Below are 54,640 nucleotides of genomic sequence, written 5' to 3'. Positions count from 1 at the left end.
TACAATTATGAGTTAGCTCTAGGGGGCTAAATTTAAAACTTCTGATTATAACATATATCTTTTTTGCAAGAGGTCTAATCTTAACAATTTATCGTTACTGGAGCGGATCTTATCGAGGAAAGGTTACGAAGTACGACTTGCACCTAACGGCAAACTGGCGATCGATTCTGTGGATTTGACTCAGCCTGACTTGATTTTGCTGGATATTATGATGCCCGGTCTCGATGGTTATGAAGTTTGCAATCTCTTGAAAGCGAGCGATCGCACTCGGGGCATTCCCATTATTTTTTTGAGTGCTTTGGTAGAAGTTTCTCATAAGCTGAAAGCCTTTAATGCTGGCGGGGTAGACTACATTACTAAACCTTTTGAAGCCGTAGAGGTGGTAGCTAGGGTTGAAAATCAATTGCGGCTGCGGGAACTAGAGTTGCAACTCAGGGATAAAAATAAGATGTATCGCCGGGAAATCGCCTATCGCGAACAGGCAGAAATTGAAACGCGGATGCTGTTGGAAACAACCAAGTTGCAGAAAGAAGAAATTGAAGAACTGCTATTAAATATTTTGCCAAAAGCGATTGCCGATCGCTTGCAGGAGGGACAAAGCATAATTGCTGACAGCTTTTCGGATGTCAGCGTTTTATTCGCTGATTTGGTAGGATTTACGAGTTTTGCCTCTCAAAAAACTGCCGCAGAAACGGTGAAAGTTCTGAATCAAATTTTTAGTCAATTTGACGAGTTGTCGTTGCGGCACGGTTTGGAGAAAATCAAAACTATGGGTGACGCTTACATGGTAGTCGGCGGCTTGCCCGAACCGCAGGAAAATCACGCTTTTGCGATCGCCCAAATGGCACTCGATATGCAAGCTACTGTCGCTAGCTTCAATCTCAAAAACAATCACAGCTTTAGTCTCCGCATTGGGATAAATATTGGTGGGGTAGTGGCGGGAGTCATTGGCTTAACTAAATTTAGTTACGATTTGTGGGGGGATACAGTAAATGTTGCTCAGCGGATGGAATCAAACGGTATTCCGGGAGAAATTCAGGTGACTCCTGCGGTTTACAATCGTTTAAAAGATAAATTTTTGTTTAAAATGCGCGGTGCTGTTGAGATTAAAGGTAAGGGAGAAATGATGGTTTATTTGTTGCTGGGGCGAAATTAGAGGACACGGCCATGCCGTGTCTCTACCCCAAAATAATCTATCCTGCTGGCGAGTTCATATCGTTTATGGTGGCACGAGGGACATGATATAGAGGAAACGGCACTGCCGTTTCCTGAATGTGGGTAATATTAATTCCGATGCTACCGGATTTGATATCAGGGGGATATTTAAGCCGGATTGGATATTACTAATTACCACTCGTCGTTGCGTTTGTTGCTGTAAGTTTCCCAATCGTCGTATTGCGGCCGCTGATACAAGGGTTCTGGTTCTATTTCTGATTCCAATTCGGCTGACATTTCTAATTCGGGTTCCGATTCCTGCTGATAAATGTTCAGAGGTTCGACAACCCGGGCGATCGCATCTTTGACAAATGCTTTGACAAACTCGTCTTTCCGATTTAACTGAAACTGCCTTTGCACGACTTCGGCGATGCCGCCGTCGCCCCAATCTTGGTCATGGCGGAAATATTCAATAAAACTTTTACCGGCAATTCTGGTTAAATAAGCGGCGCTGACTGCTTGAATTGCTTTGCCAAGTACAAACCCCGCTACGCTTAACTGCAACGCCCTTGACACTACTTGAATTACACCTTCAACTATTCCCAAACTTGCTAGGGTTTTTGCTAGAGACAATGCCAATTCTTTGGCGCGATCGATATTTAATTCGCAGCCGTAAATCTTGGCAATTTCTACTACCATTTGAGCGTTAACTGCTGCTGTCGCTAATAAATCCACAACGGGCAAAGGCGTTACAGCAATTACTCCGGCTCCGATCCACTGAAATCGCTCTACTGCTTTATCAGCTTGCCGCCTCCTTTGAGCGTCAATTAACTTGCGCGCTTGGTCTCCCAAGTGCTGAGATTGCAGCAAAATATTGTCTGCAATTAAGTCTTCGCCTTCAGCTCGCAAAATCGCAGCGACGCGCCGAATTAATGGCATAATATTCTGGTCTGGCTGAAAAATTGTGCCGTCTTCTAGTACAACTTTTTGCGGATTGGCGCTAATGGCGACTACATCCATTGCTGATACAAAACCTTTGACTCGCTGCTGCAGCCGATCGAGAATTTCATCTCTGTCGCTGTCGGGATAAAGGTCAACTTTATTAAAAACCACGATCGACCTTTTGCCAATTTCCGCCAAAGTCCGCAGCGGTTCGTACTCTGATTTTCGCAAATCGCCGTCCAAAACAAATAAGATCAAATCTGCCCTCGCCGCCAACTGCCTGGCCAATTCTTCTCTGTAAGTCCCCGCAACTCCCGCTTCCAAGATGCCTGGGGTATCAGTAATTGCTAATTCTCGATCGATTCCTTTCAATTTCAAAGTGTAAGTTTCGCCAACTTCGGTAGTTCCCATCGGCGCGCCCACCTGTCCCGCCATCCGCCCCACCAGGGCATTGACAGCGGAAGTTTTGCCCGCAGAACCGGTGCCGAAAACAACTACTCGAACGCTGCCGCGAGCCATGCTAGCTTCAATTTCGCGAGCTCTCAACAGCAAAGCTTGCCGCGCTACTTCATCTTGAATGCGATCGACTTGTTGCCGAATTGCTTTGAGATTTTCCGAAGCTGCTTCACTTTTCACAACAGGAATCTTCGGAGTAATCGGCCGTTTTCCATTAACTTTCTGAGGGCGTTGCAGCAGCCTAAAATAGTAAACCAGCGCAAAAATTAGCGTTGCCAAAAGTACAATTATCAGGAAAATCAGCAAATTAGCCAGCAGCGGAGAAGCAGACCACGCAACTTGACTGTAAAGCCCTGTTAAGGAACTCACCAGCCCAATAATCAGCCCCAGGGCGAGGCAGAAAGCAGCAATTAAAGTTAACAGGCGCGGCAAAGGCATGAGGAAAGTGGCAAATAAAAGGGTTATGCTTTGATTTTTACATTACGCCGATAGTCATCAGTCATTGCAAATCTAAAATCTAAAATCTAAAATCTAAAATGGCGAAGCGCCCGTTAGCGTTAGCGAAGCGATCCGAAGGAAAGCCCTCGAAGAGGATCGTACTGCGCGAACCCGCAAATCCCGATTCTGTCGCACTGCGGGCGCGGTTTGCGGAGTTTGAGCGCCAGCGGGACGGACAAGTGCGATCGCCCTTTTGCTGCAATTGTAGCTTGCACGATAACTCAGCTACAGCTTATCACCCGCCCGAACCGCAGACTGGTTTATTTGCATCTACCTACTTATTTATTCGGTGATTTATTCGATCGCGAGTGGAGCCATACTTTTTTATTAAGAATAAAATATCACATTAAGTATCCAGAAACCCAGTTTCTTCAGGTAAGTGCCTCCTGGAAGCTCCGAAAGCGGAAACGAAAAACCGGGTTTCTTAGGCAGGGTAAAAGCGTCCTAATTCACAAAAATTATCAAATTCAGTATCCATGCGGTACTCTCAAATCAGTCGCAAGTTAAGTTAGACTGAATTGTCAGTGCCTGAATTATTCACAGGTTAGCATCTATGCAGCTCAAACATCTGAATCAGCCTTCACAAGAACTCTCTACCTCTTGCGAGCATAATATCAAAGAGAGCCAGCCACTCAAGCCCAATTATTTCGCTCACATAGCCCGTTCCTTGGGCAACCTCAGTATTCGCGACAAAATCAGCAGCGGGTACGCACTGGCTCTTTGTGTTGCGATTGGGGGAACGACTGTCGGGATGTTGGCGGGCAATCATTACTATCGCAGAACTAACAATCAAGTACACATCGAGCGAGAAAGTCAGCTTTTAAATAAGTTGCAGGTAGCTTTACTGCGAACGCAAAACAGCCAAGAGGGGCTGGTTTACTGGATCGAAAAGCCGCAAATTTTTGACAGCAAATACAAACAGCTACAAAACAATATTTACAATTTGAAGTTGTTGCTATCGGAAGTCAAAAAATATAAATACATGGAAGACATAGAAGGTCTAGAAAAATTCAGACAAACTTCCGATTCGCTATTATCTAATTATCTAAATCGACTAGAAATAGTTAATAAAAAAATTAGTAAACTGCCAAATAACCCCGCTCAACAAAGTGTTAAACGTAAGTTACTGTCGAATTTCGATCGAGATAAAATAGGGTTGCAATTAGATAGGGCGGTCAATGATATAGCAGAAATTATCGATCGCGCCCAAGAGCAAGAAGATGCTGGGCGGGAGGCCCTGCTGCAAGCGCAGGCGCTGCGGGTGCAAATAATTTTGGGTAGCATGGCACTGTCGATCGTCGTTGCAGCATTGCTGGTAGCCTTGACCAGTAGGGCGATCGCCAAACCCCTCGCCGCTGTTACTAAAATTGCTCAGCGAGTGACTGAAGAATCTAATTTTCAGTTGCAAGTACCAGTTACCAGCACCGATGAAGTCGGAGTATTAGCAGCTTCGCTGAATCAACTAATTCAGAAAGTAAATCAGTTGCTAGAAGAATTGAAATCTGAACAACAAACCAAGATACTTCAAAATGAGAAAATGGCAACTTTGGGGCGGATGTTAGCCGGGGTTGCTCACGAAGTTAACAATCCCATCAATTTTATCTATGCAAATATCGAGCCGGCGAGACATTATGTTGAAGATATTTTAGATTTGCTCAAAACTTACGAAACAGAAATTCCCAACCCGCCTGCGGCAGCGATCGCCAAAGGCGAAGAAATAGACATCGATTTTCTCAAAGAAGATTTGATCAAAATATTTGACTCGATGCAAGTAGGGGCTGAAAGAGCCAAAGCTATTATCTTAAGTTTGAAAGATTTTTCTCGCCTCGACGATGCGGCCCCTCATCCCGTCGATTTGCACGCCTGCATAGACAGCAGTTTGCTGATTCTCAACAGCCGCATCAAACAGGGCATTGAAGTGGTATGCAATTACGGGAACATCCCGAGTGTTGAAGGCTATATGGGTTTGCTTTACCAGGTATTTGTGAACCTTCTCAACAATGCACTAGATGCTGTAGAAGAGAAAGTAAAAAGTGAGAAAGCCAGCTCTGAGGAGGCGAAAAAACAATCGGCTTCGGCGCAGTCAATGCAACAGGAAGCACCGAGTTTTTCGCCGAGGATTGTGATTGCTACAGAATACTTGGACGACGACTCAGTGGTAGTGCGAATTTCTGATAACGGTACGGGAATAGCACCAGAGAGCCAAGAAAAAATGTTTGAAACATTCTTTACTACTAAACCGAGAGGTGTAGGTACTGGTTTGGGATTGGCAATTGGTCGCGAAATTATCGTCAAGAAGCACGGCGGGACAATTAACTTTTGGTCGGAGGTAGGAACGGGGACGGAATTTTCGATCGCCCTGCCGATTAAGCAGGAGGATTTAATGTAAAATACGCTCTTAAAAGCTCCAATGGCTCGCGAAGATAATTCCCTCTACAACGGTAACGCACCAGGCAAGTCCGAGGATAGAGGAACTGTAAAAAATTAAAAATTATCAGTTTTTATAGCAGTTTCAAAAAAGAAGGCCACTCTAAACCCGCAATCTAAACTCTGATGTCATAATTCATTCCAAATCTAAAATCTAAAATCTAAAATTGTATGAGATTGCTTACTGACCGAAAGCATCCAGGATACAAGCCCCCGGATTCATCCGTCCAGAAATAAAAAACCTGTATCCGATGAAACTTGCCCCCCGAATTGATCCGTGGGGTCAATGCTTCAATTCTAAAATCTAAAATCTAAAATCTAAAATCGATTGACTGGCTGTCGCTACCCCACTTGATGAGTGATAATACCCAACTCAAAACTATTTTCAGTAATCTTGAAAAACAGGATTTGCTATAATTTCAAGTTGAGCAATCACTGTACGGAGCGAAAATTATGGGACTATTTGACCAAATTTTGAGCGCGATCGACAATCCCAACCAACAAGCAAACCCCAATCAGTTGGGCAACATTCTCGGTGCGGTAGAGCAGTTGAGCAGCAACCAGGGCGTCAATACGGGCACGACTCAGCTAGCAATGTCGGTTTTGGGCGGATACGTGCGATCGGCATTGCAAGACGTGCGATCGCAGTCGGGAGACGCACAAGCTCAACAACTTGTCAACCAATTTAGCGGCACAAATCCCAATCCGCAAGCGGTACAGAGTTTGTTCGGAGTCGGCCAACTGACGCAGATAGTGAACGATATCGCCCACAGAACCGGTTTGAATAACGCCACAGTGCAGGCGATGATACCTGTTTTGGTGCCGCTGGTGCTGAATTTGCTAAAAACCGGCAGCAACGCCCAAAACCCAGCCCAAGGCAGCAATCCCGTTTTGAATACGTTTTTAGATGCAGATGGAGACGGCGACGTAGATATTACTGACACAATTTCGATGGCTAGCCGCTTTTTGAATCAGCGCAGTTAATTTAGGAAATTTTTAACCGCAGATATCAGCGGATGAACACAGATGAACGCAGATAGGATTTTATCTGCGTTCATCTGCGTTTATCTGGCTTCATCTGCGGTTAAAAAAACTCCTACTTTAACCCAAACCCAAATCAGTCACAGCACCAACACTGCTAGAAGAAACCAACTTAGCATATTTAGCCAAAACGCCTTTAGTATACCGAGGTTTAGGAGGCTGCCAAAGAGCGCGCCGCTGCTCCAATTCTGCATCAGAAACATTGAGCTGCAACAAGCGATTGTTAGCATCAATTGTAATCGAATCACCCTCTTTTACCAGACCAATTGTTCCGCCAACTTGTGCTTCTGGTGCAACGTGACCGACAACCATGCCGTAAGTTCCGCCAGAGAAGCGACCGTCAGTAATTAACCCTACAGAATCCCCCAAACCAGCGCCAATAATTGCCGAAGTTGGTGCTAACATTTCGCGCATTCCCGGCCCGCCTTTGGGCCCTTCGTAGCGGATGATAATCACATCTCCGGCTTGAATTTGGCCCGCTAAAATTGCATCCAAACAATTTTCTTCAGATTCAAATACCCGCGCCGGGCCGGTAATTTGCGGTTTTTTAACGCCCGTAATTTTAGCAACGGCTCCTTCTGTTGCCAGATTTCCCCTGAGAATTGCTAAATGTCCTTGGGCGTAAAGCGGGTTGTTCCAAGGGCGGATGACATCTTGGTCGGTGCGGGGTTCGGCTGGAATATCTGCCAACACTTCCGCAACAGTTTGACCGGTAATTGTCAGCGCGTCTCCGTGCAGCAAACCTTTTTCTAGCAGCATTTTCATTACTTGAGGAATGCCGCCGGCTTTGTGCAAATCGGTTGCTACATATTTGCCGCTGGGTTTGAGGTCGCACAGCACCGGTACTTTCGCTCGAATAGTTTCAAAATCGTCGAGGGACAACTCAACGCCGATCGCATTGGAAATGGCTAATAAATGCAGCACAGCATTGGTTGAACCGCCGACTGCCATGATTACCGCGATCGCATTTTCAAAGGCCTTGCGCGTCAAAATTTGGCTCGGTAACAACTGTTTGCGGACAGCTTCCACCACAACTTTTGCAGATTCGGCAGCGCTGTCAGCTTTTTCGGCATCCTCAGCAGCCATTGTCGAAGAATAAGGCAAACTCATGCCCATCGCTTCAAAAGCGCTAGACATCGTATTTGCTGTGAACATTCCGCCACAGGAACCCGCACCCGGACAAGCTTGTTGTTCCACTGCATTGAGTTCTGTTTCGTCAATTTTGCCCGCGCTGAATTGACCGACTGCTTCAAAAGCGCTGACAACGGTTAAATCGCGTCCGTTGTGGTGTCCCGGTTTAATCGTGCCGCCGTAAACAAAAATAGCAGGAATGTTCATGCGGGCGATCGCAATCATCGCCCCCGGCATATTTTTATCGCAACCGCCGACAGCCAGCAACCCGTCCATACTTTGGCCGTTGCAAACAGTTTCTATCGAATCAGCAATTACATCTCTCGACACCAGAGAATATTTCATCCCTTCTGTTCCCATCGAGATCCCGTCGCTGATAGTAATCGTACCGAACATCTGTGGCATCGCCCCAGCTTCCTTTGCACCCGCAATAGCCCGCAAAGCGAGGTCGTTCAATCCCATGTTGCAGGGCGTAATCGTGCTGTACCCGTTGGCAATCCCCACAATCGGCTTAGTGAAATCGCCGTCACCAAAACCGACTGCCCGCAGCATTGCTCGGTTGGGCGCGCGCTGCACGCCCCCAGTCACAGCTTGGCTTCTCAAATTTTCAGGCATTTTAAAATTTCCTTTGTCTGTTGACAGTTGACAGTTGACAGTTGACAGTTGACAGTTGTCAGTTGTCAACTGCCAGCTCGCCCAAAAACGAATACAAGTTTCCGATAATCGTCGTGGTGAGCCCATAATTTTAGACCAAAGTTCCGGCTCCCAGATGAATCTGTGGAGCAAATCTAAAATCTAAAATCTAAACTCGACTGACTCAGTGCCGAGCGCCGAGAGTTTTACCCTATTGTTGATTTTCTCAGAAGCTTTGATATTTGTCAGACCTTTTAGGAGGCAGTGGCACAGCAGTGTCCGGAAAGCAGTGCAAAGATTCTACAGATAGTACAGCGTGCAGAGTGAATACCGTAGTTATCTGGGATGATGTGGTAACACCCATCACTCTAACGTTTAAAAAAAATTGCGAGGCGAATGACATGGAGGCCGATCGAATTCTGAGGCAATATGCGGCCGGAGAAAGAAATTTTCGAGAGATTAACCTCGTCGGGGCAGACTTAAAAGGGGTAAACCTCAGCGAGGCTAACTTTACCAGATCGAATTTCCAAGACGCAAACCTTAAAGGCGCTAACCTGACGGGAGCGAACTTGCGCGAGGTGAAATTGGCAGGGGTGGACTTGACGGAAGCCAACCTCAGCGAAGCAAATCTCATCGGTACCGATTTGAGCCGCGCCAATCTCAGCGGGGCTAACCTGATGGGAGCCAACCTGCGCGGCTCAATGGCGAGAGAAGTCAACATGACCAAGGCTAATTTGACGGAAGCTAATTTGACCGAAGCCAACTTTACAGAAGCGAATTTGTTTGCGGCCAACTTAACCGACGCTAGCATGATTCGCATTAATTTGATGAAGGCAAATTTGAGTTGGTCAAATCTCAAAGCGGTAAACCTGACAAATGCCATCCTTAGCGAGTCGCTTTTAGAAAGAGCTAACCTGAATCAGGCAATTCTCAGCGGGGCGATGCTCAGCGGGGCTAACCTGACTGGTGCAGACTTGCGCCAAGTAACGATGGTGGGAGCTAATCTGAGCGAAGCTAATCTGAGCAATGCTAATTTGAGAGTTGCTAATGTGAGTTGGTCAACGCTGGCAAAAGCTAACTTGAGCGGTGCTAATTTGTACCGGGCTAAGCTGTGCTGGTCTAATTTTAGCGGGGCTGTTTTGTTGGAAGCGGTTTTGATTGACGCTAATCTGAATCGAACTAACTTCCGCGATGCAGATTTGAGGCGGGCAATTATGCCGGACGGCACGACTAATGATTCTTAAAATTTGATTGTTAACTGTTAACTGTTGACTGTTGACTGTTAACTGTTGACTGTTGACTGTTAACTGTTAACTGTTAACTGTTGACTGTTGACTGCTGACTAATAACTAATGATCACTGAATTATTGATTCTCGGTGCGGCAGGAATTTTTGCCGGAATTCTAGCTGGATTTTTGGGTATCGGTGGCGGTACGGTGCTCGTACCTTTGTTGGTTGCTCTCAAGTACGCCCCGGTACAAGCGGTTGCTACTAGCGGTTTGTCGATCGTCATTACAGCTATTTCTGGCAGCATCCAGAATTGGCGCATGGGCTACCTCAGCTTGAGTCAAGTCGCAGGCATCGGATTTCCCGCCGTCATCACAGCACAAATCGGTGCTTATTTGGCGGGGATATTTCCGCCTTACTTGCTGTTACTTACTTTTGGGTTGTTGCTGTGGCTGAATATTTTTTTGATTGAATTGCGCACGCGCCTGACAGCTAATCAGAAAGCGGAAGTAGAGGAAGAGGAACTGGGAGGAGAAGCGGGACAAGAGGAAAATGCTCAATTAGCAATTACCAATACTTCGGCTTCGCTCAGTACAATTACGCTCAGAACAAGTTACCAATTGCCAAATAATTCAAATATTTTATTCAATCCAACTTTTGCTAAAATTGCTACCGGCAGTGCGGCAGGTTTATTAGCGGGTTTGTTCGGCGTAGGCGGCGGCGTGATTATGGTTCCCCTGCAAATTTTGCTGTTAGGAGAAAGCATTAAAACCGCAATTCAAACCAGCTTGGGCGTCATCGTCATCACGGCAATTTCGGCGACGGCGGGACACGCGGCGCGCGGAAATGTTGTGTGGGTTGTAGGGTTAATTCTTGGCGCTGGCGGTTTGTTGGGCGCGCAGGTGAGCACCCGGTTTTTGCCGAAATTGCCCGATCGTATTGTTAGTTTAGCTTTTCGATCGCTCTTGGCAATCTTATCGATTTATGTTTTCTGGCAAGCTTGGCAAAAATTTAGTAATGGGTAATTGGTAATTGGTAAGGTGCGCGGCCCGGCGCACCCTACGAAAGAATGCGGGAAGATGCCCGCGCTGCACCCTACGAAAAACGAATAAGTAAGACTAATTTGCTGATAGTTTCTTCACGGCGCGAGTCAGACGCTGCAAATAAGGCTTGACAATTTCTTGATTTTGTCGCTGCAATTCGGAAACTTGCTCCTGCAAGTGCTGAATCTCGGTTTGCAGCATCCCTGCATCTATTGTGGGTCGATCGAGCAAATCCTGCAATTGCTTGAGAGAACCTTGGATTTCATTCAAGTCTACTTCGTTCGATCGTTCCTGTAACTGGGCCGTAATAGTTTTAACTTCAGTTAACTTTTCGCCCATCAATAAAAATCGGACGTTGACATTTTCCCAATCATGCTCTCTGAGGGCGCTATTTTCCAAAATCCCGAGTTTTTGCTGCAAATCGGACAGGATGGTGTAGAGTTCCTGAGAGTCGGCCGGAAGCGCCTGGGCTTGGCGTTCGAGGGAGGCTACGGCAGCTTGTACCTCGGCGATGGCCCCGGATTCCAAGCCCTGGAGTTTCTGCTGCAAGTCGGAGACGGCGGTGTAGAGTTCCGCAGGTTCTCCAGGTAGTACCTGAACTTGCTGCGATCGACGTTCTACTGCGGCCTGTACGTCCGCGATCGCAGAATTTGCCTTTTGTTGCATTTGTTGCTCGAAACGCTGGCGATTGGCGAGATTTAGCGAAAGTGCTGCGGTTAAGGGGGCGGCAGCGTAGACAATTTGGCCCGACAATACAGCAGCAATCGTGCCCATCGCTGAACCAGCAACAGAGGCGTATTCTGCCAATTCTAGCCAGTCCGGCTGGTTCGGGGCACTTCTGGAAGCTGGGAATGATGCTTTTTCAATCTTCTGCATAGCCTTTTAGTCGTAGTCGGATAGATGGCGATAGGGACATGATAAAAGCGATCGGCAAATAAATCAGGGCTATTTGTCCAAATTTCCGAATTGTGGTATTTTTATTGACCGAAAGCATCCAGGATACAAGCCCCCGGATTCATCCGTCCAGAAATAAAAAACCTGTATCCGATGAAACTTGCCCCCCGAATTGCTCCGTGGGGTCAATGCTTCAATTCTAAAATCTAAAATCTAAAATCTAAAATCTAAAATCGATTGACCTCCTGCAGAATACCTTCTGCCTTCAAAACGGTCAATCTCAGGTAAAATTCAGGATTGAGTCGATCGCTCAACAGTTAACCAATAAGCGTTCACCGCCGTCTGTCAGGAGTATACAGAAAATGGGTCTTAAGATTATTGAAAGCTACGATAGCAGTTTTGTCCTCGAACCAGATGCTAAAACTGCACTGTTCGGTTTATTAACCGGTGAAAGCTTTCTCCAACAAGTAGCGCTACAATTGCACTGCTCGCGCATTGAGTTTGCCGAGTTACTGTTTCAGCCAGTCCCTTACAGCAGCGAGACGCCGAAGGGAATGCCTGCGGAATTTGAAAAGTATCACGAATCGAGCGATTTTGCGATCGTCAACGTCCCGCCTAATTTCATGTTCCAGGCCAAAATATTTAAACCCAGCCGCCTCTGTGCAATTTATCGAGTTTTTAAGACTGAGGTAAAGGCTGGTTAATCTGTGGTTTAATCTAAAATCTAAAATCTAAAATCTAAAATCTAAAATCGGATGACAGAAGACATTCACTCTCTCGCGAGCTTAGAATTCATTCCCTACATAGACTCTGAGGGGAAACTGCCCGAGTTTGTCCAGGGAAAAATTGGCGTTTACGCGATTTTCGACAGCGAGAAAGTGCTGCAATTTGTCGGCTATTCTCGCGACATTTACCTCAGCCTCAAACAGCATTTGGTACGCCAAACCCAGTATTGCTACTGGCTGAAAGTCCAAACTATTGACAAGCCCAGCCGCACTATCCTAGAAAGCATCCGATCGAGTTGGATTGCCGAAAACGGTTCCCAACCCCAGGGTAACGGTGCCGATGCTGCTAAGTGGAACGATCCCATCGACACCAAAACTGTGATGACTGCCCAAGAAACGGCAAATTATCAAGGTATCTTCGCCGATGAAATTGCCAAAGATAAATTGTTGAAAAATGTCGCGCGGCGCGTAGAAAATGAAATTTTCGCGCTGTTGAAAGCTCGCGGCGTAACTGAAGAAATTCGGTTTAATCCCAAACTGAAAACTAGCGGATTGCTCGATTTAAAGTAAATACAATAGTCCTTACTGCGAACCGTAGGGAAACGGCAATGCCGTTTCCCTAATTCCCGCGCCGGACAGGGCATTGCAGTTTCCCTACAGATGCTCGGCTACCATGTCTCTGATATATCATCTTTGTCTGTTAACATTTTAACAGTTAAGATTTAACAGATATCGGAATCTGCAAAATTAACTCTGTTCCTCGGCCCGGAGCAGAAATACAACTGATTTGACCTCGATGTTTTTCAACTACAATATCGTGACTGATTGCCAACCCTAATCCAGTACCCCGGCCTACAGGCTTCGTAGTAAAAAATGGGTCAAATATTTGGTGGCGCACGTCCTCACTCATCCCACAACCGTTATCGGCAATGTTAATCACAACGGATTTATAGTTTTGAGTTGCGACTTTTGAATCTTGATTGTGCAGCGCCGGTGCTGACTCAGAACTTAGTGAAGTGCTGATGGTAATTGTTCGAGGAGAAGGTTGAGTTTCCAGGGCATCAATAGCATTACTTAGCAGGTTCATGAACACCTGATTTAACTCACTGGCGTAACAGGTGACTTTTGGCAGTTGACTGTAGTGTTTGATGACCTCAATCTCATCTTGTTTGTTTGATCCCTTCAGTCGATGTTCCAAAATAACTAAAGTATTGTCAATGCCTTCATGAATATCCACTGGCTTGTACTTTTGTTCCCCAAGGCGGGAGAAGTTGCGCAAAGACATCACAATCTCGCTAATTCGAGAAGCACCCTCTGTCATCGAATTCAGCAGTTTTGGATAATCCTCGGCGATGAATTCGGGTTGAATCTCGTCCAATTCGCCGATAATTTCTGCAACGGGGTGGGGGTAGTAATGTCGGTACAATTCGACGAGGTGAAGCAAATCTCGCGCATAGTCCGCCGCTAGAGCAATATTGCCGTAGATAAAGTTGACTGGATTGTTGATTTCGTGAGCAATCCCTGCCACGAATTGACCTAAAGAAGCCATTTTTTCCTTCTGTATTAACTGAGCTTGAGTTTTCTTGAGTTCAGTTAAAGTTTGTTCGAGTTGCTGGGCGTAGGATTGTGTTTGTTGGAACAATTGGCGCTGCACGAGTTGATTTGAAACGCGGGCCAAAACTTCTTGTTCGTGAAACGGTTTCGTGATATAATCTCTACCACCAACTTCAAAGGCTTTGACTTTATCAAACACTTCATTTAAAGCACTAATAAAAATAACGGGAATGTCTTTAGTTGTGGGAGAAGCTTTCAATGCTTGGCAAACTTTGTAGCCGTCCATACCGGGCATCATGATGTCGAGCAATATCAAGTCAGGAGGAGTTAACTCGATCGACCGCAGAGCTAGTTTGCCGTCGGGTGCGGTGCGTGTTTTGTACCCGTGCTGGGAGAGTATTTGAGCTAAAAGTTGCAAGTTAGCCGGAATATCATCAACAATTAAAATATTTCCTTTTAAGACGGGAGTTGGTTCGTAATTCATATCTAGTTCGGTAAAATAACCTTTATAGGTTTGTAGTGAGTACGATCGTCCGAGCGGGTTTTACCAGGACGGTCGTATTTACTACGAACCAGATCTAATATCATTCTTATTTGGTTTCGGGATGGATGAGAGCTAGTATTTCATTGAACAGAAACTCGTTAGCCAATGCGGCTAGAGCGGTAGCTAAAGAGTCATTTCGATCGCGAATTTGCTCAATTTGGCTGAGAATTAACTCTAAATCGCACTCTATTGTGGCTTTCTCTAAAGCTGCCAGCCAATCTGCGGGTAAAGCTGCAAGAGTCTCTGGAGTGGGAGCCTCGATTTGAGTTGACTCGGGAACACTCTCGGGTTCATCGTAAATGTAACGCACTCCCAGATGTTTGTGCAGGGTGGCAAAGATTTGTGTATCTCGAAAGGGTTTGTGGATAAAGTCATCGCACTCATCTGATACAGTAACGCTTCGCGCTTCCTCAGCGTTACTGGCAGCGTTACCGGCACTGAGGGCAATAATGGGGGTAGCTCGACCTTTAGCGGTGGCTTTAATACGTTTCGTCGCTTCATGCCCATCCATCACGGGCATCCACATATCCATAAAAATTAAGTGCGGATCGAAACTCGACCACATTTCAATAGCTTCTATGCCGTTGCTGGCTTCTTGGAGTTCAAAGTTAAAGGCAGCGAGGAGTTCGATCAGCAGTTTGCGGTTGTCGGCTCGATCGTCCACAATCAAAATACGATAGCGTGGCTGGTTGCGTTCTAGGGCTATCACGCGACGCGGCGGCTTTGCGGGTTGAGTCGCCCGGGTCTCAATGGCGCTGACGGAGATATCAAACGCGAAGGTTGTGCCGCGTCCTACTTCACTGCGCACAGTAATGATGCCACCCATCAGCTTGATAAACTGTTGGCTGATAGCCAGCCCCAAGCCTGTTCCCTGCTGAGATGTTGCCCCTGTTGTGGTTTGCACAAAAGGTTGAAAAAGCCGCTCTAACTCTTCAGGAGCCATGCCGGAACCAGTGTCTTCTATTTCAAAATATAATTGATAATTAGTGATTGGTGTTTGCTGGTTTTCACCCTCCCTAACCGCATTTACTCTTACCGCAATGCCTCCCTCTTTCGTAAACTTAATGGCGTTAGAAAGCAGATTAATTAAAACTTGGCGCAACTTAAGTTGGTCGGTTCGGACGTATTCGGGAATATCGCTAGAGCAGTCAAATATTAACTGCAATTGTTGCTCCCGTGCCTGGAGTTGAAACATCTCTTCCACCTCGTGGAGCAGGCTGCTTAATTTAAAGTCTGTTGGGTTGAGGGTAATGCGTCCCGCCTCTATTTTGGCTAAATCTAATATTTGATTGATCAGAGCTAGCAAGTGTTCTCCGCTGCGGTTGATGATGCGGATATTTTCCTGCTGTTCGCGATTGAGGTTGGTAGAGCGCTGCATCAATTGGGAGAATCCCAGAATTGCGTTGAGCGGGGTGCGGAGTTCGTGGCTCATATTTGCCAGGAAAGTGCTTTTGGCGAGGTTAGCGGCTTCTGCTGCCCAGGCTGCTTGTTGGAGCTGTACTGCTTGCTGTTGAGTGGCTTCGAGCAATTGAGCTTGTTGTAAGGCGACTCCCAGTTGAGTGCTAATTTGCAGCCCAATATTGATTTCTGCTTCGCGCCAAGTGCGGGGTGCAGAATTTTGATAGCTGGCGAGCAAACCCCAAAGTTGACTGCCGCAAAATATGGGGAAAATAACGTAGGCTCTAGCTTGAAATTCCTCTAACAGTTGCAGGTAACAAGGACTTAAACCAGCGCTGTATATGTCTTCAATTATGCGGTAAGGAACGCCTCTAGCGTACATACCGCCTTGATTTTTTTGTAGATAGGTATCCCGCACTGGTTCACCGCTGGCTTGCAGAGTTTTCACGGTACAGCGAGAGTCTTCGACGAGATTGTTTGGCAAATTAAACTCGTCGGGTTTTTGCATCAGAGACCTCCAGCCCGGAGCCATTGATTCGGCAACAAATTCCCCGCTCCAATCAGGATTAAAACGATAGATACCGACACGATCGCATTTTAGGGTTTGTCGCAGTTCAGAAGTTGTGGTTTTGAATATTGTGTCAATATCTAAGGACTGACGGATGCGATCGATCGATCGGGCGATGGCTTGTTCCCCCTGCGCGCTTTCTCGCAAAGCTGACTCGGCTTGTTGGCGATCGCTAATATCCAAGACAGTACCCACTAAACGGCTCAACTGCCCTTGTTCATCATAAACCGGTTTCCCTCGGACTTCAATGTAACTGAGCGAGCCATCTCTTCGGATCAGCCGCAGATCGATTTCAAAGCTTTTTCCTGAACTAGCTCGCTCGCGAACCATTGTCAGATAGCGCGATCGATCTTCTGGATGAAAACGCTCGATTAATTGTTCGCTGGGCAGCGGTTTTTGAGTCGGATCGAGCTCGTAAATGCGATAGAGTTCTTCACTCCAAGTGGTTGTTTCTGTGGCGATATCGTGTTCCCAACTGCCAATACGGGCAATTTTTTGGGCTTCGAGCAGTCGGGCTTCGGCAAACTGGCGATCGCTAATGTCGCGCGCTACCCAAACAGCGGAGCTATCGGAAAGCGGCGAAATTTTAGCAACAAACCAAACTTCTTGGTTATTAATCAGCAGACTGTAATCAAAACTAACAGTTTGTTTTGTTTCCAATGCCCGTCTAACTTGAGCAAAATAAATGTCCTGGTTTGCCTCATGAAAAAATTGTTCGATGATGGAGTCGATTTGATTATTATGATAGTTGTATTGAAAAATTCCCTTAGTGGGTATAATTTGGATAGTTTTTTCTGCGGGTGTAAAAATCAATACAATATCGGTAATAGACTCAAAGATTTTCAGAAATTGGTCGGTAGAACTATAAAATTTTTGTGTTAGCAAGTTGCGCTCGACCATTTCATATTGTAAGAGTTCATTAGCACGATCTAAGGCGGAGGTACGTTCGGCAACTTCTGTTTCTAAAGTGCGATTGTAGTCAGTTAATATTTTTTCAGATTGTTTGCGCTGTGCGATGTTAGAAAAAGCAGTGATGGCATAAATAATGTTTCCGCCTGCGTCGAAAATTGGTGTGGCGCGCACCTCAAAAGGAATAAATTCCCCATCTCGATAAAGTTCTACATCTTCAAGGAACACCGTTTCGCCGCGCAGTGCTCGGAATGCGGGCAGTTCTTCAGTTGGATAGGGCTGGTTTTGGCGGTAGATTTGATAAACTTCGACTGATTCTTCTAAAGTCGCATCGGGGATAGTTTCTACGCCGAGCCAATGCTTGGCAGTTTCGTTGAAGTACACGACTTTACCCGAGGCATCGTGGATAGATACTCCCGCAGGCATGGCTTCGATAAATTGCTGGAGTTGGCTCTCCCTCTGCGCTAAAGCTTCATTTAAAGATTTTTGTTCGGCAAAAGCCTGTTGCAGTTGCGCTGCAATAAGATTGAAGGAATTGGCGAGTTCTCCGACTTCATCGAAGCGTCTAATTTCTAAAGGTTGATCCCATTCGCCTTTGGCAACTTTTTTGGCTGCGGTATTCAAGCGCATAATTGGTTTTGTCACCCAACGGGAAGTCAACAATCCGATCGCGATCGCTAGCGGCAGCGTACCGGCACACAACCACAATGTCTTGCGGGTATTTGCTTGAATCGGAGCGATGAAATCAGACTCTGGCACCACCACCACAATCAACCAATCCAAGCCGCGGAAATCTCGATAGGGAGTGACGCGGACAAACTGCCGAGAGCGTTTGCTCGCCAGGGTAAATTGCTGAGTAGTTTGCAGCGCGCGGAAGTTGCCAAAGCGGTTGGCGAGTTGTCGAGCAATATCTCGCGTTCGGGCGTCCTTGCTGTTGGCGGCTAGCAATGGCGTCGGTTGGTTTTTTGCTGGCGTCACCAAGGGTGTTTCTCGTGTGGATGTGGCAATCAGATTGCCCGATCGATCCATAATAAAAGTCTGTCCCGATGCAGAGAAGTGCAGCCTAGCCAGAAAGGTATTGATTGACGACAGCCCATTATTATCGGTGAGGCGATGGCCGATCCGCTCTGCTACTTGTTTGATTAACTGATGCGCTACATCCTCGACTGATTCTTGACCGCTTTTGAAAGAAAGATAGCCTACTAGCCCAACTACACTTACCGTTTGCAAAACCAACGGAACAATCAGAACAGTTCGCAGGGGAAGCTTGCTGAAAAATTTGGCGGCTGGGCGGTTGAATGGATAAATGGACATGGGTGTGAACCAATTGTGCTGGCGATCGAAGTTTAACTGCTGTAGTGTGGCTTTTCCGGTAATTGACGCGCCCTACAGGCTCTGAAATTTTCCTCCGGGTAGATAGCAAACTACCAGCGAAGATTGGGCGCGGCTGTCAATATTTGCTTCTGTCAGTTCTGTTTCTAGCTGTTGGGTTTTTGAGTATTTTCTACTGACAAAAGCAGTCATATATTTTCTGTTTTTTTATTGAGTTTCACCATGATTTCACAATTAAACTGTCTGTAAGTGGCTATTTTTTTTTGGCAAATAACTATCTATTATTTATTATTTGCAATTTAATTTCGGTTGAATTGCCTCTGAATTTGTCAAAGTCAAGCTATAGTAGCTTACGGGAAGTTTATTAATATATGGGGTAAGTAGTAGGGACACGGCAGTGCCGTGTCCTCGGTATCATTCCGATGCAACCGGAAACGATATAATTCCTTTCTGCTCATAGTTTTAAAATTAGCTGTCTTAATATCAGAATATCTCCATTGCCCGTTAGGATCAATCTCTCTTTCGATAGTTTTAGGCTCCAAAATGTACAAGTTATTTGTGCGTTCATCCAGTCTCACTATGTAGATAGGCTGATACATATTTGTTAGGGAGCATCTCCTAGTTGTAAAAGCACTTCTTCTCCCTCCTTCCTTCTTCCTCCTGCCTCCTGCCTCAAAACTTAGATTTCTAGCTTGGGTGCAAAAGTGAGATGCTCCCTATTTATTAACTCGCAGCAAACTACAAAGCATTTGAGTAAGGGCGCTGCGGTAGGAATAATCTTTGCTGCTGCACTCTCGCACTTTTGGTGGTTTATTAGACAGCAGTCAATCGATTTTAGATTTTAGATTTTAGATTTTAGATTGAAGGATTGTAGATTGAAGGATTGAAGGATTGAAGGATTGTAGATTGAAGGATTGAAGGATTGAAGAATTGACCCCTGATGAATCCGGGGACTTGCGACCAAATTACTTTTGGTCAGAGTTGGCAAGAGCTCGCCGATCGCCCTACTGCAAATTTGTTAACTTGGCTAAAACGGCAGCGAATAGAGCAGGATCGATCGGCTTTGTTAAGTGTTCGTTGTAACCGGCGGCGATCGCCCGATCGCGGTCTTGTTCGGTAGCATAAGCTGTCAGCGCCACAGCCGGCAAGCGCTTGATTTGGTCGGATTCGGACGATCGCACTTTGCGGATCAGCGAGTAGCCGTCCTCAACGGGCATACCGATATCGCTGACTAAAATATCCGGCGGCGACTGCTGTAAAATGTCGATCGCCTCTGCAGCCGAAGCAGCCGCAGTCGCAGTCGCCCCGCACTGTTCGAGGGCAACAATCAAAAACTGGCGGTTGTCGGGTTCGTCGTCAACTACCACCACCTTTAAACCAGCCAACATACCCCGACGCATCGGATCGGATTTCCTTTCTCCTCTCAAATGCCGCTGCTTATTCCGAGGCTGTTTGAGCGGCAGTGTCACCGTAAATGTCGCACCCTTGTCTTTACCGGGACTTTCCGCAGTCACGGTACCCCCGTGGAGTTGCACCAAGTGTTCGACGATCGCCAATCCCAGTCCCAAACCGCTGTCAGCCTTTGTTTTCGATCCGTCTGCTTGTCGGAAGCGATCGAACACGTAGGGCAGAAAATCAGCAGAAATGCCCTTTCCGGTATCGCTGACAGTAATTTGCACGTAATTGGGTGATGAGGAATCGCTAACAGCTACCGCAGACAAGCGCAGTTCCACATTTCCCCCCGAAGGCGTAAACTTGACGGCGTTACTCAGCAAATTCCACACTACCTGCTGCAACCTCTGGGCGTCGCCCCACATCAAGCCGACTGCGGGGTCAAATTCAGACGAAACGGTGACAGACTTGGCCTGGGCCGCCAAACGAACTGAATTCTGAGCCGCCTCGATCGTCCTTACCATATAAAACCAGCCGGGTTTCAAAGCCAGCTTGCCTTGAATAATCCGGGAAACGTCGAGCAAATCTTCCACTAGCTGGATCTGCACCTTCGACTGACGCTCAATCGCTTCCAAACCCCAAGCTAATTTATCTTCGCTGTAGGGGTGGGCGCGCAGGATCTGCGCCCACCCCTGAATCACATTTAAAGGCGTGCGCAATTCGTGGGAAAGAGAGTCGAGAAACTCGTCTTTCCGGCGGTTGATCGCTTCTGCTTCCGCCCGCGCGGCCTGTTCGCGATCGAGCAACTGAGCCCGTTGGGCCTCGACTTGCTTGCGATCGCTGATGTCGGCGACGATCGACATACAGTTGATGTTGCCGTTGCTGTCGCGGACTGGAGTTGCCCACAAACTGATGTCGATCGAGCTGCCGTCTTTCCTTTGGCGCTGGGTTTCCATGCCGGCGATCGCGTTTCCTTCCCGAATTCCTTTCAAGTTCGCTGTGAATTCCTCCCGTTTGTCTGCGGGAACGCTGGGCACGAATTGACCTAAGACCTCTGATTCGGACCAGCCAAAAATCCTCTCGGCGGCTGGATTCCACATTTTCACAGTCCCGTCGTCGCAGTCCAAAACGGTAATTGCTAGGGGACAAGCCTGGATCAAGGCTTCTAAAGTTTGATGGATGTGCGATCGCGCGGCTTCTGCTTGTTTGCGATCGCTGATATCGACGTTCACCCCGATCGTCCGCCAAGGCAAACCGCGATCGTCCTGAAACACCTTAGCCCTGCAAGCAATCCAGCCCACGCTGTTGTCCGGGCGGCAAATGCGGAACTCAATGTTTAATTCCTCCCCGGAAGCCCCCGCAGCTTTTACCTGCTGTTCGGTAACAGCGCGATCGTCTGGATGCACCATTTCCACCCAGCTTTGATAGCTGTCTAAACCGCCGACCGGCAGCCCGTACAAAGCTTCTAACTCCGGCGTGCACGCGAGCTCGCCGGTTTGGACGTTCAATTCAAAAGTTCCGATTTTGCCTGCTTGCTGAGCGATTTGCAGCCGTTCTTGATTGTTTTTGAGTTCTGCTTCCACCCGCGCGATCTCGGTCAAGTCGATGTAGAATGCGACGATCGTCTCTGGTTCGCGATCGTTCGGGCACAGGGTCGTCCCGCCCATCAGAATTGGGACGCGGCTGCCATCTTTGCGGATGTACTCTTTCTTGAAAGGAGTTGCGACTCCCTTAGCCCGCAGTTCCCCGGCCGCTTTGGCGTCGAGGTGCAGGTATTCGGGGGGGGTCATCTTGTCCCACCGCATTTGACCGGAGAGCAAGTCTGAGCGGGTGTAGCCGACCATGTTGAGCAGGCATTGGTTGGCGTAGGCGATGCGGCCGCTAAAATCGCCGATCGCGACTCCGAAAATATTTGACTCGAACAGCCGCCGGAATATGGCTTCGCTTTGCTGCATTATCCGTTTTGCTTGGTTGCGATCGGTGATTTCGGCAACCACGGTGCTGACCCCCAGCAGTGTTCCCGATTCATCGCTGACGGGGTAAAAGCTGACTTGCCAATCCCGCAAAACTCCCGGCTGTTGCCCGGTTGCGCCCTTAATTTCCAAGTCGATCGCGGGGGTTTGCGTCGCCAGCACTTGGCGGTAAATCGGCTCTAGCATATCGGCCATTTCGGGAATCACTTCTCTGACGGTGCGCCCGATGTGCTCTGCGATCGGTCGGCCGTTGATGGCAGCGAGGCATTCGTTGATGCGGATGTAGCGCAAATTGGTATCGAGAAAGCACAGCCCGACTGGTGTGGTGTTGTAAACTAAGTCGAGTTCTGCTAGTTGGTAGCGAATGCGTATTTCGTTTTCTCGGAGCTGGTTTTGGGCTTGTTTGCGATCGGTGATATCGAGTACGAAGAATGCTCCTTTGTCTGTGCATCCTGGGAAGTTTCCGCCCCCGACTAAAACTGGGAAGCGCGTGCCGTCTTTGCGGAGGTATTCTTTTTCAAAAGGCACGCAAATTCCTTCTGTTTCGACTTGCGCTATGGCGATGCGATCGAGTTCTAAATATTCCGGCGCGGTGAGTTCGAGCCAGCGGATCTGTCTTGAAACTAAGTCTTCCCTCGTATATCCGATCATTTCCAGCAAGGCGTCGTTAGCGTCAGTAACTTCGCCGCTGACATCCCAGAAACCGATGCCGATCATGTTAGATTCTACCACGCTGCGGCAGCGCATTTCGCTTTCCCGCAAAGCTAATTCGGTTTGTTTGGCTGCGGTAATATCTGTGATAATTAGGCCTGTTCCGATTATTTCTCCTCTTTCATTTTTCACTGGGTAGTAGTTGGCGAGCCAGTAGCCGAAATATCCTGGTTTTCCCGGAGGTTCGCCGCTAAGTTCTACGTTTAAAACAGGCTGACCGGTTTCTAAAACTTGCTGAATTATTGGTGCAAATTTAGCTGCAGATTCTGGGAACAATTGGCGGAAGTCTTGACCGAGATGCTGTTCGGCGGGCAAACCGTGGAGTTCTGCTAATACTTGATTGATACGGATAAAGCGCATTTGGCGATCGAGAAAGCAAATCGCTAGGGGAGATGTTTCTAACAGCGAGTCAATTAAGGCGAAGGATTGCGATGTTTGAGATAGTGCTTGCTGCGCTTCTGCGTAAAGTCTGGCGTTGTCTAGGGCGATCGCGACGCGGTATGCTAAATCTTCTAGCATTGCCATGTCTCCTGCACTGTAGCGGCGGCCGAACTTTGAGGTAAAGCAAGTGATGGAACCCATTACCCGCCCGCGAGCCCTCAGCGGTACGCAAGCGTGAGATCCGATATTGAGCGATCGCAATATTTCCATTTCTGCTGCATTTTCGGAGACTGCTGCTAAAATTTCCTCATCCACTTCGGCAATTAGTTCGGATGTTCCGGTGCGGATTACCAGCGGATAGCCGTTAATAGCATTGTCGGCGATCGGACTGCGGATTCTCAAGTTATTCAGACTATCAACTATAGAGGCTTCTGCGTGAGCAGCAGCCACTCGACGCACTTTTGAGTCGGTTTCGGTCAAATGAATGCAGCACCCGTCGGCGATCGAATTTATTGCTAATTCTGCTACCTTTTGCAGCACCGTTTCCCCGTCAAACGCAGCAGCCAGCATTTTGCTGACTTCTGCTAAAAATGCCGAGCGCTGCTGTTCTATTTCCGCTTTTTCTCTCGCTGTTTGCTCGATTGTTAACTGCAATCTTTGAGTTTCCGCAAGTTTTATTTCTGTGATATCGCGGGCGACAATTAATGCCGATTCTGGTAGGCCATTTTTGTCAAATTCGGGAACTACGCGGGATTGATAACTTCGGATGCCGTTGATTGAGAAAGCCTGAAATTCGACAATTTCTTCTTGACCTGTTTCTAACACTTTGTGCAGGGTTTCATCCCACATTTGGCACAGTTCCGGCGGCATTCCTATTTCTTGACTGGTTTTACCCAGGAAGAATGAAATTGGTTTTCCTTGGCTTCTTTCAACTGCTTGATTGACATACATATAACGCAGTTCTTTGTCGGTGCGGATAATGATGTCTGGTGTATTTTCTAGCAGCGTTCTCAGTTGCTGTTCGCTGCTTGCCAAAGCTGCTTGCGCTTGTTGTCTTTCCGTGACATCTCTCACCGTGCCCACGTATCCGATGAGTTCGCCGGAGTCGGAGAACATCCGCGAGGAACAAACGTTAATCCAGCGCACAATCCCCTCTGGTGTTTGCAAGCGATATTCGATCGCATATTCCCCACCTTCGCGAGTATAATCCAGCCATCGGGCCAATACGCGATCGCAGTCTTCCGGGTGAATGCACTTCTCCCAACCGTCTCCTAAAACTTCTGTCAAACTCAAGCCGCAAATAGCCTGACAGCGCGGGTTTGCATAGGTGTAGCGCCCCTCAAAATCTGCAATAAAAATGCCGACAGGCGAACAGGAACTTAAACAGCGAAATCGTTCTTCTTGAGCTTGCAGCGCTTCTTTAGCTACTGTCAGTTCTGCTGTCCGCTGTTGGACGCGGCTTTCTAGGTTAGTGTAGGATAAGGCCAGGGCTATTTCTGCTGCTTTGCGGTCAGTAATATCGATGCCAGTTGCTATCACGTATTCTACCAAACCCTCGCTATTGAGAGTCACAGTATTCGACCAAGAAATGAAGCGATTATCGCCGTTTTTGGTGCGCCAATAATTTTGATATTCGCTGTAAAATTGTTCCGCGCTGAGTTGTGTAAAAACTATTTGAACTGGCTCTATTTCTTCGGGAATTAAGAACAGATCCCAAATATATTTGTTGAGAACTTCTGCTGTCGAGTATCCCGTGGTTTTTTCGCAAGCTTTGTTGAAGCTAACAATCCGTCCTTCGCTGTCGAGAACTACAATCAAGCAAGCCGTCGTGTCAATTACTTTTGAAATAATATTCCGTTCTATTTCTAGTTCTTTTTCTGCCGACTTTAAGCCAGCATACCAAGCGCTAACCATTGCCGCTGCAAAAAGTAAGATTGCAGGAGTTGCCTTGAGTGCCAACAGTAACATAGTTGTCAGCAGTAATGCCGTGCCGGCACTAAATGTAGCAATGCTGTAAGATTTAATGGGTAAGGGCAAGACCTGAAAGCGACTCATTTTTGTTGACCTGTAGCGATGGCACGCTCGCGCTAGTTCTTGTGCCGATAAAACAACATTGTTACAACTAATTATTTGTTTTTTCTATATACAAACACATTAGTCTGGGCGTGCCATCTTCCCCGAGACAGATTTGGCGAAGGAAGAAGCAAGAAGTTTGCCAACGGATTGTTTAAGAAATTTAAAGGATTTAAGGGATTGATTTTGAGGGAAAAAAGAAGATTTTTCGCACTCTCTCACTCTCCGTCTTTCTCCAGTCGTCGAAACCAAGTAATTTATCTGTGCAGCAGCTTATTATGAATGAAAGGACAAATTGGACCGGCCGATTTCTGGGAGCAAATTAAAGTGAATCACAAGCTGGCAAAAATTATCGGATTATTTTTCGCAGCCGCCACCGTCTTCGGATTCATCGGTTACGCCCTTCAAAATCCTAACTCGGGGAGCAATTCAGCGATATCGATCGGCTTTCCCAATCTTACCATCGCGGCCGTCGGGGCGATCGACAACAAAGGCGATCAAATTTATCTCAACGGAACGTGGCAATTTGTCCCCGCAGTTGGCAACCCCCAAAACCCCCCCGCCTCCCCAAGCTGGGGTTCCATCTGGGTTCCCGGAGACTGGCAAGAAGAAAACAACGAATTCGTACCCGGAATCATCACTCGCGGCAGCGGCAAAGATTGGGAAAACTTCAACAGCAAACAACTCTCAAAAGCTTGGTACCAGCAAACAGCCAACATTCCCGACAACTGGAAAAACCGCCGCATCTTTATCGACTTAGCCCGAGTCAGCACCGATGCAGTCATCTTTGTCAACGGCATTAACTGCGGTCAAATCGAATGGCCTTACGGCAATGTTGACATTACCAAAGCAGCAAAACCCGGTCAAAATACCCTATCTATTTTAGTCGCGGCAGTATCCGAGGAAAAAGACAAAGCCGTGATTATGGGCCCCACAGAAATCTACACAAAAAAATCCAACTTGCAATCGCGCGGAATCATCGGCGAAGTGCGACTTTTCAGCCTGCCCCCGGGTCCGCTAGTTAGCGACGTATTCGTCCAAACTTCCACTAGAAAAAAGCAAGTTAAATTAGATGTAGAACTCAAAGACGTTACCCAAAACGGTCAAATTCAACTCATCGCGCAAATGCTCGATGAAAAAGGCAAAGTCGAACAAAAATTTACAGGCACGGCCAGCGTTCAAGCTAAACCAATTCAAACAGTAAAATTGCAGTGGGACTGGCCAAATCCCCGACTTTGGGATGCGGGTCAACCCAACCTTTACACCCTGCAATTAGAAGTAAAAGGCAGCGGCATTGACACGCAATACGACCAACCTTTCGGCTTCCGCGAATTTTGGATAGAAGGGCGCAAATTTTTCTTAAACGGAACAGAGTTTCGCCTCCGACCAACCTTGCACTCAGACATTTCTTGGGAAAGCGGCACAGTAGAAGTTGCTGACCAATTAATTAACGGCTACATTAAAGCAGGTTTTAATATAGTACAAACCTGGCCTTGGGATCACGACGAACGCGGTCGGTGGCACTTTCGAGAACTGTTTTCCGAAAGGGCAGACCTCAAAGGTTTTCCAATTATGACCCCGGCATTAGATATTACTTCTATCGCTTGGAACGGCAAATGGAAAAACCGCCAGTGGAGAGACCGCTGGAAAGTGCGAATGGCGACTGAAATGCGCCGCTACCGCAATCATCCGTCAGTATTAATGTGGACGACAAGTCCTAATTTTTTCGGCAACGCTGACGACCAAAATCCCCGCCGCATCGGGAAAACTAAAGTAGAAGGAACTCTCAGTCAGTCGGAAAACGAGCGTTTGCGGGTCAACACTCCCCTAGGAAATGACGCTTTAGCTGCTATTAAATCCGCTGACCCCACCAGACCTGTGATGGTACACCAAGGCGCAAACTTCGGCGATGTTTATGCGTTGAATTCTTATTTAAATATGATTCCCTTACAAGAGCGGGAAGAGTGGATTTCTGAGTGGAGCAAAAGCGGGGAAATGCCCTACATGGTAGTCGAGTTTGGGACGCCGCTGTTCGCTACAATGATGCGAAACCGCCAAGGTTTCGATAGGGTGATTGTCAGCGAACCTTGGATGACTGAGTTTGCAGCAATTTATTTTGGCAAGCAGGCTTACGAGTTGGAAACTGCCGCTTATAAAGCTAAAATTCGCGAGCAATTTGTCAAGGGTCAGGAATATCAAAGCTGGCATCTTAACAAGGAGTTAGATTTTGCACCCGCTTTTCAAAAGTTGCAGCAGTTATTCAGTACAAATACTTGGCGGAGTTGGCGGACTTTTGGAATGTCTGGCGGGATGATTCCTTGGAGTGACGGACACGGTTGGGAAGTTTCTGATGCTGGCAGAACTCGGGTGGATATTGGGGAATTTCAAGCTGGTCGCCGGGGCGTTTATTTGAAACAAGTCTCGAATAATCTTTTGAATTATTTGCAGCCAGAAGGTTACACTATTCATCCTGGGGGCGAGGCAATTATGAATAATAATAGCTCGACTTTGGCTTGGATTGCTGGTGCTAGTCCGGTTTTTACTGCAAAAGATCGCAACTTTTGGGTGGGCGGAAAACTGGCAAAGCAAGTAGTGTTAATTAACGATACGCGGGCGGCGCAAGAATTTGCGTTTAATTGGCGGGTTTTTGTGGGGGGAAAAGAAGTCAAAAAAGGCGATCAAAAAGGGATTATCGACCCGGCAGGCACGCTGTTTTTTCCAATTGACATAAAATTGCCAAATACCATTTCTAGCAAGACTGACGGCGAAATTCGCTTGACTGCGCGAGTGGGCGATCGATCGCATTCTGATACATTTGCTTTCCGCGTTTTCCCCAATCCAGCCAAAGTCAAGGATACGCTGACAATTTTCGATCCAGCGGGCAAAACATCGGCAATGTTAAAACAGTTAGGTCATCAGCTTGTGCCGTGGAACGGTTCGCAAGTTTCCTCGCTATTAGTTATCGGTAGGGAAGCCTTTTCAACCGGGGAAAAATTGCCCGGAAGTTTAGAAAGTTTTGTGCGAAACGGCGGCCAAGCAATTGTGTTTCCTCAGCGCAGGGAATGGCTGGAAAATACGGGTTTCCGGGTTGCCGGTCACGTCGGCCGCCGCGCTTATCCAGTTGACAGCAACCATCCGGCAATTAGCGGTTTAGACAGTGAAGATTTGCGGGATTGGGTGGGGGAAAGCACGCTGGTTGAAGCTTATCCAGATACGATTCAAACTGCGCCGAGAATGAGTCCGGCAAATATGCCTTGGTACGGCTGGCATTGGGGAAATCGCGGCGGTGTCAGCAGCGCTTCTATTGAGAAACCGCACCGCAGCGGTTGGCGTCCAATTTTGGAATCTGAGTTTGATTTAGCTTATTCGCCGCTGATGGAATTGGATTACGGAAAAGGGCGGTTGATTTTAAACGAGTTGGATTTGGAAGACCATTATTCGGTAGATGCTGGGGCGGCGCAGTTACTGCAACAAATTGTGAGTTACGGGATGAATTCTCCGGTGGTTGGAAAGGCCGATAAAGTGGTTTTAATTGGGGGAGATGGGGATGCACAGATGCTGGACAGTTTGGGGGTAATTTATCAGCGCGCTAATTCGCTTTCTAATGATGTTGGTTTGGCAATTGTGGGGACAGAAGCGAATCTGAAAGATGCAGATTTGCGCAGTTATTTGAATGCTGGCGGGAAGGCGTTTTTCTTGCCGCGTCAAGTGCCTGTTGCGGATTTGGGCGTGGGTTTGCAGCAAGCGCAGGATTTTGGGGGTTCGCTGGCGGTTCCGAGTTGGGATGAGGTGAAGGGGGTTAGCGCTTCTGATTTGCGATCGCGCTCTTTTTACGATACTTGGTTGATTAAGTCTGGGGGAGAAATCGGCGCTGACGGTTTGTTAAGTCGGGTAAAAGTTGGTAAGGGCGTGGCGATTTTTTCTCAAATTGAACCGGACAGTTTGAATGCTGATACTAAGACTTATTTGCGTTTTACTCGCTGGCGGCAAACTCGGGCAAATGCTCAGATTTTGGCTAATTTAGGGGCGAGTTTTAAGGCGGATCAATCTGTGTTTAACGGTTCGAGTCGGGAGTTTTATCACTGGGATTACAAGACGGATTTTGAGAATGGGGACGATCCTTATCGGTATTATAGATGGTAGACTTACCACTCTATTTTTACGGGATAGTTCGCTAGTAGGGAATCGCCACTCACTAGCACAGCGTCTTCTACAATCGCTTGAGAAATTAACAGGCGATCGAACGGATCTTTGTGATGGTTGGGTAGGCTATCCAAAGTTAAAACATGAGTTAAATCAATAGGTAACAATTCTATATTGTTAGTCTGTTGCTGACTTTCTATAAGTTCTGGTAAAGGTAGATTGAGACTCAGCTTCCCCAGTTGGATATTGATTTGTATTTCCCAAATACTTGCAATGCTTAAAAGCAAATTATTTTCTGCGTTTTGGCACAAAGCAAGAGCTTTCCGGGAGAGCTTTTGGGGCGAACTATCCCACCAAATGAAGGTATGAGTATCCAGCAGTAGTTTCATAGATTCCCTGTCCAAAATTCGTCTGGTAATGGTTCATCAAAATCGTCGCTTGTCCAGATAGATCCTGCGTGCAATCCCGCTGTACGCTGCTTAGTTGGGGAGGCGATAGGCGCTAAACGGACAAGGGGAATACCACCTTCTGTGAGAACAACCTCTATGCCTTTAAGTGCTAGAGATAATAACTCTTTTAAATTTGTCTGTGCTTCTTGCACGTCAACTGTTTTTGTCACCATTGCAGTTATCCAAGCTAGGGATTAAAAGTGCGATCGAACAGAGGTTAGCAATTTCAATCTTAAATTGCTGATTTTATTATACTGTTAAATATCAAAGGTCAAAGTGTCGCCTGAAGCGCGGGTCTAGTTTGTCTGTTTTCTTTTGGTTGCAGGTGCCGCAGAGGGTTTGCAAGTTGCTGATGTCGTTGCTGCCGCCGCGCGCTAGGGGGATGATATGATCGATCGACAGTTGGGTTTCTTGTTTGGTGTGGCCGCAGCTTTGGCATTGGTATTTATTGCGGGTGAATACATATTTTCTGACTTCTGGGGGAATGGGGATTCTAGGGGTTTTAGTCATGATGATTTTTAACCGCAGATGAACGCGAATTAACGCGGATGTTTGATGGATTAGCTGGGTGAGTTTTCTTGATTGAGAAGTTGGCGGCGCAAATCATCGAGGGGGGATTCTGGTTTGCTACTTTCTGACTCGTTGTTTTCTGGTGTTTCTTCGACTTCGGGTTCATCTGGGCAAAACTCTATAGTGACATTGAGTTTGAGCTTAATCTTTCCTTTCTTCCAGCCATTAACACCCACTCTGAGAATTTCACAATCTATACCTTCACCAAACCATTTCTCATATGAAAAACGTTTTTGGCGAGTGTCAAGAGGTACATCGATATTTAAGTTCTGTTCTTTTAACGATTTATTGAGTGTCTCTCCTAACCCATACTCAGGTAAAACTCTATTTACTACTGTTTCCTTGAGTTTTCCTACTTTAAGCATTGCGTTACCAAAAGATAAAGCATCCTCATTACCGCAGTTGTGAAAATCAAATTTATCTTCCATATTAATCTTTAAGTTCTTTAAACTCTCATCCTAACTATCTTAGAGTAGTATCTCTCTTTTGACAATTGCCCCGGCGAATAGAATTCGCGTCTACACAAACAATGTCCGCCTACGCGGACTAAGAGAATGTCTTCAACCCGCGAAGGCGGGTTTTGTCTGTGTAGCCGCGATTTCCAATCGCCGATTTCCTCCAAAATATCAATCATTCACCATCCACCGAAACGCTATCATTTTGTCCGATTACGGGCAACAAGTGCTCGTGCAACTTCATCGCCTGCAAACAACTATTAATCCCAGAAACCGCCCGATCGTACTTTTCGATCTTTTCTTCATTCTCCGCTTGCAGTCGCTGGTTGCGGGCAATTTTCTCCTCCGCCTCCTGTGCCAAAGTTTGCTCCAAATAATCGCGGGCTTGATTGTATTTCTGCAAAATATCATCAGCTTGCTTTTGGGCCATCGGCAACAAATGATCTTTCAGCGTCTTATTAACAGTTTGCCGGAAAGTTTGTCGAATTGTTTTCGAGACTTTTGGCTCGAAATCTAGTCGCAACAATTGCCGAATTGCGGGTTGGGCTTCTACCATGTTTTCGCAGTCGTAACCTTGAGATGTTTGCTGCAATGTTTGCCGGAATTGATAAATCGAAAATGTGTCTTCGTCGTAAAAACGGGGGCTTTCTCGCACGTAGCGATCGCACTCAACGCCCGCCGCATTTACCAAAGCATCCGAAACCCGCTTTGACAACTCCTCTAGCTGCTGTTCAATTCCCCCGTCGTTACCCAACAAGCGATAAAGTAATCGATAGTATTCAGACTTGCGAACGCTGTCTTTTAAATACTGGAAAAAATTGGCAACCAGCGACGCCGTAGACTCTACTAAAATATCTTCTAACTGATTGGCTAAATAGTAAAGCGCCTCAACTAAAACAGCAATTAAAGGTGCTGTAGCATTGCGGGGATGAGTCAGCACAGTGCGACCGTAAGCTGCCTCAACCGAAAAACTATCTAGCAATTCATCCAAGCGCCGGATCATCCGAGATTGCAGTTGCCGAAAGTCGGTGTCAAAAATATCGCATTTATTCATAATCATTTCATTGATTTCTGTGGCGATATGTTCTCGAAAATCCTGTCCGACTTGCTGCAATTCTTGATTTAAGCGTAAAAGTTCCTGTGCTTTCATCGCCTCAATTTCGCGGGGCTGGCTGTCCAAATTCCGCTGAATTGTTTGGTAGTGTTTCCGCAGTTGAATGCACAAGTCTTCCAAGTCGTCGGCGAGATTTTTGAACAGTTGCGGGCGTTTTTCTTCTGTGAGGTAGCGGGTGATGGCTGTGCGAAAATCTTCGATACCGCTATCTTGAATTAATTGAGCAATTAATGGTTGTCCTTGCTCTGCCAGAATCCGCACGTAGTTTTCATTGGGTGTTTCGTAGCTGTTAACTGAAATGCGAAATTTGCTCGGAGATAGCTTCCCGGAATTCGCACAGTAGCGATTAAATTCACTAACAAATTGCGGAGTTTCTTCACTATGACCGAGGAATTCTGAATCTAATTTATCATCTCCAGAAACTCGCCCTTGACTGCTGGCAAAGATTGTATTTAAACCAAAGCGATCGCGCGCTGTGCTACTTTTAATCAAACTGCCGTAAAATCCCAACAATCCGCTAGTTTTGTAAACTCTAGCAGTATCGCGAAAGTCGGAATTAATCAGATTTTCTAAGCGCTGTCGCAGTTGAGTGTTGTACCAAGTTTCGTCAATGCGGTTGAAAATGTAAAAAAGCCGATCGCGAATTCCCGGATTTCCCCGCGTCTTTTCCATTAACTCGGTTTCTTCCGTCGTCATTTCCCCAGACGAAGCCGCTTTCAAAACGCAGACAACCGCCGAAGTATCCGGGCTTTCAATCTTATCATAAGTCAATTCTGCATCCCGCTGCACCGGCGCATCAATTCCCGGCGTATCGATAATAATATTGCCATCTTCCAGCAGCGGATGATAACAGTAATATTCTACCCGCTTGAGTACAGCGCTGTTGCTACCGCGACGGGCATAACTAGCAGCTTCTTTGAGATTGGAAAAGTTAAACTGTTCCATTGAGTAGGTAGCGTTATCGAGTGTTTGGATGCGATCGCGATTCGCATCAAAACCTTCTAACAGCAGCATCAAAGCCTTAGCTTGTTTGGCTAATTCCGATTTATTTTCGCCGCCTTCCGTTTCAATAATTATGTTACATCCCTGAGACAACAGCGACACTACATCTGTTTGATTAATATTAAGTTCAGTAGCTAAACCTAGCTGATGGCAAAGCACAGAAGCTTGCTGGCCAATCTCAAACTCGCTCAAAAAAGTGAGAACAACGCGCTCTTTTTCCGGATCGGCAAAGGCGATATAACATTCCGTACCTGTCGCGTGTCCTTCAGCACTGTAGAGCAATTCTCGCTCCAGCAAAGCATTAATCAGCATCGATTTTCCGGCACTGAAAGCACCGGCAAATACGATTTCAAATTGGGGAGAAATTGCTTTTTTCAAAGAAGCTTGTACCGCAGTGATATCTTGTTGTCGCAAAGACGATTCCTGACGCAGCAGTTGCAGTAAAGATTCAACTTGCTCTTGCAGATTTGTGCATTGACGGGGCATTTGAGTCATCGCGGCAGACTGCTCCTGATTGTGGGAAAATTACCTTATTGTTAATTCTCTGCTAGTTCAGGAATAATCACAACAGTAATTTTACTTATGCGATCCAGGATTGCTGAAAGTGCGATCGGCTATTCTGGCGACAAATCCTATCGTTTACGGTTGTTTCGGAATGATTAAACCGCAGAGGCCGCAGAGGGCGCTGAGGAAGAGAAGAGAGAGATGAATAATTCCGATACCAACGGATTTGTTATCATCTATTTACATCCAAGTGGCTAAATCTGATATGTGAGTAAAATTTAGCCAAGCATCTCCTAGTTTTTCGTACACAATTAGTAGTAAGGCGCGCATTATTCCGCCCCTACAAAATTAAACGGGCGCATTGCGTACCCTACATTAAACCGATAAATCCTGACGCGGCTTGAAAGTCTCAATCTGCCGCAACTTTTCGTATAATTCCCGTTCCTCCTCACTAATTTCTTTGGGAATTAACACCTGAATTTCTACTAATTGATCGCCCCGATCGCCATTTCCGGTTGGATAGCCCTTGTTAGCCAGCCGCAACCGCTTTCCAGACGTTACTCCCGGCGGCAATTTCATCTTTACCAGCCCGTCCAGCGTCGGCACTTCAATATCTCCCCCCAACACCGCTTCGCTGGGAGTTAGTGGCAATTCGCAGCAAATATCCGACATTTCCAACCGAAAAAATGGATGGGAAGAAACCGTGATTTTCAAATATAAATCTCCGCCGCCAATACCTTGATTTCGCAAGCGAATCCGCTGGCCTGATACCATAGCAGGAGGCAGATTCACCTCGATCGCTCGCCCGTCTTCCAAACGAATTCGCTCGGTTCCCCCGGCATAAGCTTTTTCCAAGCGCAAAGTCAGCCTCGCGTCAATATCTCTTCTGATTTCGCGATCGTCAATTTCCCTAATTTCCCTTCTGAATTCGCGATCGTCCATATCTCTTCTAGCATCCCGAGAATTAGCAACATAACTCGTTTTCTTAGAAGCCGTATTCCACGGTTCATAGGAGGCAACTCCCGGTGCATCGTTCGCTGTCGCCATCCTCACTTCCCGGCGTCTTCCTAGCACTTGATCGAGAAATTTATTAAAATCCGAGTAATCGCTAAAATCGACATCTTCGCCCGGTTTTTTACGGCTAGCTTTACTGTTTCCCCAAGTTTTAAAATTGGGAAGCCGCACTCCTTGCTTGCCTTGAAATCCCTTTTGCTTCCAGAATTTACTAAATTGGTCGTATTGAGTTCGCTTGTCGATGTCGGAAAGAATATCGTAAGCTTCATTAATATCCTTAAACCTATCTTCAGCAGATTTATCCCCCGGATTTACGTCAGGGTGCAACTGTCTCGCCAGCCGTCGATAGGCTTTCTTAATCTCATCAGCCGAAGCATCTCTGGGAACTCCCAGAATTTGATAGTAATTGCGAAAGTTCTGCATATTTTGGAAAGAAGAAGGAAGAAGGAAGAAAGAAGAAGGAAGAAGGAAGAAGGAAGAGGGATGAGGTTTTATCCTTGGAGTTTGTTGATGGTACTGACCATTAATTGTGTGAGTTCATCTGGTTCTTTGATAACTGGTGAGATTTTTATGGTGCTGCTAACCCGACTCTTTCAGAAATCACTAGATGAGTATCCAGTTCTCTGAGCGAACCGAGAGTTGTTCGCAAATATCGAATATACTCTTGTCTAATAACACCTTCATATCCCTCAGCAATGTTAGCGGGTACTGATACAGATGCACTGCGAATTTGACTGGTAATACCATAAAGTTCAGACGAATGAAAAGATTTAGTTAATTCGTAGCCAAGTTGACAAAGATAAATACCTGGCTCCCAGATTTATTGTTCTCTATGGGTCATACAACATAATTTTCTCCTTGCTTATCAGAGTAATCTCTATCTAATTCACAGAAGTCCAGTAGGGTAGAGGAGAAAGAAAAGGAGCTGAGAAGAATTAGGAAAAGAGCCGTCACATATTTTATGCTGAAAATCCGCTATTTTCATTCTTCATTCTTCCCTCTTCCTTCTTCCTTTAATTACAGCCAATCATCATCATCATCCCAATCGTCGCTTTGATTTTGATAAGGGCGACTCGGGCGATTAGCACTGCTTCTGCGATCGCCCATTCGATCGCCCATTCGATCGCCCATTCGATCGTTCATACGATCGTAGGGGCGATCGGGAATTGGATCGACAGTCGAGCGCCTGTACGGCTTAGCATTGGTATAATAGCTGCTGTCATCGCTGCGCCGCTTCGTACCGTCGCCCGTAAAAGTCCGCTTCACAGACTCAAAGAAATCGTCATCATCGTCATCCATCGCAAACGCGGAAACTTCCCGGCTCAAATCGTAAAGAGCATCCTGCAAATCCGAACCAACTTGGTCAACTCCCCGCTCATCATTGCGTTCCAAACTGTCTCGCAATTCCCGAATTAAAGTTTCAATTCGCTGGCGGCTTCTTTGAGCAAACTGCATTCCGCGATCGAGCGCAACTTCTCGCAACTGCCGCTCGGCTTGATAAGCTAAAGCTTCAGCGCGATTGCGTTTTTCAACCCTTTCCCGCTGCAACTTATCAGCTTGAGCAAACTGTTCCGCATCGCGAATCATTTGATTCACTTCTTGCTGAGTCAGCGTCGAAGCACCTTGCACAGTAATGCTTTGTTCCCTGCCGGTTGTTTTGTCCAAAGCAGTCACCAACAGCATCCCGTTAGCATCAATATCAAAAGCTACTTGTACCTGCGGAATCCCTCGCGGTGCCGGCGGAATTCCTGTTAGTTTAAACCGTCCCAAAGACTTATTATCTCTGCCTAATTCCCTTTCCCCTTGAATTACGTGAATTTCTACTACAGTTTGGTTGTTTTCAGCCGTCGAAAAAATGTCCGATCGCCTGACGGGAATAGTAGTATTGCGAGGAATCAGTTTTTTCATCACCCCGCCGATCGTTTCCAAACCCAGCGACAGCGGCGTCACGTCCAACAGCAGCACATCGCGGACATCGCCACCCAAAATTCCCGCTTGAATTGCCGCACCCACCGCCACAACTTCATCGGGATTGACATTTTGATTCGGTTCTCGATCGATCAAACTGCGAACAACTTCCTGCACCAAAGGAATGCGAGTCGAACCGCCGACTAGCACAACTTCATCAATGCGAGAAGGACTCAAATTTGCATCGGCTAAAGCTTGTTTCACCGGCCGCCGCAACCGCTGCACCAAATCTGTGCACAGCCCCTCAAATTGACCGCGAGTTAGTCGCGTTTCCAGATGCAAAGGCCCGTCTTCGTTCGCATCGATAAACGGCAAATTAATCTCGGTGACACCCACTCCCGACAGCTCAATCTTGGCTTTTTCTGCCGCTTCGATCAAGCGCTGCAAAGCTTGGCGGTTGCGACGCAAATCAATTCCTTCTTTTTCTAAGAATTGTTCTGCCAACCAATCCACAATTTTGGAGTCAAAATCATTGCCGCCCAATTGAGTGTCGCCGCTAGTTGCTTTGACTTCAAATACTCCGTCTCCAACGTCTAAAATCGACACATCAAAAGTACCGCCGCCCAAATCAAACACTAAAATAGTTTGACTTTCTCGCCTCTCCAAACCGTAAGCCAAAGAAGCCGCCGTCGGCTCATTTAAAATCCGCTTGACTTCAAGTCCGGCAATTCGTCCCGCATCCCGCGTCGCCTGTCGCTGCGAGTCGTTGAAATAAGCGGGAACAGTAATTACAGCCCCCGTCACCTCTTGTCCCAGATAGCGGCTGGCTTCATCGGCCAGTTTCCGCAAAACCATCGCCGAAATTTCCTCTGGGGCAAAATCTTTTTTCAGGCGGGGACACTTGATTTTGATGTTCCCGTTTTCGTCCCGGCGAGTTGTGTAAGGGACGCGCTTTGATTCTGGAGTCAGTTCGGTATATTTGCGTCCGATGTACCGTTTGACGGCGTAAAAGGTGTTTTGCGGGTTAAGAACAGTTTGGCGTCTGGCCATCTGTCCGACAAGGCGTTCTCCTTCCTTGGTGAAAGCAACCACCGAGGGAGTTGTCCGCATCCCTTCTGAGTTGGCAATCACAACCGGTTTGCCGCCTTCCATGACGGCTACTACTGAGTTTGTCGTTCCGAGGTCAATGCCAACTACTTTTCCCATACGTCCATTGTCTCCTGTGGCGTTGTGTGTAGCTTTTTCAATATCAGCGTTAAGTATGATTGCATTTATTGTACCGCGTCGAGAAGCGGGGGCTGCGGGGGGATTGCCTCACCTACGGCTGAGGCTGGGGTTGGCTGGGTGCGCGCGGCGGGTTGCAGGCGCGTGTAGGTGGAATTTGCGTTAACTCGGCGGATCGGCATTATGTGTTGGGTTTCGTTGCACTGGCCCAACCTATGCTGTTTAAACTAGAATAGAAAGCAAATTTAGCTGGTTAATTATGCAAAGTATTAAAGTGCGATCGCGCGTTGGTTCCGACGGGATGTTGCATTTGCAAATCCCGGGTGGTATCAAAGATACAGATTTGGAAGTTATTGTAGTTTTCCAGCCCATATCACCAGCAACTGAGGGTAAAACACCGGAAGATTTAGGCTGGCCGCCCGGTTTTTTTGAGAGAACTTTCGGGTGCTTTCAGGATGAACCTTTAGTTCGAGGAGAGCAAGGGGAATATGAAGAGCGAGAGGAATTGCTGTGATTTATTTACTGGATACCAATACCTGTATCGGTTACTTGAACGGCAGATCGATTGGAGTTTTGCGAAGGTTGCAGGCTCTACCTTCACAGGATGTCGCAGTATGTTCTGTTGTTAAAACTGAACTGTTCTATGGATCTATGAGAAGCAACAATCCCGGTCGATCGCTTGCCCAACAGCAAGATTTTTTGAATCGCTTCATATCTCTTCCCTTTGATGACCAGTCTGCCCTAATTTACGGTCAAATTCGCGCTCAATTAGCGGCATCTGGAACACCCATTGGCCCTAATGACCTTTTGATTTCCTCTATTGCTCTTGCCAACAACCTAATTCTTGTAACTCACAATACCCGCGAGTTCAGCCGTGTTGAGGGTTTGCGTCTGGAAGATTGGGAGATAGAGGCATGAGTTAGATTTATCGAGTTCGCCTACAATCACAATCTCGCTCCAACAATGCCTGCAATCAAAATAAAATTATGAAATTCACCCTTGATGTCGAAAACAATCCCGCAGGCTGGCCGGATCACACTCAATTACCAGAATCCGACGGCACTTTTGTGAAAAACTTTCAAGAACATCCCCAAAGCATTCTGTTAACAGATTCAATTACTCCCGTTTTGCAAAGAATCCACGCTGACGGTAACTACTGTATCGGTCAAGACTGCGGGATTTATTGGCGGTTGACTGACCCGCTTGAACGCGGTGCAGAAGCGCCTGACTGGTTCTACGTGCCGAATGTCCCGCCAACACTAGACGGTCAATTGCGTCGTTCTTATGTGATGTGGCAAGAATTTGTATCGCCGTTAATTGTGTTAGAATTTGTATCGGGCAATGGTGATGAAGAACGGGACAGAACGCCTTTATTGCGATCGGGAAAACAGGAAACTAAGGCGGGGAAATTCTGGATTTATGAAAATGTCATCCATCCGGCCTTTTACGGAATTTATGAAGTAACCAAGGCTAGTGTTGAAGTCTATCACCTGATCGAAGATAGGTATCAATTAGTTGCTGCCAATGAGCGCGGTCATTATCCCATTGCACCGTTAGGAGTGGAATTGGGAATTTGGCAAGGAGTGTATCAAAATGTTGAGTTACCTTGGCTGCGCTGGTGGGATAGTGAAGGGAATCTGTTGTTATCTGGATCTGAAAGAGCAGAACAAGAGCGGCAAAGAGCCGATCGCGCCGAAGACCAATTAGAGCAACTGCGCGCTCAGTTGCGATCGGCTGGAATTGAACCGCAATTATGAATTGTCTGCAAGTGCGATCGCGCCCCTCCCCAGCGATCGCACGTAAAAACTTTACAATGGCGATCGGGAACATCGATCGCTCCTATTGAAGCTAAAATCAAACAACAACCCAAAATAAATCTATGGGACTCTTTGACAAGATTCGCGGCGAATTTGTCGATATCATCGAATGGTTGGACAATACCAGCGATACCATTGCCTATCGATTTGAGCGTCACCAAAACGAAATTAAACAAGGTGCTAAACTAACTGTACGACCCGGACAAATAGCAGTCTTTGTCAGCGAAGGTCAAGTTGCCGATGTCTTCGATCCGGGAATGCACGAACTGTACACCCGCAATTTACCCGTTCTTAGCACCTTAAAAGGTTGGCCCTACGGTTTCAACTCTCCCTTTAAAGCAGAAGTCTACTTTTTTAACACCAAAATATTTACCAACCTGAGATGGGGAACCTCTAACCCTGTAATTATCCGCGATCCAGAACTCGGCCCAGTGAGAATGCGGGCTTTTGGCACATACAACATTAAAGTTTCCCATCCCGAACAACTCTTAAAACAACTAATCAGCACTGACGGACTATTTCAAGTAGATGAAATCACCGATCAACTCCGCAATACAATAGTCAGTGCCTTTGCCAATTGGGTTGGCAATTCCCGCATTCCCCTGCTGGACTTTGCAGCCAACTACACGCAGATGGGCGAACAGGTACGAGTTGCCATAGAGCCAAGTATCCAGCAGTTCGGGTTAGAATTAACTCAGATATTAATTGAAAATATCTCGATGCCTCCAGAAGTTGAAGAAGCACTCGACAAACGAGCCTCAATCGGACTTCTGGGAAATATGCAGCAATATACCCAATATCAAGCTGCTAACGCCATAGAAGCATCAGCAAATAACCCCAGCGGCGGCAATCAAGCATTAGAATTGGGCATGGGCATGGCAGTAGGCCAACAAATGACAAATATGATGCAATCACCAGCATCGCAGACTCCGCCGCCACCTCCTCCGCCAACACAACATCAGTGGTATATTGCCCAGAACGGTCAACAAGTAGGCCCTTTTGGATTGGATAAACTTTTGCAAAATGGTTTGACACATCAGGTAATGGTGTGGCGTGCGGGTTTTGACGGCTGGAAGTTAGCATCGCAAGTGCCGGAATTAGCATCTTTGTTGGCGACAGTACCGCCGCCGCCCCCGCCAGCCGCCGCCTAAAATTTTGCATATTTATTTAATTGGTAATTGGTAATTAGTATGCTTTCCCGATTACGGATTACCAATTACATCACCAATAAACTATTATGAATAATTCTGAACCTGCTGTTAAACGTTTTCCCTGTCCTAGCTGCGGGGCTTATTTAGAGTTCAACCCCCAAGCAGGAAAACTCAAGTGTGCTTACTGCGGCTGGGAAGATGCAATCCCCCAAACGGCTGAAGAGGTAAAGGAGAACTCTTACGAACAATATCTCCAAGTCGATCGCACGACGCTGACAACTTTATCAACAACAGCCCTTGAAGTAAAATGCAATGATTGCGGAGCAAGTGTTACTTTTGAACCGCCGAAAGTAGCGGGCCAATGCCCATTTTGTGCTTCTCCAATTGTGACGCAACCTGAAAAAGCTAGCCCTAGCGTGCATCCCGAGGGAATTGTACCTTTTGAAGTTACTGATAAACAGGCCAGAGAAAGCATTCAGAAGTGGCTCAGCAATCGCTGGTTTGCTCCTTCTGCTTTGAAATCCCTAGCGCAACAGGAGAAAATTCAAGGGGTTTATTTGCCGTTTTGGACTTACGACACTTATACGGTTAGTTACTATCAAGGTTCTCGCGGAGAACACTACTACGTAACTGAAACTTATACGGAAACAAACTCGCAGGGCGAAACAGAAACTAAAACTCGCCAAGTGCAACATACCAGGTGGTGGCCTGCTTCTGGCAAAGTCGATCGCACTTTTGATGATATTCTGATTCCCGCTACAACTTCAGTCGATCGTCCCCGCCTGGATGCGTTAGAACCTTGGCATCTCAAGGAGTCGCTGCGCCCTTACAATTCATCTTATTTAGCTGGGTTTGAAGCGCAGCGATCGCAAGTTTCTCTCACTCAAGGATTTGAATCTGCTAAAAATGTCATGGCCGGTACTATTCACTTCGATGTTTGTAGGAGTATTGGAGGCGACGAGCAGCGGGTTCACAGCATTTCTACTGATTACACTGCTATCACTTTTAAGCATATTTTGCTACCTGTGTGGCTGTGTGCCTATCGCTATCAAAACCAGCGATATCAAGTAATGGTTAATGCACGCACCGCTGAAGTTCAAGGCGAGCGTCCCTACAGTGTTTGGAAGATTACTGCTGCTGTTGTTAGTGGTGTCGTGCTTGCGGGTGTTATGTACCTATTGTTTACTGGTAATTGGAAATATATCCGTGTTCCCGGTTTGCCTCAGCCCCAACCCCAACCAACTTCCCTACCTGTACCGAGCCAAAAATTACCGCCAGTTCCTATTCCCTCTACCGCACCTGTACCGAGCCAAAAATTACCGCCAGCACCTGTTCCCTCTACCGCACCTGTACCGAACAAAAAATTACCGCCAGCGCCTGTTCCCTCTACACTCTAGTAATTCTGGATGGAGAAGTCACCGGAGGCCGCGGAGGCATCGTCGTCGGTGTAGTAGTCGCGATCGATGTCAGTAAAATTAACTCAATTATTATTGGTTCTGAATCAATAAATTTAAGGTAAATCTGCCTTAAGGAGTACACAACTGTGTTTTTAAGTATCTTTTTTAAAATACCTAAATTAAATAGAACAAATTCTATTTAATTTAGGTGTTGCTTTAAGGATAGATTATGGATACAGTCGATTTAATTGTAGTGAAAATTTCAATAAAAACAAATAATACTTTCAGAAAACATAGACAAAATACGAAATCTAGAAATTTTAAAAAACCTTCAACAACTGCACTTTATAGCATATCAAACATACTGAAAAAGCTAAACCTTGTAAATATATTGTGTAAAAAATCAAAAAAATATTTAATTAGTAGTACAACAAAGGAAGTTTTAATAACATAATTTGAGAATCAATTGTATGAATCAAAATCAAATTAAATGGTTGGCCGCCGCTCTAATGCTAATAGACCACATCGGATTGATGCTTGAAGCAGAACCCATGCGTATCATCGGCCGCCTCAGTTTTCCGTTGTTTAGTTGGGTGTTTGCTCAAAACTGGAAACGACCGGGGGACAAAAATCCTCTAATTACTCGACTGATATTATTTGGGGTACTTTCTCAAATACCTCATATGTTACTTTTTGGCAATTTACAGTTAAACATCATGTTTAGCTTTGCCACAGCAGCACTAACTTTGAGCTACATCCGACGCTTCGATCGCAAAATAGCAGTTTTAAGCACAGGTCTACTAAGTGCTCAAGTTTTAGGAGTGAGTTACGGCTGGTATGCAGTGGCTTGCCCGCTATTGATGATTAGGTGGAAAGGAGGAGGATCTCGCCTTTGGTGGTTCGGCTGGACTATAGCAAATATCGGATATGCAATTAGTTGCAAAAGCTGGATTCAAATTTTCGCTATATTCACACCGCTAGTTCTGACATACTACGATACCTCTAAAGACCAAAAACCAACGGCTATCGAAAAAAGATTTTTCTATTATTTTTACCCACTACACCTTGGGGGACTCGCGGCACTGCGAACAATTGTCTAAATAAGACTGGGGATTCTAATTAGTTCATTGTTGATTTTTTATTTAAGCGAAGTACAACCGCGTCTCTGAGCGATTGTCCCCAGAAGAGCGCGATCGCTTTCTAAACTGTATTGCCAACATTCAACTGACCGAGGCGCTTCAAAATACTCAGCACGCTGTACAAATCATTCCCCGGATTGAACATAGAAAACCAGCGAGAAAAAGCGTACTGCGGTGTTTCCCGCTTAACTAACTTGACAAATAAAAAACTAGAGCCATTCATTAACAATCCGTAAGTAGGTCGATCGGCACTGAGATTAGCTAACATATAAGCCAGTAACTGCGGAATCCCGACCTCCAAAGAAAATGCAGCCTTCTTGGACTCGATCACCACTACCCAAAACTCCTGAAACAAAGCCAAAACATCCAACTGTCCCCTGACAATCACTCCCTCGTCTTCCTCAACAATTTCTACAGATTTTTCTGAAGTAACATGAAAAGGAGCAAGATAGAAATCAGCTAAATCTAAAAACGGAGACAGCACAACCATTTTGACTGTATTTTCTGGAAGTGGCGGATGTTTGAGCAAATTCCTGTAACTTGCTTTCACTCTGTCTAATCGTTGTTTTTCATAATCACTGATTTCTGGCAAATCATCTTGCCACTCGCGAAAGAATTGTTTATCTTCAACCCATTCAATTTTGAAGTGGGTTTCCCAATCATTCAGTGCAACATTTCTAGCTTGAATTGTTTGTACCATAAATTTAAGCAATTTATCCAAATTTTATCATAATTTATGATAGCAAAAGTTGCTAAATTTCCGTTAATACCGTTTACTAGGACACTTAAGGTCAGACCCGCAGCCCGGCAAGGGTTGAAACCCCTGCCTCAAAGCTAAAGTCCTCTCAAAGAGGACTGAGCTCAAATCCGTTGGCATCGGAATCATTCATCTCTCTCCCCTGACTCTGCTGACTCTGCGTCCTCTGTGGTTTAATCATTTCGATACAACCGGAGTTGATATGCAGAACTCATTACTCCTCTTTGAGAGGACTTGCGCTATGAGACAGGGAATTAATTCCCTGTCGGACTGTGCAACGAGTCTTAAGTTGACACCAATGGGCTTGGCCTAAGTCCCTACAGATTTCCCAAAAAAATGTAACGAGTTGTAAAGTATAATTAAATCGAAGCGAACACAGAGGCCAAGTAGTATCAAATGCGAGTTGCGATCGCCGGAGCCGGCTTAGCAGGACTATCCTGCGCAAAATATCTTACCGACGCGGGTCACACCCCCATCCTCCTAGAAAGTCGGGACGTACTCGGCGGCAAAGTCGCCGCCTGGAAAGATGCAGACGGCGACTGGTATGAAACCGGCCTCCACATCTTCTTCGGCGCATACCCGAATATGCTCCAACTCTTCAAAGAACTTGACATCGAAGACCGGCTGCAATGGAAAGAGCACTCGATGATTTTCAATCAGCCGGAAACCCCCGGAACCTATTCCCGCTTTGACTTTCCCGACCTTCCCGCCCCCTTCAACGGCGTCGCAGCCATCTTGAGCAACAACGATATGCTCACCTGGCCCGAAAAAATCCGCTTCGGTATAGGTTTGATTCCGGCCATGCTTCAGGGTCAAAACTATGTCGAAGCAATGGACAAATACTCGTTTTCCGACTGGCTCAAAAAGCAAAACATCCCCCCCAGAGTCGAAAAAGAAGTATTCATCGCCATGTCCAAGGCGCTCAACTTCATCGACCCCCACGAAATATCTGCAACCATACTGCTGACAGCCCTCAACCGCTTCTTGCAAGAGAAAAACGGCTCGAAAATGGCTTTTTTAGACGGTGCCCCCACAGAGAGGTTGTGTCAGCCGATGGTAGACTACATAACTGAGCGCGGCGGTGAAGTACGGCTGAATGCACCCATCAAAGAGTTTTTGCTCAACGATGACAACACGGTGCGCGGCTTCCACATTCGGGGCGTAAAAGGGGCAGAGTCAGAAATTCTGACGGCCGATATTTACGTTTCCGCGATGCCTGTTGACCCGCTGAAGTTGATGATGCCGAAACCTTGGGGCGAAATGGATTATTTCAAACAGCTCGAAGGCTTGGAGGGAGTACCCGTCATTAATGTACACTTGTGGTTCGATCGCAAGCTAACTGAAATCGACCATTTGCTGTTCTCGCGATCGCCCCTGCTAAGCGTCTACGCCGACATGAGCAACACCTGCCGCGAATATGCCAACCCAGACAAATCAATGCTGGAACTGGTCTTAGCACCGGCCAAAGACTGGATAGGCAAATCTGACGAAGATATCGTCGCAGCGACAATGGTCGAGTTAGAAAAACTCTTTCCCGATCAAATCCCAGAACCCGCCAAACTGCTCAAATATCACGTAGTCAAAACCCCACGTTCCGTCTACAAAGCCACTCCCGGACGCCAGCAGTGCCGTCCCACACAAACAACTCCCATTAGCAATTTCTATCTAACGGGGGATTATACAATGCAGCGTTATCTTGCGAGTATGGAAGGTGCCGTGCTTTCTGGTAAGCTGACAGCGCAGGCTATTTCAACGGCCAATAACCAATGAAAAATTAAGAATTTTTCATAAAGACGTAAAAAATCTCCCTTTTTCTAAACGGGGGAAAATCAGTTCTAATCTTTAAATTTCTTATTCTCGGATGCTGCAACTGTCAAAACTCCAGTGCATGAGAACTCTGGCTTCTGTGGATGACTCCTACGAACTGTGCCGCCAAGTCACGGCGAGTTATGCCAAAAATTTTTATTTAGGCACTCAACTCATGCCCGAAGCCAAGCGTCGGGCGATTTGGGCGATTTACGTCTGGTGCCGCCGCACCGACGAACTCGTAGACGGGCCGGGTTCTGATGCAACGACCCCTGAAACCCTCAATCTGTGGGAAAAACGCCTAGAATCTGTGTTTGCCGGCCATCCTCACGACGACTACGACGTAGCTTTGGTGGATACGCTGTCTCGTTTCCCGATCGACATTGGGCCGTTTCGAGAGATGATTGCGGGCCAGCAAATGGACTTGTACCGCAGCCGCTACGAAACTTTTGAAGAGCTCAATCTTTACTGTTATCGAGTAGCGGGTACTGTAGGGCTGATGTCGATGTCTGTCATGGGTGTAGGCGAATCGAACTCCGCTGCTAACTGGAATTGGCACTGGGGGAATAGAATTCCCAAAGAAGAAGCCATCTCCCTCGGTATTGCCAAGCAGTTGACTAATATTCTGCGCGATGTCGGAGAAGACGCCCGCCGCGGCCGCATTTACATTCCCTTAGAAGACTTAGCCTTGTTTAACTACACCGAAGAAGATTTATTCAACGGTGTAATTGACAACCGCTGGCGGGAATTGATGCGGTTTCAAATTCAGCGAGCTCGCAAATTATACGCCAGCGCCGAGCCCGGAATTAAAGTGCTCAGTCCCGATATCCGCTGGACTGTTTGGGCGGCTACAATGCTGTACAGCAGAATCTTAAATGCGATCGAACGCAATCAATACGATGTTTTCCAGAAGCGGGCTTATGTTAGCAATTCTCAGAAACTCCTGTGTCTCCCCGCCGCTTGGCTGAAGTCAAAAATGCTTTAGCCGCGGGCCGTATTGCTGGCGATTCGGCAACGGGTAAGGGGTATTTGTCAAGTTACAAATTATATGATGTCCAGCAAATTGCATATTAGGTTTGTGGGGATGCGCTAGTGCCGTGTCCCTGCCTGTTGTGTGTCGATCTAAGTCAAAGTGGCGGTGTAGCGGGTGAAATTTTCAATTGGTCGATCGAACTTTCCAACAATTGCTTTTCCTGCTGGAGTTTTGCCTCTAAATTTTGAATTTGTTCCCGGCGGGCTTCAACTTCAATCAAGCGGCGAGACAATTCTTGACTCTGCAAAGTGAGAGATTGCCGCCAATCTTCTGCTTTCTGGGCTTCTTGCTGCAAAAAATCGGGAGTAAAGCCTGTTGTCAAATACTTCTCAACTAATTCTAGCACCCAGTCTGTAGCTGATTGAATATGCAAAACCTGGCTATTTTGGTCAACATTTGCTAATACTAAAATCCCTTCATTTAAAACATTAGTTGCAGAGTTAATTTGATTTTGAGCAAAATCTTTCTGTAATGTCAAGAAACTTTCTTCACTAATAATAGCCCAAGTATCATCAGAATTTTGGCAAGCCAGCAATTGCAGACTTATCTCGCCTAAATTTTGCTGATTTTGTACTTGGGCTAAATATAACATGAGGGTAATTGGTAATTGGTTATTAGTTATTGGTTATTAGTTATTGGTTATTTGTCTATCTCGCTTGTAGCCGAGACTCGATCCCCCTAAATCCCCCTTAAGAAGGGGGACTTTGAGCGCTTTTGTCCCCCCCTTTTTAAGGGGGGTTAGGGGGGATCGAGAGGATTGTGACTCAGATAGAAGACCGATACTACCTTGAGTGTAGAATTTAGATGCGCCTCAACTTAGCTGTCAACAGTCAACTATTAAAACACCTTTAGCCGATCGCGCAAAATCTCGGCTTGTTTTTCGGCTTCCGCCAAAGCATCCCTCGCCCCCTGAACCACATCAGGAGTAGCCTTATCCACAAACTTCTGATTAGTCAAGCGCGCCGCAGTATGCTTAATTTCAGCTTCCACTTTGCTCAACTTCTTTTCTAATTTAGCACGCAAAGCCGCCAAATCGACCACCCCAGCCAGAGGAATCAATACTTGCACAGTACCGACCACCCCAGCAATTGTCTGTCCCAAATCTGCATCCACACTAGCAGTAACTGTCAGATTTTCGACTTTTGCCAAATCCTGAATGTAAACACCTCCATCTGAGAGGATTTGGCGTTCTTTCTCGCTTTCGCTTTGCAAAATCGCCGTCACCTTCACACTGGGTTTGATATCAGAATCTGCCCGCAAATTGCGAATAGTGCGAATTGTACCGAACAACAACTCAAACTGCTGTTCTAATTCAGCATCAATTAGTGAGATATCAGCTTCAGGATAAGCTTGCAAAGCCAAACATTCATCCTCACCTGTTTGAGTCAGAGTGTGCCAAATCTCCTCAGTAATGTGCGGCATAAAAGGATGCAGCAGTTTCAGAATACCTTCCAGCACAAAAGCAAAAGTTTGCTGTGCCACTTTCTTAGAATTTGGTTCAGCATCCTGTTGCAGGCGAGACTTGACTAACTCAATATACCAGTCACAGAAATCGCCCCAAATAAACTCATAAAGTCCCTTCGCCGCTTCCCCCAAACCGTAATTTTCCAAACAATTGCGGCTTTGCTGCACAACTTGATTGTAGCGAGAAAGAATCCAGCGATCGCACAATTCCAACCCTTCTTCTCTCCCCCCCTTAGTAAGGGGGGGTTGGGGGGGGTGAGGACTTCCCAACTGTTGCGGCGTCTGTCCCTCCAAATTCATCATCACAAACCGGGCCGCATTCCACAACTTATTCGTGAAGTTCCGCGAAGCTTCCACTGATTTCGATTCATCAGTTTTGCGATCGTACTCCATGCGAATATTTTGACCGGCCCCAACCACTTCCTTAACCAAAGTGTAGCGCAAAGCATCAGTACCGTACTTACCAATTAACAGCAGCGGGTCGATACCGTTATTTTTACTCTTAGACATTTTCTGACCGTTTTCATCCAACACCAAACCGTGAATGTAAACAGTCTCAAAAGGCATCTTTCCAGTAAAATGTCCTGCCATCATCGTCATTCTAGCAACCCAGAAAAAGATGATATCAAAACCTGTAACCAAAGTTGTTGTGGGATAGTAAAAATCCAAATCTTTAGTTTCGTCCGGCCATCCCAAAGTTGAGAAAGGCCACAACCCAGACGAAAACCAAGTATCCAGTACATCTGGATCTCTTGCTAACTGCACGTCCTTACCAAATTTAGCCGTAGCTTTTTCCTTAGCTTCCGCTTCAGTTTTCGCTACCACAAACGGCGTTGTGTCAGTAATTTCTCCTTGGGTTTCGCTAACAGCATACCAAGCCGGAATTTGGTGTCCCCACCACAATTGTCTGGAGATACACCAATCCTTCAGCTTCACTAACCAATCGCGATAAACCTTTGTCCATCTTTCAGGAACAAAGACTGGTGAGTTACTTCGATCTAATGCTTCTAAAGCGCGTTGAGAAAGAGGATCTATCTTCACAAACCATTGCGTAGATATCAAAGGTTCGACCGGAACTTTGCCGCGTTCGCTGTAGGGAACTGTATGCTTATAATCTTCTATTTTAACCAAAACCCCGTCAAGTTCTAAGCGCTGCACCACATTTTTCCGGGCAACAAATCGGTCTTGTCCCTGGAACTCTCCGGCATTTTCATTTAAAGTGCCGTCCTTATTCATAATGTTAATAAACGGCAAATTGTGACGCTTACCCATCTCGAAGTCATTCGGATCGTGGGCGGGAGTCACCTTGACACAACCAGTTCCGAAAGTCGGATCGACAAACTCATCAGCAATGATTGGGATTTCGCGATTTACGATCGGCAAAGTCAAAGTTTTACCGATAAGATGCTTGTAGCGATCGTCCTGTGGATTCACAGCCACCCCAGTATCGCCCAACATCGTTTCCGGCCGAGTCGTCGCCACCTCCAAATAACCAGAACCATCCGTCAAAGGATAGCGGAAATGCCACAAATGGCCGTCAACTTCCTGCTGGTCTACCTCCAAATCCGACACAGCAGACTGACTCGCGGGACACCAATTCACCAAGTAATTGCCGCGATAAATCAGCCCCTCATCGTACAGCCGGACAAACGCTTCTAAAACCGCAGCGGATAAGCCTTCATCCATGGTAAAGCGTTCGCGCGACCAATCGACAGACACGCCCAAACTGCGCAATTGATTAGTAATAGTATTGCCCGATTGCGCTTTCCACTCCCAGGCCCGTTCCAAGAATTTTTCTCGACCTAAATCGTGGCGAGTTTTGCCTTCTGCTTTGAGTTGGTTGTCGAGAATAGTTTGAACTGCGATGCTAGCATGATCCGTTCCCGGCAACCACAGGGTATTGCGTCCAGTCATGCGGTGATAGCGGACGAGAACATCAATCAGCGTCTCTTCAAAAGCGTGTCCCATGTGGAGACTGCCGGTCACGTTGGGCGGCGGAATGACGACGCAGTAAGGTTCGCCACCTTTTTCGGGGTCAGCTTTGAAGGTTTGGTTGTCTTCCCAGTATTTTTGCCATTTGGCTTCGGTGGCTTGGGGGTCGTATTGGGGTGGTAGGTTTGCGGTCATTGGCGAGAGGGTGCAGGTTTTATATATAAGATTGTGCCACAGGAGAGGGAAGAGAAGAGTTTTGAACCGCATCCGCGTCAGAGGCAGAGGGAATAGCGATATTCAAGGCGGGGCGGGTTTACGTTAAAATGAAGGTAAAATTAAAAGGTTTGATGGCATTATGAATGTAGCAGCACTTCGACATCAAATCGATCGATGGCTCGATCGACTCTCTCCAGAACATCTGGCATTAGTTGCGAGTTTTATAGAGTTTATAAGCCAAAAGCAACGTCAGGGGGTAATCATTTCGCAAAATAATCTGCCAGAGGTTTTCTCAGCAGAAATCCAAGAGATGCCTCCTGCTAATTCTTTTAGTATTCCAGAACCCTCAGAAATTGACGGAGAGGGCCAATCTAAAGCAGCGCTTCTACAAGATTTTCGGCAAGCTTGGCACGAAGCCATGACTGGGCAAACCATTTCGGTTGCTCAAATGTGGGAAGGAATTGAAAATGACTGACTTGCCCTTAATTCAAGTTATAGTTTCACCAACCTTCAATCGCAATTTACGCACTCTTGCAAAAAAATACCGCAGCATTCGCAATGATATTCAACCCATTATCGAACAACTCACACGGGGAGAACTGCCAGGAGATCGAATTGCTGGAGTGGGTTATGCAGTCTTCAAGTTGAGAGTCCGAAATAGCGACACTCAAAAAGGTAAAAGTGGTGGATACCGTTTAATTTACTACGTCCAAACAGCAACGGGAATCATTTTGCTGACCCTTTACACCAAATCCGAACAAGTCGATATTGCAGCAGAGGATATTCAGAACATTATTACAGAATACGAGCAGCAGCAGAGCGAAGATCGAGAGGATATCTAAGAGTTGGGGAATCTTGCGCCGTCGAATATGAGGTTTCGACATCTTCAGTGGTAAAATCCTTTTAATATCTTATTTGACAGAAATCCCTAATCCACAACCCGCCTTCTATCGGAGAAAGCGACGCTTTTGCAGAGGAACCGGTTTTCTGTTTGCCTTAGTCCTACTGGTAAAACAACTTGCAATAATTAAGGATCGCAATGAATAACAGCTATCAAACTCCAGGAATTGCGTTTTTTGTTCTCAAACTCAAACAAAAATTTCTAGTTTGTAGGCGGGTTTAACATCGTATAGCAACACGGGCGACAGCTATATCTCGATTACTTCACCTCCTTATAATCAACTCCATAACTCGTATCTCTCCCCGACAAATACGTAGTTTTCCCCGTTAAAGTCTCCAGAGTTTGTTTCGTTTCAGCCGAAGTAATCGTATTCAGCGGCACGCCGAATTTGCTAGCCAAGCCAGCCGCTACGCCCACACCTTGTCCTTGATAAATATTCACCGTCGCTATTCGCCCGACGGATACAGCCATACCCACATAACCGGACGATCGCCCGACAATGGCTAAATTCTTGACTTTGCTCGCCAAAGCACTTTCTATCCCGAAATTATACACTGGCAGCGGCGGAATTCTCGCAGATAAATGCTTGACTCCGCCCCGCATATCGAAATCGTAGGAAAAACTGCCGATCGACTTTTCGGGTACTGTTCCCCCTTTGATAATCTCCTGCCCCGTCAGCGGATCTACCACATCGCGAACGTTCAAAGTTTGCCTGATATAAACCTCGTCTGGAATAAATACTCTCACATCTTTTCCAGATTTCTTTTGTAGCCAGTATTGGAGATATGACATTTCTTTAATCATCTCAGGAGTCGGTTTTCTGCCGTTAGCTTCCATCTTCATGATTTGGTCAACTTGGTATTTAAACAGAAACCCGTTCCAGGACAGCACATTTTTGTTATAAACGCAGACATTGCCCTTATCAAAAAAGAATCCTTTATTTTGGCTAAAGGGCAGATTTCTGTCTATGTGATACGCTGCTCCTATAGCTACGCTTCTGATGTCGTAGCCGTCTGTATACGGCTGATAAATCGTACTCCAGAAATTCCTCATCCAGAATTTTGTACTAGCCGGATCTTTAGATTTCATAATGCTTTCTTTAATCTTTTTTACCAAAGGCCTGTTGTAGAGAATTTCATCTTCTATGCTGCGGAATTCGGACATCGTTATACCCGTAATTCTCGGAACTACAGAGACAGCTAAAGTTTCATTTTTGGATTTTATATTTTGAGATTGATATCCTGTATAATAAGATAATCCTGCTTTTCTGGCGAATTCGGCATCTTGAGTTACGTCAATAAAAGAGTTGGCTTTAATTATTATATTGCTGCCTTTTACTTCGGCATATTCGATTTTTTTATCTACGACGCGGGGAGTAAGAGTTGAGTTGGAAATAACTTTGACTTTGGCTGCTGAAAGCATCTGTTTGAGAGCTCGATCTGCCAGTTTTGGGTCTAAGCAAGATTCGGGCGCATTCGCTTTCTCTAAAAATTCCTTAAAACATTGGGCGTAGGGTTGGCGGTACCAATCGGGGATTTTATCTAAGTCGATGTAAGCTAAACCGCCGCGGGTGAGTAAGCCGCCCAAAGGAGCACTTCCGTAGTTCGATCGCACGATCGCAACTTTGCCCTTTGCGCCTAATGTTTTCTTGGCCCATATCGCCGCACATATCCCCGGTACTTCATCACCATATACTACTACATCGAACGTTTGCTCCGGTGATTTTTTGGGAGTTACCGGAGGCGGGCTGCTGGATTTTTGCTGCTGATTTCCAGCGTCTAAGGTAGCACTTGCTGGGTCTCTATTTGCGATATAATTTTCTATTTCTCTGAAAACCGGATAATTAAGTAAAAGTTTTAGGGCGGCAAAGATGATTGCAATTGAAGCTAATTTCTTGAAAGTAGAGAGCATTCAGTTGACTCGTTTATAAATTTGCATTACCTGAAAGCGCAGTTCAGGGTTTACGGAATTGAATATAGCACGTTTAGATTGTTTCGACACAGTTTTAACTTTTCCGGGAACCGTGGTAAACGAATCTTCTCAACCCAAACCTGGTGATGCTGTCCTTGGCGGCCAAAATGCTACAATTACATCAATCACCAATTGAAACATAAAAAACATGACTTTTGAGGCGGTTTTAAATCTTGTCAAGCACTTGTCTCTAGCCGAAAAGTTACGATTGATTAAGTGGATTGTTCCTGAAATAGAAGAGAATTAGTTGTTGGGCCGACTCCCCGCAAATCATTGTGGGGTTTATGTGCTGACTTGGGAATTGCACCCTCTGTCGCTGATATAGATGAAGTTCGCAGCGAAGAATGGGGGAATTTCCCAAGGGAGGATTTCTAATGCTGCGTGCTGTAGCTGATACTCATGCTGTTATCTGGTATATCTTTGCCGAGAAAGCGACTTTCGGTGACTGCTAGAACGACAATAGAAGAGATAGCTGCCGAGGGAAATCAGGTGGCTTTTTCATCAATTAGATGAGCAGAAATTGTCTATCTGAGCGAGAGAGGGCGGATTAATTCAACTACTCTCGATCTATTATTGAGAGAAGTTGAGAGCGATGATGCCTTATTGGTTGAAATTCCTTTCGATCGCAATATAGCTCTGACTTTAAGGCAAGTTGAGCAAAAGCATCCAGGATACAAGCCCCCGGATTCATCCGTGGAGAAATAAAAAACGTGTATCGGATGAAACTTGCCCCCCGAATTTATCCGTGGGGTCAATGCTTTAATCTAAAATCTAAAATCTAAAATCTAAAATCGATTGACCGATCGCAAATTCCCGATTTGCCCGATCGCATTATTGCTGCTACTGCTTTGTATCTTAATGTACCCGTTATTAGTCGCGATCGCCGGATTCAATTATCTAGTATAGACACAATTTGGTAAATCTGAGTCACTCGGCGCAAGTTTAAATTTTCCGGGAACTGTTGTTAGCGGTTTTGCCTGTGTTACTGCTTTGGGAGGGCTATTGATGTGGGTAAGGATGGGGGGTGCGATCGTATCTCAGAGATCGGGTGTCGGGAAGGGCGATCGGCTACAATAATTTAAGAACAACAATTGAGTCACCTTAAACATACAGAAAAAATGGAAAAAGTTTTTGTACATCCTGAATGTCCTTTTTCAACAGACACATTTAACTTATTGACCGAATTTTGTGAAAACCCAAGCTCAGATTTTTACATGGCACACAAAAGAGATTTCTTAAAATATGTAGAAGAGCCATTGAAGTATATTTTCAGTCAGGTGGAAGAGCAGTTGCCTGATTTTATCAAAAAATATATAAATATCAAGTGGGAGCAATTTGGCTCGATCGTTGAAACAAAAGGTTTACAATCAATAGCTTACAGTATATTTTTTAGTTTTGAAAATATCAATTATGGAGACAATGCTTACTTAATGCTAAGATTTGACAACCAAGACTTAACTTTTGGTTTTTGTACAGAGTTTAACGAGATTGATGGTATTATAAATAATTATCAAACCAATTATGATATAAATAACCCATCGGCAATCGATAGCCTCAAACGTTATAACCTTCCGAATCAATATAATTGCGTGCGATTCGTTTAACCAAAAATAAGCTAAAAAGCTTATGGGAAGGTTAGCCCAGTTGATGAGACTGGTGACAACTG

General features: G+C 46.1%; 39 protein-coding genes and 1 pseudogene. 20 read left to right on the top strand and 20 right to left on the bottom strand.

Annotation, left to right across the window (positions count from 1 at the left end):
- The first annotated feature begins 52 nt into the window (after positions 1 to 52).
- Positions 53 to 1,156 (top strand): adenylate/guanylate cyclase domain-containing protein, encoded by a 1,104-nt coding sequence (locus QUB30_RS26155; RefSeq protein ID WP_333339568.1) that lies wholly within the window; start codon positions 53 to 55, stop codon positions 1,154 to 1,156.
- Between the two features lie 191 nt (positions 1,157 to 1,347).
- Here QUB30_RS26155 and QUB30_RS26150 read toward each other — a convergent pair whose 3' ends face one another.
- Positions 1,348 to 2,991 (bottom strand): GTP-binding protein, encoded by a 1,644-nt coding sequence (locus tag QUB30_RS26150; protein WP_333339560.1) that lies wholly within the window; start codon positions 2,989 to 2,991, stop codon positions 1,348 to 1,350.
- Positions 2,992 to 3,089: 98 nt separating this feature from the next.
- Here QUB30_RS26150 and QUB30_RS26145 point away from each other — a divergent pair, with 98 nt between their 5' ends.
- The 3 genes from QUB30_RS26145 (at position 3,090) to QUB30_RS26135 (ending at position 6,462) form a co-directional block, all read left to right on the top strand.
- Positions 3,090 to 3,344: a hypothetical protein gene (locus tag QUB30_RS26145; protein ID WP_333339557.1), complete on the top strand. Its 255-nt coding sequence runs from the start codon at positions 3,090 to 3,092 to the stop codon at positions 3,342 to 3,344.
- A gap of 260 nt (positions 3,345 to 3,604) precedes the next feature.
- Positions 3,605 to 5,440 carry a HAMP domain-containing sensor histidine kinase gene (locus QUB30_RS26140; RefSeq protein WP_333339555.1) on the top strand — a complete coding sequence of 612 codons (1,836 nt, stop codon included), beginning with the start codon at positions 3,605 to 3,607 and terminating at the stop codon, positions 5,438 to 5,440.
- Positions 5,441 to 5,931: 491 nt separating this feature from the next.
- Positions 5,932 to 6,462 carry a hypothetical protein gene (locus QUB30_RS26135; RefSeq protein WP_333339552.1) on the top strand — a complete coding sequence of 177 codons (531 nt, stop codon included), beginning with the start codon at positions 5,932 to 5,934 and terminating at the stop codon, positions 6,460 to 6,462.
- A 117-nt stretch (positions 6,463 to 6,579) separates the two neighbouring features.
- Here the strand turns inward: QUB30_RS26135 and ilvD are convergent, their stop codons facing one another.
- A complete protein-coding gene (gene ilvD / locus QUB30_RS26130) occupies positions 6,580 to 8,265 on the bottom strand; it encodes a dihydroxy-acid dehydratase (RefSeq protein WP_333339549.1) in 1,686 nt (561 codons plus the stop codon).
- A gap of 419 nt (positions 8,266 to 8,684) precedes the next feature.
- On the opposite strand from ilvD, the gene QUB30_RS26125 reads away from it, so the two are divergent.
- Positions 8,685 to 9,527, top strand: coding sequence for a pentapeptide repeat-containing protein (locus QUB30_RS26125; protein WP_333339564.1), 843 nt, complete (start codon positions 8,685 to 8,687; stop codon positions 9,525 to 9,527).
- Positions 9,528 to 9,635: 108 nt separating this feature from the next.
- Entirely contained in the window at positions 9,636 to 10,535 is a 900-nt protein-coding gene (locus QUB30_RS26120; protein WP_333339546.1) for a sulfite exporter TauE/SafE family protein, read from the top strand.
- 93 nt (positions 10,536 to 10,628) lie between these two features.
- Here the strand turns inward: QUB30_RS26120 and QUB30_RS26115 are convergent, their stop codons facing one another.
- Entirely contained in the window at positions 10,629 to 11,429 is an 801-nt protein-coding gene (locus QUB30_RS26115; RefSeq protein ID WP_333339544.1) for a hypothetical protein, read from the bottom strand.
- 380 nt (positions 11,430 to 11,809) lie between these two features.
- On the opposite strand from QUB30_RS26115, the gene QUB30_RS26110 reads away from it, so the two are divergent.
- Together QUB30_RS26110 and QUB30_RS26105 are read left to right on the top strand one after the other, a co-directional pair.
- Positions 11,810 to 12,151, top strand: a complete 342-nt coding sequence (locus QUB30_RS26110; RefSeq protein WP_333339540.1) for a hypothetical protein — start codon at positions 11,810 to 11,812, stop codon at positions 12,149 to 12,151.
- A gap of 51 nt (positions 12,152 to 12,202) precedes the next feature.
- A complete protein-coding gene (locus QUB30_RS26105) occupies positions 12,203 to 12,742 on the top strand; it encodes a GIY-YIG nuclease family protein (protein ID WP_333339537.1) in 540 nt (179 codons plus the stop codon).
- A 145-nt stretch (positions 12,743 to 12,887) separates the two neighbouring features.
- Here the strand turns inward: QUB30_RS26105 and QUB30_RS26100 are convergent, their stop codons facing one another.
- The 5 genes and pseudogenes from QUB30_RS26100 to QUB30_RS26085 form a co-directional block, all read right to left on the bottom strand.
- Positions 12,888 to 14,210, bottom strand: coding sequence for a response regulator (locus QUB30_RS26100; protein ID WP_333339533.1), 1,323 nt, complete (start codon positions 14,208 to 14,210; stop codon positions 12,888 to 12,890).
- Between the two features lie 106 nt (positions 14,211 to 14,316).
- Positions 14,317 to 18,459, bottom strand: coding sequence for an ATP-binding protein (locus tag QUB30_RS26095; RefSeq protein WP_333339530.1), 4,143 nt, complete (start codon positions 18,457 to 18,459; stop codon positions 14,317 to 14,319).
- A gap of 72 nt (positions 18,460 to 18,531) precedes the next feature.
- On the bottom strand, positions 18,532 to 18,669 hold the full coding sequence (locus QUB30_RS26090) for a hypothetical protein (protein WP_333339527.1): 138 nt from the start codon (positions 18,667 to 18,669) through the stop codon (positions 18,532 to 18,534).
- A 158-nt stretch (positions 18,670 to 18,827) separates the two neighbouring features.
- Positions 18,828 to 19,079 (bottom strand): annotated as a pseudogene (locus tag QUB30_RS33990) (DUF6888 family protein); the annotation flags it as partial.
- A 402-nt stretch (positions 19,080 to 19,481) separates the two neighbouring features.
- Positions 19,482 to 24,989 carry a PAS domain S-box protein gene (locus tag QUB30_RS26085; RefSeq protein WP_333339524.1) on the bottom strand — a complete coding sequence of 1,836 codons (5,508 nt, stop codon included), beginning with the start codon at positions 24,987 to 24,989 and terminating at the stop codon, positions 19,482 to 19,484.
- A gap of 300 nt (positions 24,990 to 25,289) precedes the next feature.
- On the opposite strand from QUB30_RS26085, the gene QUB30_RS26080 reads away from it, so the two are divergent.
- Positions 25,290 to 29,150, top strand: a complete 3,861-nt coding sequence (locus tag QUB30_RS26080) for a sugar-binding domain-containing protein (protein WP_333339521.1) — start codon at positions 25,290 to 25,292, stop codon at positions 29,148 to 29,150.
- A gap of 2 nt (positions 29,151 to 29,152) precedes the next feature.
- Here QUB30_RS26080 and QUB30_RS26075 read toward each other — a convergent pair whose 3' ends face one another.
- From QUB30_RS26075 to dnaK, 8 genes are all read right to left on the bottom strand, one after another.
- On the bottom strand, positions 29,153 to 29,539 hold the full coding sequence (locus QUB30_RS26075) for a type II toxin-antitoxin system VapC family toxin (protein WP_333339518.1): 387 nt from the start codon (positions 29,537 to 29,539) through the stop codon (positions 29,153 to 29,155).
- Positions 29,536 to 29,772: a toxin-antitoxin (TA) system antitoxin gene (locus QUB30_RS26070; protein ID WP_333060168.1), complete on the bottom strand. Its 237-nt coding sequence runs from the start codon at positions 29,770 to 29,772 to the stop codon at positions 29,536 to 29,538. The genes QUB30_RS26075 and QUB30_RS26070 overlap by 4 nt, the downstream gene beginning before the upstream one ends.
- A gap of 91 nt (positions 29,773 to 29,863) precedes the next feature.
- The gene (locus QUB30_RS26065) at positions 29,864 to 30,109 is read right to left on the bottom strand and encodes an HNH endonuclease (protein WP_333339515.1); all 246 of its coding nucleotides are present in this window, start codon (positions 30,107 to 30,109) and stop codon (positions 29,864 to 29,866) included.
- A gap of 50 nt (positions 30,110 to 30,159) precedes the next feature.
- A complete protein-coding gene (locus QUB30_RS26060; RefSeq protein ID WP_333339512.1) occupies positions 30,160 to 30,597 on the bottom strand; it encodes a KGK domain-containing protein in 438 nt (145 codons plus the stop codon).
- A 202-nt stretch (positions 30,598 to 30,799) separates the two neighbouring features.
- Complete coding sequence (locus QUB30_RS26055; protein WP_333339509.1) at positions 30,800 to 33,235, bottom strand: dynamin-like GTPase family protein; 2,436 nt, start codon at positions 33,233 to 33,235, stop codon at positions 30,800 to 30,802.
- A 384-nt stretch (positions 33,236 to 33,619) separates the two neighbouring features.
- Positions 33,620 to 34,681, bottom strand: a complete 1,062-nt coding sequence (locus QUB30_RS26050; RefSeq protein ID WP_333339506.1) for a DnaJ C-terminal domain-containing protein — start codon at positions 34,679 to 34,681, stop codon at positions 33,620 to 33,622.
- Positions 34,682 to 34,826: 145 nt separating this feature from the next.
- Positions 34,827 to 35,063 (bottom strand): four helix bundle protein, encoded by a 237-nt coding sequence (locus QUB30_RS26045; RefSeq protein ID WP_333339562.1) that lies wholly within the window; start codon positions 35,061 to 35,063, stop codon positions 34,827 to 34,829.
- A gap of 212 nt (positions 35,064 to 35,275) precedes the next feature.
- Entirely contained in the window at positions 35,276 to 37,372 is a 2,097-nt protein-coding gene (dnaK, locus tag QUB30_RS26040; protein ID WP_333339502.1) for a molecular chaperone DnaK, read from the bottom strand.
- Between the two features lie 277 nt (positions 37,373 to 37,649).
- Here dnaK and QUB30_RS26035 point away from each other — a divergent pair, with 277 nt between their 5' ends.
- The 6 genes from QUB30_RS26035 (at position 37,650) to QUB30_RS26010 (ending at position 42,855) form a co-directional block, all read left to right on the top strand.
- Complete coding sequence (locus QUB30_RS26035) at positions 37,650 to 37,904, top strand: hypothetical protein (RefSeq protein WP_333339500.1); 255 nt, start codon at positions 37,650 to 37,652, stop codon at positions 37,902 to 37,904.
- Entirely contained in the window at positions 37,901 to 38,308 is a 408-nt protein-coding gene (gene vapC / locus QUB30_RS26030; RefSeq protein WP_333339497.1) for a type II toxin-antitoxin system tRNA(fMet)-specific endonuclease VapC, read from the top strand. Before QUB30_RS26035 ends, vapC begins: the two co-directional genes overlap by 4 nt.
- A 68-nt stretch (positions 38,309 to 38,376) precedes the next feature.
- Positions 38,377 to 39,147: a Uma2 family endonuclease gene (locus tag QUB30_RS26025; RefSeq protein WP_333339495.1), complete on the top strand. Its 771-nt coding sequence runs from the start codon at positions 38,377 to 38,379 to the stop codon at positions 39,145 to 39,147.
- Positions 39,148 to 39,269: 122 nt separating this feature from the next.
- Entirely contained in the window at positions 39,270 to 40,358 is a 1,089-nt protein-coding gene (locus QUB30_RS26020; protein WP_333339491.1) for an SPFH domain-containing protein, read from the top strand.
- An 86-nt stretch (positions 40,359 to 40,444) separates the two neighbouring features.
- Positions 40,445 to 41,755, top strand: a complete 1,311-nt coding sequence (locus QUB30_RS26015; RefSeq protein ID WP_333339489.1) for a hypothetical protein — start codon at positions 40,445 to 40,447, stop codon at positions 41,753 to 41,755.
- Between the two features lie 470 nt (positions 41,756 to 42,225).
- Entirely contained in the window at positions 42,226 to 42,855 is a 630-nt protein-coding gene (locus QUB30_RS26010; protein ID WP_333339486.1) for a TraX family protein, read from the top strand.
- Positions 42,856 to 42,955: 100 nt separating this feature from the next.
- On the opposite strand, the gene QUB30_RS26005 is transcribed toward QUB30_RS26010, so the two are convergent.
- Positions 42,956 to 43,594 carry a restriction endonuclease subunit R gene (locus tag QUB30_RS26005; protein WP_333339483.1) on the bottom strand — a complete coding sequence of 213 codons (639 nt, stop codon included), beginning with the start codon at positions 43,592 to 43,594 and terminating at the stop codon, positions 42,956 to 42,958.
- 453 nt (positions 43,595 to 44,047) lie between these two features.
- Here QUB30_RS26005 and pds point away from each other — a divergent pair, with 453 nt between their 5' ends.
- Both pds and crtB read left to right on the top strand, forming a co-directional pair.
- Positions 44,048 to 45,421: a 15-cis-phytoene desaturase gene (gene pds, locus QUB30_RS26000; protein ID WP_333339480.1), complete on the top strand. Its 1,374-nt coding sequence runs from the start codon at positions 44,048 to 44,050 to the stop codon at positions 45,419 to 45,421.
- A gap of 91 nt (positions 45,422 to 45,512) precedes the next feature.
- A complete protein-coding gene (crtB, locus tag QUB30_RS25995) occupies positions 45,513 to 46,442 on the top strand; it encodes a 15-cis-phytoene synthase CrtB (RefSeq protein WP_333339479.1) in 930 nt (309 codons plus the stop codon).
- Positions 46,443 to 46,584: 142 nt separating this feature from the next.
- On the opposite strand, the gene QUB30_RS25990 is transcribed toward crtB, so the two are convergent.
- Entirely contained in the window at positions 46,585 to 47,082 is a 498-nt protein-coding gene (locus QUB30_RS25990; protein WP_333339477.1) for a hypothetical protein, read from the bottom strand.
- Between the two features lie 245 nt (positions 47,083 to 47,327).
- Positions 47,328 to 50,081 (bottom strand): valine--tRNA ligase, encoded by a 2,754-nt coding sequence (locus QUB30_RS25985; RefSeq protein WP_333339474.1) that lies wholly within the window; start codon positions 50,079 to 50,081, stop codon positions 47,328 to 47,330.
- Positions 50,082 to 50,241: 160 nt separating this feature from the next.
- On the opposite strand from QUB30_RS25985, the gene QUB30_RS25980 reads away from it, so the two are divergent.
- Together QUB30_RS25980 and QUB30_RS25975 are read left to right on the top strand one after the other, a co-directional pair.
- Complete coding sequence (locus QUB30_RS25980; protein ID WP_333339471.1) at positions 50,242 to 50,577, top strand: hypothetical protein; 336 nt, start codon at positions 50,242 to 50,244, stop codon at positions 50,575 to 50,577.
- A complete protein-coding gene (locus QUB30_RS25975) occupies positions 50,570 to 50,944 on the top strand; it encodes a type II toxin-antitoxin system RelE family toxin (RefSeq protein ID WP_015179269.1) in 375 nt (124 codons plus the stop codon). The genes QUB30_RS25980 and QUB30_RS25975 overlap by 8 nt, the downstream gene beginning before the upstream one ends.
- Positions 50,945 to 51,261: 317 nt before the next feature.
- Here QUB30_RS25975 and QUB30_RS25970 read toward each other — a convergent pair whose 3' ends face one another.
- The gene (locus QUB30_RS25970; RefSeq protein ID WP_333339470.1) at positions 51,262 to 52,914 is read right to left on the bottom strand and encodes an FAD-dependent oxidoreductase; all 1,653 of its coding nucleotides are present in this window, start codon (positions 52,912 to 52,914) and stop codon (positions 51,262 to 51,264) included.
- Positions 52,915 to 54,092: 1,178 nt separating this feature from the next.
- On the opposite strand from QUB30_RS25970, the gene QUB30_RS25965 reads away from it, so the two are divergent.
- Complete coding sequence (locus tag QUB30_RS25965; RefSeq protein WP_333339468.1) at positions 54,093 to 54,578, top strand: hypothetical protein; 486 nt, start codon at positions 54,093 to 54,095, stop codon at positions 54,576 to 54,578.
- Positions 54,579 to 54,640 lie beyond the last annotated feature (62 nt).

The sequence above is a fragment of the Microcoleus sp. BROC3 genome, assembly GCF_036702515.1.
Lineage (GTDB): Bacteria > Cyanobacteriota > Cyanobacteriia > Cyanobacteriales > Microcoleaceae > Microcoleus.
The sequence above is the reverse complement of the archived record's forward strand: the minus strand, read 5'-3'. Positions and strand labels throughout refer to the sequence as shown.

What these genes read in the sequence shown, in the direction of transcription:
- dnaK (WP_333339502.1), bottom strand. Translation starts at nt 37,372, where the DNA reads ATGGGAAAAGTAGTTGGCATTGACCTCGGAACGACAAACTCAGTAGTA.
- QUB30_RS26005 (WP_333339483.1), bottom strand. Translation starts at nt 43,594, where the DNA reads ATGGTACAAACAATTCAAGCTAGAAATGTTGCACTGAATGATTGGGAA.
- QUB30_RS26070 (WP_333060168.1), bottom strand. Translation starts at nt 29,772, where the DNA reads ATGGTGACAAAAACAGTTGACGTGCAAGAAGCACAGACAAATTTAAAA.
- QUB30_RS26080 (WP_333339521.1), top strand. Translation starts at nt 25,290, where the DNA reads ATGAAAGGACAAATTGGACCGGCCGATTTCTGGGAGCAAATTAAAGTG.
- QUB30_RS25975 (WP_015179269.1), top strand. Translation starts at nt 50,570, where the DNA reads ATGACTGACTTGCCCTTAATTCAAGTTATAGTTTCACCAACCTTCAAT.
- QUB30_RS26010 (WP_333339486.1), top strand. Translation starts at nt 42,226, where the DNA reads ATGAATCAAAATCAAATTAAATGGTTGGCCGCCGCTCTAATGCTAATA.
- QUB30_RS26085 (WP_333339524.1), bottom strand. Translation starts at nt 24,989, where the DNA reads ATGAGTCGCTTTCAGGTCTTGCCCTTACCCATTAAATCTTACAGCATT.
- QUB30_RS26150 (WP_333339560.1), bottom strand. Translation starts at nt 2,991, where the DNA reads ATGCCTTTGCCGCGCCTGTTAACTTTAATTGCTGCTTTCTGCCTCGCC.
- QUB30_RS26090 (WP_333339527.1), bottom strand. Translation starts at nt 18,669, where the DNA reads ATGACTGCTTTTGTCAGTAGAAAATACTCAAAAACCCAACAGCTAGAA.
- QUB30_RS26020 (WP_333339491.1), top strand. Translation starts at nt 39,270, where the DNA reads ATGGGACTCTTTGACAAGATTCGCGGCGAATTTGTCGATATCATCGAA.
- QUB30_RS26055 (WP_333339509.1), bottom strand. Translation starts at nt 33,235, where the DNA reads ATGACTCAAATGCCCCGTCAATGCACAAATCTGCAAGAGCAAGTTGAA.
- QUB30_RS26110 (WP_333339540.1), top strand. Translation starts at nt 11,810, where the DNA reads ATGGGTCTTAAGATTATTGAAAGCTACGATAGCAGTTTTGTCCTCGAA.
- QUB30_RS25965 (WP_333339468.1), top strand. Translation starts at nt 54,093, where the DNA reads ATGGAAAAAGTTTTTGTACATCCTGAATGTCCTTTTTCAACAGACACA.
- crtB (WP_333339479.1), top strand. Translation starts at nt 45,513, where the DNA reads ATGCTGCAACTGTCAAAACTCCAGTGCATGAGAACTCTGGCTTCTGTG.
- QUB30_RS26015 (WP_333339489.1), top strand. Translation starts at nt 40,445, where the DNA reads ATGAATAATTCTGAACCTGCTGTTAAACGTTTTCCCTGTCCTAGCTGC.
- QUB30_RS26025 (WP_333339495.1), top strand. Translation starts at nt 38,377, where the DNA reads ATGAAATTCACCCTTGATGTCGAAAACAATCCCGCAGGCTGGCCGGAT.
- QUB30_RS26075 (WP_333339518.1), bottom strand. Translation starts at nt 29,539, where the DNA reads ATGAAACTACTGCTGGATACTCATACCTTCATTTGGTGGGATAGTTCG.
- QUB30_RS26140 (WP_333339555.1), top strand. Translation starts at nt 3,605, where the DNA reads ATGCAGCTCAAACATCTGAATCAGCCTTCACAAGAACTCTCTACCTCT.
- QUB30_RS26105 (WP_333339537.1), top strand. Translation starts at nt 12,203, where the DNA reads ATGACAGAAGACATTCACTCTCTCGCGAGCTTAGAATTCATTCCCTAC.
- QUB30_RS26125 (WP_333339564.1), top strand. Translation starts at nt 8,685, where the DNA reads ATGGAGGCCGATCGAATTCTGAGGCAATATGCGGCCGGAGAAAGAAAT.
- QUB30_RS26145 (WP_333339557.1), top strand. Translation starts at nt 3,090, where the DNA reads ATGGCGAAGCGCCCGTTAGCGTTAGCGAAGCGATCCGAAGGAAAGCCC.
- QUB30_RS26065 (WP_333339515.1), bottom strand. Translation starts at nt 30,109, where the DNA reads ATGACTAAAACCCCTAGAATCCCCATTCCCCCAGAAGTCAGAAAATAT.
- QUB30_RS25980 (WP_333339471.1), top strand. Translation starts at nt 50,242, where the DNA reads ATGAATGTAGCAGCACTTCGACATCAAATCGATCGATGGCTCGATCGA.
- QUB30_RS26035 (WP_333339500.1), top strand. Translation starts at nt 37,650, where the DNA reads ATGCAAAGTATTAAAGTGCGATCGCGCGTTGGTTCCGACGGGATGTTG.
- ilvD (WP_333339549.1), bottom strand. Translation starts at nt 8,265, where the DNA reads ATGCCTGAAAATTTGAGAAGCCAAGCTGTGACTGGGGGCGTGCAGCGC.
- QUB30_RS26050 (WP_333339506.1), bottom strand. Translation starts at nt 34,681, where the DNA reads ATGCAGAACTTTCGCAATTACTATCAAATTCTGGGAGTTCCCAGAGAT.
- QUB30_RS25990 (WP_333339477.1), bottom strand. Translation starts at nt 47,082, where the DNA reads ATGTTATATTTAGCCCAAGTACAAAATCAGCAAAATTTAGGCGAGATA.
- QUB30_RS26100 (WP_333339533.1), bottom strand. Translation starts at nt 14,210, where the DNA reads ATGAATTACGAACCAACTCCCGTCTTAAAAGGAAATATTTTAATTGTT.
- QUB30_RS26135 (WP_333339552.1), top strand. Translation starts at nt 5,932, where the DNA reads ATGGGACTATTTGACCAAATTTTGAGCGCGATCGACAATCCCAACCAA.
- QUB30_RS26115 (WP_333339544.1), bottom strand. Translation starts at nt 11,429, where the DNA reads ATGCAGAAGATTGAAAAAGCATCATTCCCAGCTTCCAGAAGTGCCCCG.
- QUB30_RS25970 (WP_333339470.1), bottom strand. Translation starts at nt 52,914, where the DNA reads ATGCTCTCTACTTTCAAGAAATTAGCTTCAATTGCAATCATCTTTGCC.
- QUB30_RS26095 (WP_333339530.1), bottom strand. Translation starts at nt 18,459, where the DNA reads ATGTCCATTTATCCATTCAACCGCCCAGCCGCCAAATTTTTCAGCAAG.
- QUB30_RS26120 (WP_333339546.1), top strand. Translation starts at nt 9,636, where the DNA reads ATGATCACTGAATTATTGATTCTCGGTGCGGCAGGAATTTTTGCCGGA.
- QUB30_RS26060 (WP_333339512.1), bottom strand. Translation starts at nt 30,597, where the DNA reads ATGGAAGATAAATTTGATTTTCACAACTGCGGTAATGAGGATGCTTTA.
- QUB30_RS25985 (WP_333339474.1), bottom strand. Translation starts at nt 50,081, where the DNA reads ATGACCGCAAACCTACCACCCCAATACGACCCCCAAGCCACCGAAGCC.
- pds (WP_333339480.1), top strand. Translation starts at nt 44,048, where the DNA reads ATGCGAGTTGCGATCGCCGGAGCCGGCTTAGCAGGACTATCCTGCGCA.